At 68.2% G+C, this 56,082-nt stretch carries 59 protein-coding genes (1 of these 59 only partly in view); 23 read left to right on the forward strand and 36 right to left on the reverse strand.

All coding sequences use genetic code 11. The features are described from left to right. Positions 1–97: 97 nt before the first annotated feature. The 3 genes from CRM90_RS14145 to CRM90_RS14155 all read left to right on the forward strand — a co-directional run bounded on the left by CRM90_RS14145 (position 98) and on the right by CRM90_RS14155 (position 2,558). Entirely contained in the window at positions 98–961 is an 864-nt protein-coding gene (locus CRM90_RS14145) for an ABC transporter permease (protein WP_102807589.1), read from the forward strand. A 63-nt stretch (positions 962–1,024) separates the two neighbouring features. Then, the gene (locus CRM90_RS14150; protein ID WP_102807590.1) at positions 1,025–1,681 is read left to right on the forward strand and encodes a DedA family protein; all 657 of its coding nucleotides are present in this window, start codon (positions 1,025–1,027) and stop codon (positions 1,679–1,681) included. 55 nt (positions 1,682–1,736) lie between these two features. Then, positions 1,737–2,558: a DUF1206 domain-containing protein gene (locus CRM90_RS14155; protein WP_102807591.1), complete on the forward strand. Its 822-nt coding sequence runs from the start codon at positions 1,737–1,739 to the stop codon at positions 2,556–2,558. 12 nt (positions 2,559–2,570) lie between these two features. Here the strand turns inward: CRM90_RS14155 and CRM90_RS14160 are convergent, their stop codons facing one another. Together CRM90_RS14160 and CRM90_RS14165 are read right to left on the reverse strand one after the other, a co-directional pair. Further along, complete coding sequence (locus CRM90_RS14160; RefSeq protein WP_102807745.1) at positions 2,571–3,362, reverse strand: ketosteroid isomerase family protein; 792 nt, start codon at positions 3,360–3,362, stop codon at positions 2,571–2,573. Then, a complete protein-coding gene (locus CRM90_RS14165; RefSeq protein WP_102807592.1) occupies positions 3,362–3,919 on the reverse strand; it encodes a nicotinamidase in 558 nt (185 codons plus the stop codon). Before CRM90_RS14165 ends, CRM90_RS14160 begins: the two co-directional genes overlap by 1 nt. 57 nt (positions 3,920–3,976) lie before the next feature. On the opposite strand from CRM90_RS14165, the gene CRM90_RS14170 reads away from it, so the two are divergent. Beyond that, a complete protein-coding gene (locus CRM90_RS14170) occupies positions 3,977–6,907 on the forward strand; it encodes an aminotransferase (protein ID WP_102807593.1) in 2,931 nt (976 codons plus the stop codon). Between the two features lies 1 nt (position 6,908). Here CRM90_RS14170 and CRM90_RS14175 read toward each other — a convergent pair whose 3' ends face one another. Continuing rightward, positions 6,909–7,622 (reverse strand): MBL fold metallo-hydrolase, encoded by a 714-nt coding sequence (locus tag CRM90_RS14175; protein WP_102807594.1) that lies wholly within the window; start codon positions 7,620–7,622, stop codon positions 6,909–6,911. Between the two features lie 189 nt (positions 7,623–7,811). On the opposite strand from CRM90_RS14175, the gene manT reads away from it, so the two are divergent. The 3 genes from manT to mmpH are packed head-to-tail and all read left to right on the forward strand — an operon-like array spanning position 7,812 to position 10,868. Next, positions 7,812–9,083, forward strand: coding sequence for an MMP alpha-(1->4)-mannosyltransferase (manT, locus tag CRM90_RS14180; protein ID WP_102807746.1), 1,272 nt, complete (start codon positions 7,812–7,814; stop codon positions 9,081–9,083). Next, positions 9,077–9,808 (forward strand): class I SAM-dependent methyltransferase, encoded by a 732-nt coding sequence (locus tag CRM90_RS14185; RefSeq protein ID WP_102807595.1) that lies wholly within the window; start codon positions 9,077–9,079, stop codon positions 9,806–9,808. The genes manT and CRM90_RS14185 overlap by 7 nt, the downstream gene beginning before the upstream one ends. Beyond that, positions 9,792–10,868 (forward strand): MMP endo-(1,4)-3-O-methyl-alpha-D-mannosidase, encoded by a 1,077-nt coding sequence (gene mmpH / locus CRM90_RS14190; RefSeq protein ID WP_102807596.1) that lies wholly within the window; start codon positions 9,792–9,794, stop codon positions 10,866–10,868. The genes CRM90_RS14185 and mmpH overlap by 17 nt, the downstream gene beginning before the upstream one ends. Here mmpH and CRM90_RS14195 read toward each other — a convergent pair. Continuing rightward, positions 10,858–11,535 (reverse strand): class I SAM-dependent methyltransferase, encoded by a 678-nt coding sequence (locus CRM90_RS14195; protein ID WP_102807597.1) that lies wholly within the window; start codon positions 11,533–11,535, stop codon positions 10,858–10,860. The genes mmpH and CRM90_RS14195 overlap by 11 nt on opposite strands. Positions 11,536–11,617: 82 nt before the next feature. On the opposite strand from CRM90_RS14195, the gene CRM90_RS14200 reads away from it, so the two are divergent. The 5 genes from CRM90_RS14200 to CRM90_RS14220 all read left to right on the forward strand — a co-directional run bounded on the left by CRM90_RS14200 (position 11,618) and on the right by CRM90_RS14220 (position 15,534). Then, positions 11,618–12,196 (forward strand): TetR family transcriptional regulator, encoded by a 579-nt coding sequence (locus CRM90_RS14200; protein ID WP_102807598.1) that lies wholly within the window; start codon positions 11,618–11,620, stop codon positions 12,194–12,196. A gap of 135 nt (positions 12,197–12,331) precedes the next feature. Continuing rightward, a complete protein-coding gene (locus tag CRM90_RS14205; protein ID WP_102807599.1) occupies positions 12,332–13,585 on the forward strand; it encodes a mechanosensitive ion channel family protein in 1,254 nt (417 codons plus the stop codon). A gap of 12 nt (positions 13,586–13,597) precedes the next feature. Then, positions 13,598–13,849, forward strand: coding sequence for a DUF6328 family protein (locus tag CRM90_RS14210; protein ID WP_286145637.1), 252 nt, complete (start codon positions 13,598–13,600; stop codon positions 13,847–13,849). 43 nt (positions 13,850–13,892) lie between these two features. After that, on the forward strand, positions 13,893–14,810 hold the full coding sequence (locus CRM90_RS14215) for a DoxX family protein (protein WP_102807601.1): 918 nt from the start codon (positions 13,893–13,895) through the stop codon (positions 14,808–14,810). Between the two features lie 91 nt (positions 14,811–14,901). After that, positions 14,902–15,534, forward strand: a complete 633-nt coding sequence (locus CRM90_RS14220; protein WP_102807602.1) for an RDD family protein — start codon at positions 14,902–14,904, stop codon at positions 15,532–15,534. A gap of 10 nt (positions 15,535–15,544) precedes the next feature. Here CRM90_RS14220 and CRM90_RS14225 read toward each other — a convergent pair whose 3' ends face one another. Continuing rightward, positions 15,545–16,981: a GntP family permease gene (locus CRM90_RS14225; protein ID WP_102807747.1), complete on the reverse strand. Its 1,437-nt coding sequence runs from the start codon at positions 16,979–16,981 to the stop codon at positions 15,545–15,547. A 5-nt stretch (positions 16,982–16,986) separates the two neighbouring features. Further along, positions 16,987–17,481, reverse strand: coding sequence for a gluconokinase (locus tag CRM90_RS14230; RefSeq protein ID WP_102807748.1), 495 nt, complete (start codon positions 17,479–17,481; stop codon positions 16,987–16,989). A 124-nt stretch (positions 17,482–17,605) separates the two neighbouring features. On the opposite strand from CRM90_RS14230, the gene CRM90_RS14235 reads away from it, so the two are divergent. After that, a complete protein-coding gene (locus CRM90_RS14235) occupies positions 17,606–18,328 on the forward strand; it encodes a FadR/GntR family transcriptional regulator (RefSeq protein ID WP_102807603.1) in 723 nt (240 codons plus the stop codon). Positions 18,329–18,337: 9 nt separating this feature from the next. On the opposite strand, the gene CRM90_RS14240 is transcribed toward CRM90_RS14235, so the two are convergent. Beyond that, the gene (locus tag CRM90_RS14240) at positions 18,338–18,919 is read right to left on the reverse strand and encodes a DUF4333 domain-containing protein (RefSeq protein ID WP_233209322.1); all 582 of its coding nucleotides are present in this window, start codon (positions 18,917–18,919) and stop codon (positions 18,338–18,340) included. Between the two features lie 35 nt (positions 18,920–18,954). Between CRM90_RS14240 and CRM90_RS14245 the strand changes: the two genes are divergently transcribed. After that, complete coding sequence (locus tag CRM90_RS14245; RefSeq protein WP_102807604.1) at positions 18,955–19,842, forward strand: SCO6745 family protein; 888 nt, start codon at positions 18,955–18,957, stop codon at positions 19,840–19,842. Positions 19,843–19,873: 31 nt separating this feature from the next. Here CRM90_RS14245 and CRM90_RS14250 read toward each other — a convergent pair whose 3' ends face one another. Both CRM90_RS14250 and CRM90_RS14255 read right to left on the reverse strand, forming a co-directional pair. Continuing rightward, complete coding sequence (locus CRM90_RS14250; protein ID WP_102807605.1) at positions 19,874–21,859, reverse strand: DUF7064 domain-containing protein; 1,986 nt, start codon at positions 21,857–21,859, stop codon at positions 19,874–19,876. Between the two features lie 83 nt (positions 21,860–21,942). After that, positions 21,943–23,463, reverse strand: coding sequence for a carboxylesterase/lipase family protein (locus CRM90_RS14255; RefSeq protein ID WP_102807606.1), 1,521 nt, complete (start codon positions 23,461–23,463; stop codon positions 21,943–21,945). Positions 23,464–23,539: 76 nt separating this feature from the next. On the opposite strand from CRM90_RS14255, the gene CRM90_RS14260 reads away from it, so the two are divergent. Continuing rightward, positions 23,540–24,235, forward strand: coding sequence for a hypothetical protein (locus CRM90_RS14260; RefSeq protein WP_102807607.1), 696 nt, complete (start codon positions 23,540–23,542; stop codon positions 24,233–24,235). On the opposite strand, the gene CRM90_RS14265 is transcribed toward CRM90_RS14260, so the two are convergent. Both CRM90_RS14265 and CRM90_RS14270 read right to left on the reverse strand, forming a co-directional pair. Next, the gene (locus CRM90_RS14265; RefSeq protein ID WP_102807608.1) at positions 24,232–25,239 is read right to left on the reverse strand and encodes a cation diffusion facilitator family transporter; all 1,008 of its coding nucleotides are present in this window, start codon (positions 25,237–25,239) and stop codon (positions 24,232–24,234) included. The two genes, CRM90_RS14260 and CRM90_RS14265, sit on opposite strands and share 4 nt — an antisense overlap. After that, positions 25,236–25,619, reverse strand: coding sequence for an ArsR/SmtB family transcription factor (locus CRM90_RS14270; RefSeq protein WP_102807609.1), 384 nt, complete (start codon positions 25,617–25,619; stop codon positions 25,236–25,238). Before CRM90_RS14270 ends, CRM90_RS14265 begins: the two co-directional genes overlap by 4 nt. A gap of 57 nt (positions 25,620–25,676) precedes the next feature. Between CRM90_RS14270 and CRM90_RS14275 the strand changes: the two genes are divergently transcribed. Continuing rightward, a complete protein-coding gene (locus CRM90_RS14275; protein WP_158249018.1) occupies positions 25,677–26,222 on the forward strand; it encodes an NAD(P)H-dependent oxidoreductase in 546 nt (181 codons plus the stop codon). 41 nt (positions 26,223–26,263) lie between these two features. On the opposite strand, the gene CRM90_RS14280 is transcribed toward CRM90_RS14275, so the two are convergent. From CRM90_RS14280 to CRM90_RS14300, 5 genes are all read right to left on the reverse strand, one after another. Next, on the reverse strand, positions 26,264–27,361 hold the full coding sequence (locus CRM90_RS14280) for an LLM class flavin-dependent oxidoreductase (protein ID WP_102807611.1): 1,098 nt from the start codon (positions 27,359–27,361) through the stop codon (positions 26,264–26,266). A 9-nt stretch (positions 27,362–27,370) separates the two neighbouring features. After that, complete coding sequence (locus CRM90_RS14285; protein WP_102807612.1) at positions 27,371–28,375, reverse strand: ABC transporter substrate-binding protein; 1,005 nt, start codon at positions 28,373–28,375, stop codon at positions 27,371–27,373. A gap of 35 nt (positions 28,376–28,410) precedes the next feature. Then, on the reverse strand, positions 28,411–29,148 hold the full coding sequence (locus CRM90_RS14290) for an ABC transporter ATP-binding protein (protein WP_102807613.1): 738 nt from the start codon (positions 29,146–29,148) through the stop codon (positions 28,411–28,413). Beyond that, a complete protein-coding gene (locus CRM90_RS14295) occupies positions 29,145–29,948 on the reverse strand; it encodes an ABC transporter permease (protein ID WP_233209332.1) in 804 nt (267 codons plus the stop codon). The genes CRM90_RS14290 and CRM90_RS14295 overlap by 4 nt, the downstream gene beginning before the upstream one ends. A gap of 153 nt (positions 29,949–30,101) precedes the next feature. Then, positions 30,102–30,431 (reverse strand): hypothetical protein, encoded by a 330-nt coding sequence (locus CRM90_RS14300; RefSeq protein WP_102807614.1) that lies wholly within the window; start codon positions 30,429–30,431, stop codon positions 30,102–30,104. 142 nt (positions 30,432–30,573) lie between these two features. Between CRM90_RS14300 and CRM90_RS14305 the strand changes: the two genes are divergently transcribed. Next, entirely contained in the window at positions 30,574–30,912 is a 339-nt protein-coding gene (locus CRM90_RS14305; RefSeq protein WP_102807615.1) for an RNA polymerase-binding protein RbpA, read from the forward strand. A 30-nt stretch (positions 30,913–30,942) separates the two neighbouring features. Here the strand turns inward: CRM90_RS14305 and CRM90_RS31575 are convergent, their stop codons facing one another. From CRM90_RS31575 to CRM90_RS14380, 15 genes are all read right to left on the reverse strand, one after another. Further along, positions 30,943–31,716: a polyprenol monophosphomannose synthase gene (locus CRM90_RS31575; protein ID WP_102807616.1), complete on the reverse strand. Its 774-nt coding sequence runs from the start codon at positions 31,714–31,716 to the stop codon at positions 30,943–30,945. After that, the gene (gene lnt, locus CRM90_RS14315; protein WP_102807751.1) at positions 31,713–33,449 is read right to left on the reverse strand and encodes an apolipoprotein N-acyltransferase; all 1,737 of its coding nucleotides are present in this window, start codon (positions 33,447–33,449) and stop codon (positions 31,713–31,715) included. The genes CRM90_RS31575 and lnt overlap by 4 nt, the downstream gene beginning before the upstream one ends. After that, positions 33,442–35,040: an amidohydrolase gene (locus CRM90_RS14320; RefSeq protein ID WP_102807617.1), complete on the reverse strand. Its 1,599-nt coding sequence runs from the start codon at positions 35,038–35,040 to the stop codon at positions 33,442–33,444. Before CRM90_RS14320 ends, lnt begins: the two co-directional genes overlap by 8 nt. Before the next feature lie 43 nt (positions 35,041–35,083). After that, positions 35,084–35,551 carry an FxsA family protein gene (locus CRM90_RS14325; protein WP_102807752.1) on the reverse strand — a complete coding sequence of 156 codons (468 nt, stop codon included), beginning with the start codon at positions 35,549–35,551 and terminating at the stop codon, positions 35,084–35,086. 71 nt (positions 35,552–35,622) lie between these two features. Then, the gene (locus CRM90_RS14330) at positions 35,623–36,003 is read right to left on the reverse strand and encodes a PPOX class F420-dependent oxidoreductase (protein WP_102807618.1); all 381 of its coding nucleotides are present in this window, start codon (positions 36,001–36,003) and stop codon (positions 35,623–35,625) included. 3 nt (positions 36,004–36,006) lie between these two features. Next, positions 36,007–36,390, reverse strand: a complete 384-nt coding sequence (locus tag CRM90_RS14335; RefSeq protein ID WP_102807619.1) for a PPOX class F420-dependent oxidoreductase — start codon at positions 36,388–36,390, stop codon at positions 36,007–36,009. Between the two features lie 29 nt (positions 36,391–36,419). Next, positions 36,420–40,022 carry a cobaltochelatase subunit CobN gene (gene cobN, locus CRM90_RS14340; RefSeq protein WP_102807620.1) on the reverse strand — a complete coding sequence of 1,201 codons (3,603 nt, stop codon included), beginning with the start codon at positions 40,020–40,022 and terminating at the stop codon, positions 36,420–36,422. A 33-nt stretch (positions 40,023–40,055) separates the two neighbouring features. Then, on the reverse strand, positions 40,056–40,973 hold the full coding sequence (locus CRM90_RS14345) for a haloalkane dehalogenase (protein ID WP_102807621.1): 918 nt from the start codon (positions 40,971–40,973) through the stop codon (positions 40,056–40,058). Positions 40,974–40,990: 17 nt separating this feature from the next. Continuing rightward, positions 40,991–41,611 carry a TetR/AcrR family transcriptional regulator gene (locus tag CRM90_RS14350; RefSeq protein WP_233209323.1) on the reverse strand — a complete coding sequence of 207 codons (621 nt, stop codon included), beginning with the start codon at positions 41,609–41,611 and terminating at the stop codon, positions 40,991–40,993. Positions 41,612–41,631: 20 nt separating this feature from the next. Further along, the gene (locus CRM90_RS14355; protein WP_102807623.1) at positions 41,632–42,195 is read right to left on the reverse strand and encodes a peroxiredoxin-like family protein; all 564 of its coding nucleotides are present in this window, start codon (positions 42,193–42,195) and stop codon (positions 41,632–41,634) included. Positions 42,196–42,249: 54 nt separating this feature from the next. After that, positions 42,250–42,663, reverse strand: coding sequence for a hypothetical protein (locus CRM90_RS14360; protein ID WP_233209324.1), 414 nt, complete (start codon positions 42,661–42,663; stop codon positions 42,250–42,252). Next, positions 42,660–43,901 (reverse strand): DUF58 domain-containing protein, encoded by a 1,242-nt coding sequence (locus CRM90_RS14365; RefSeq protein WP_102807624.1) that lies wholly within the window; start codon positions 43,899–43,901, stop codon positions 42,660–42,662. The genes CRM90_RS14360 and CRM90_RS14365 overlap by 4 nt, the downstream gene beginning before the upstream one ends. Further along, positions 43,901–44,863 carry an AAA family ATPase gene (locus CRM90_RS14370; protein WP_102807625.1) on the reverse strand — a complete coding sequence of 321 codons (963 nt, stop codon included), beginning with the start codon at positions 44,861–44,863 and terminating at the stop codon, positions 43,901–43,903. The genes CRM90_RS14365 and CRM90_RS14370 overlap by 1 nt, the downstream gene beginning before the upstream one ends. Beyond that, on the reverse strand, positions 44,860–45,336 hold the full coding sequence (locus CRM90_RS14375) for a hypothetical protein (protein ID WP_102807626.1): 477 nt from the start codon (positions 45,334–45,336) through the stop codon (positions 44,860–44,862). The genes CRM90_RS14370 and CRM90_RS14375 overlap by 4 nt, the downstream gene beginning before the upstream one ends. Beyond that, the gene (locus tag CRM90_RS14380; RefSeq protein WP_102807627.1) at positions 45,333–46,283 is read right to left on the reverse strand and encodes a DUF4129 domain-containing protein; all 951 of its coding nucleotides are present in this window, start codon (positions 46,281–46,283) and stop codon (positions 45,333–45,335) included. The genes CRM90_RS14375 and CRM90_RS14380 overlap by 4 nt, the downstream gene beginning before the upstream one ends. A gap of 30 nt (positions 46,284–46,313) precedes the next feature. On the opposite strand from CRM90_RS14380, the gene cobG reads away from it, so the two are divergent. The 4 genes from cobG (at position 46,314) to CRM90_RS14400 (ending at position 50,953) form a co-directional block, all read left to right on the forward strand. Then, on the forward strand, positions 46,314–47,435 hold the full coding sequence (cobG, locus tag CRM90_RS14385) for a precorrin-3B synthase (protein ID WP_199189900.1): 1,122 nt from the start codon (positions 46,314–46,316) through the stop codon (positions 47,433–47,435). A 16-nt stretch (positions 47,436–47,451) separates the two neighbouring features. Continuing rightward, on the forward strand, positions 47,452–48,078 hold the full coding sequence (locus tag CRM90_RS14390; protein ID WP_102807628.1) for a precorrin-8X methylmutase: 627 nt from the start codon (positions 47,452–47,454) through the stop codon (positions 48,076–48,078). Continuing rightward, positions 48,075–49,535: a precorrin-2 C(20)-methyltransferase gene (locus tag CRM90_RS14395; RefSeq protein WP_102807629.1), complete on the forward strand. Its 1,461-nt coding sequence runs from the start codon at positions 48,075–48,077 to the stop codon at positions 49,533–49,535. The genes CRM90_RS14390 and CRM90_RS14395 overlap by 4 nt, the downstream gene beginning before the upstream one ends. A gap of 74 nt (positions 49,536–49,609) precedes the next feature. Further along, complete coding sequence (locus CRM90_RS14400; RefSeq protein WP_102807630.1) at positions 49,610–50,953, forward strand: HNH endonuclease signature motif containing protein; 1,344 nt, start codon at positions 49,610–49,612, stop codon at positions 50,951–50,953. Here CRM90_RS14400 and CRM90_RS14405 read toward each other — a convergent pair. From CRM90_RS14405 to dprE2, 4 genes are read right to left on the reverse strand one after another with little or no spacing between them, the layout of a single operon-like run. Continuing rightward, positions 50,950–51,672 carry a cobalt-precorrin-6A reductase gene (locus tag CRM90_RS14405; RefSeq protein WP_102807631.1) on the reverse strand — a complete coding sequence of 241 codons (723 nt, stop codon included), beginning with the start codon at positions 51,670–51,672 and terminating at the stop codon, positions 50,950–50,952. The genes CRM90_RS14400 and CRM90_RS14405 overlap by 4 nt on opposite strands. After that, entirely contained in the window at positions 51,672–52,427 is a 756-nt protein-coding gene (gene cobM, locus CRM90_RS14410; RefSeq protein WP_102807632.1) for a precorrin-4 C(11)-methyltransferase, read from the reverse strand. The genes CRM90_RS14405 and cobM overlap by 1 nt, the downstream gene beginning before the upstream one ends. Next, positions 52,424–53,599: a precorrin-6y C5,15-methyltransferase (decarboxylating) subunit CbiE gene (gene cbiE, locus CRM90_RS14415; RefSeq protein ID WP_102807755.1), complete on the reverse strand. Its 1,176-nt coding sequence runs from the start codon at positions 53,597–53,599 to the stop codon at positions 52,424–52,426. The genes cobM and cbiE overlap by 4 nt, the downstream gene beginning before the upstream one ends. Next, on the reverse strand, positions 53,596–54,345 hold the full coding sequence (gene dprE2 / locus CRM90_RS14420; RefSeq protein ID WP_102807633.1) for a decaprenylphospho-beta-D-erythro-pentofuranosid-2-ulose 2-reductase: 750 nt from the start codon (positions 54,343–54,345) through the stop codon (positions 53,596–53,598). Before dprE2 ends, cbiE begins: the two co-directional genes overlap by 4 nt. A gap of 36 nt (positions 54,346–54,381) precedes the next feature. Between dprE2 and CRM90_RS14425 the strand changes: the two genes are divergently transcribed. After that, positions 54,382–54,795: a F420-dependent biliverdin reductase gene (locus CRM90_RS14425; RefSeq protein ID WP_036337572.1), complete on the forward strand. Its 414-nt coding sequence runs from the start codon at positions 54,382–54,384 to the stop codon at positions 54,793–54,795. Here CRM90_RS14425 and CRM90_RS14430 read toward each other — a convergent pair. Further along, positions 54,792–55,910 (reverse strand): M24 family metallopeptidase, encoded by a 1,119-nt coding sequence (locus CRM90_RS14430; RefSeq protein ID WP_102807634.1) that lies wholly within the window; start codon positions 55,908–55,910, stop codon positions 54,792–54,794. The two genes, CRM90_RS14425 and CRM90_RS14430, sit on opposite strands and share 4 nt — an antisense overlap. A 35-nt stretch (positions 55,911–55,945) precedes the next feature. On the opposite strand from CRM90_RS14430, the gene CRM90_RS14435 reads away from it, so the two are divergent. Then, positions 55,946–56,082 carry the start of a hypothetical protein gene (locus tag CRM90_RS14435; protein ID WP_102807635.1) on the forward strand. Its footprint extends 712 nt past the window's final position, so only the first 137 of its 849 coding nucleotides appear in the window; the start codon lies at positions 55,946–55,948; the stop codon falls past the right edge of the window.

Here is a 56,082-nt window from a genome sequence, read left to right on the forward strand (position 1 = left end):
CCAGCGAGAAGCGAAGCGGGGTCGCGCATGACTTCCCAGCGAGAAGCGAAGCGGGGTCGCGCATGACTTCCCAGCGAGAAGCGAAGCGGGATCGCGCATGACAACAGAAGCCGGGTTGGCCATCGCGCAGACGGTGGATCACGGTGGGCTTGCCAAGCCCGGCCGCAATTTCCGCGGCTCGTTCAAGATCGGCGATGTGGCACTGCGGATCGTCGCCGGGCTGGTGCTGTTCTACCTGTTCCTGCCGATCCTGGTGATCATCGTATTCTCGTTCAACGATCCGGCCGGGAAGTTCAACTACACCTGGCAGGGCTTCACGCTCGACAACTGGGCCCATCCGTTCAAGTACCCGGCCCTGACCGACGCGCTCAAGCTGAGCCTGGAAGTCGCCGCCGTGTCGACGGCGATCGCCACCGTGCTCGGCACCCTGGTCGCGGTCGCACTGGTCCGGCAACGGTTTCGCGGACGCACCGCGGTGGACACCTTTCTGATCCTGCCGCTGACCTCGCCCGAGGTCGTGATGGGTGCCTCGTTGCTGACCCTGTTCCTGGATCTGAACTGGCCCACCGGCTTCACGACAATCCTGATCGCCCACGTGGCGTTCGAGATCAGCTTCATCGCGATGACGATCCGGGCCCGCATCCGCGGGTTCGACTGGACGCTGGAGGACGCCTCGCTGGACTTGGGAGCCAGTCCGCTGCGCACCTTCTTCAGGGTGACACTGCCGTTGATCGTGCCGGGTATCGTGGCGGCCGCCATGTTGTCGTTCGCGCTGTCGCTGGACGACTTCATCATCACCTACTTCGTCAGTGGCTCAACGGTGACCTATCCGCTCTATGTCAATGCGGCGACGAAAGCGGCTGTGCCACCGCAGATCAACGTGCTCGCCACCGCGATCTTGGTGATCAGCCTCGTCCTGCTGGCCGTGGGAACGCTGTACCGGCGCAAACGCGACACCTGAGTTCCGACACGCGAACCGGCCCGTTCGGTCCGCTAGTCAGCACGGGTACGGCATCCTTGGCGGGTGAGCGTCGACGCGATACTGGAATCCATCCCACCGCTGGCGGTGTACTTGGTCGTCGGTCTGATCATCGGGCTGGAAAGCCTCGGCATCCCCTTGCCGGGCGAAATCGCCTTGGTGAGCGCGGCACTGCTGGCGAGCCGGCACACCCTCGACATCAGTCCGTTGTGGGTGGGTGCCGCCGCCACGATCGGCGCCACCATCGGTGACTCAATCGGCTACACGATCGGCCGTCGGTTCGGGATGGGGTTGTTCGAGCGGCTCGGTAAGCGCTTCCCGAACCACTTCGGTCCCGGGCATGTGGCGCTGGCCAAGCAGCTGTTCACCCGATGGGGTGTGTGGGCGGTGTTCTTCGGCCGATTCATCGCGCTGTTGCGGATCCTGGCCGGCCCGCTGGCGGGCGCCTTGCACATGCACTACGGCCGCTTCCTCGCCGCCAACGCCTCCGGCGCCGTCTGCTGGGCGGGCGGCACCACCGCGGTGGTCTACTACCTCGGTCTGGCCGCCGAGAAGTGGCTGGCGCGGTTCTCCTGGGTTGCGCTGGTCATCGCGATCGTCGCAGGCATCGGGCTGACCCTGCTACTGCGGGAGCGCACCCGCAATCTGATCGCCCAACTCGAATCCGAGCATGACTGGGAGACCCTGCGCAAGCGCGAGTGATGTGAGGCAGTTGCGGTCAGTTTTTCCAGCGCTTCGCGGGGGTAACCCAAATTTCGTGGCTGACAATGCAATGCACGGTGCTGCGCGAGCAGCCACTGGAAGCAGGTCCTTCGAACTCGCGGCCAGGGGTGGTTACGCGATCAGTGGCATGTTGCATCTGGTGATCGCCTACATCATCGTCCACCTGGTTTTCGGCATGGCGGGAAACGCCGATCAGTCGGGTGCGATGGCGACGCTGGCCGCCCAGCCGGGTGGCGCGGTCGCGCTGTGGCTCGCCGCGGGCGGCCTGGTCGCGCTGGCGCTGTGGCGGGTGGCCGAGGCGATCCTCGGCTCCCACCCCACCGAGCCGGGTCGCGAACATGACGGTGCCTCCGACGCGTTCGACCGGATCAAGTCCGCGGCACTGGCCGTCCTCTATGTCGGCATCGCACTGGCCGCCGCGCGATTCGCCAGTGGCGGCGGCCGGTCGAGCAGGGAGCAGAACACCGGCCTGACCGCGCGTCTGCTCCAAACAGGTTGGGGTAAAGGCATTTTGCTCATCGCCGCGGTCGTGATCATCTGCATCGGCGGCTATCACGTTTACAAGGGCCTTTCGACGAAGTTCGAGGAGGACCTCACCGTCACCGGGGGTGGCCCGCTGATCACTCCGCTCGGCATCGCCGGATACACCGCCAAGGGCGTCGTGCTGGGCGGTGCCGGGGTGCTGCTGGTGGTTGCCACCGTGACCGCCGACCCGGCCAAGGGCGCCGGCCTGGACGCCGCGGTCAAGAGTCTGGGCCAGGCCCCGTTCGGCAAGGTGCTGCTCATTGCGGCGGCGGCCGGCTTCGCCGCCTACGGCGCCTACTGCTTCGTCATGTCGCGCTTCGCGCGGATGTAGCGCAAGCGCCCGCTACTCGGCGAAATATCGAAGCCGCGTGATCGACCCACCGGCGGTGCCCAATTCGGCGATCAGCACGCCGGTTCGCGGCCCGCGCAACGACGCCGTCACCGACGAGCCCGCGGCGATGGTCTTCGTCCACGATGCCCCGGCCAGCTCGTCGACGAACGCACCGAACTTCATCGGGTTCTGCTCACCGCGGGTGATCAGCGCTCCGGAGCCCAGGGCGCGCCAGGCCCGCAACTGATCTCCGGCCGTGACCGCGTCGAGGAAGCCGCGCACCGTTCGCTTGCCCCGGAACCGAGCGCCCCGGAACCCGGAGGCGAACCCCAGCGTCCCCCGCCACCGCTGATTGCGGATCAGAGCGCGGCTCAGCTCCACCGCCTGCGGAGCCGCCGCCGCCCCGTTGCGGGCGAACTGCACCACCATCGCAGGCAGTTCCCAATAGGCGCGCAACCGCTCGATGCGCCACTCATCGGTGACCTCCCGCAGGTCGTAACGCAGCACCGCCGGGATGTGCATCGTCACAGAAGGACCCATCCCCACATCGAGGACGACATCGCGGATGACGGTGGTGTCCGACACGATGTCGCCCTCGTGGCGGAAAACGATCCGGCGCGGCGCGATGAAGGTGTCGTAGAACCGGCCGATCTGCAGCGGGCCGATGTGCGGCCGTGATCCGACGGGGTCCTCGACCCGGCCGTCATCGGTGAACAATCCGACCCAGCCGGCACGGTCATGATCGGCCGCCATCAGCGGGGAGCGGTCGACCACGTCGATGAGTGTCGATCGGGGCGCGGCCATCATGCGGTGTGGACCAGTTCGATCCCGCGACCGCGCATCTCGTCCAACGCGTCGGCGGTCGACCCCGGCGCGACACCGGCCGTGAGGTCAACCAGCACACGGGTTTTGAAGCCGGCGCGGGTGGCATCGGCAGCACTTTGGCGCACGCAGTAGTCGGTGGCGATCCCGGCGATGTCGACTTCGTCGACCCCGCGGGTACGCAGCCAGTCGGCCAGCGAGGTGTGGTCGACGTGGCCTTCGAAGCCGCTGTAGGCCGCGGTGTGCGCGCCCTTGTGGAACACCGCCTCGATCGGGGTGGTGTCCAGTTCGGGATGGAAATCGGCCCCGGATGTCCCGGCCACACAGTGCGCGGGCCAGGAATCCTTGAAGTCGGGGTGGTCGGCGAAATGCGCACCGGGATCCACGTGATAGTCCTTCGTGGCCACCACGTGGTCGTAGCCGTGGTCACCCGCCAGCAGCGCGCTGATCCCGCGCACCACATCGCCGGCCCCGGCGACGGCCAGCGATCCACCCTCGCAGAAATCGTTCTGCACGTCGACGATGATCAACGCCCGCATCAGCCCACCGTATCGGCAGATCCGAGGCTGTCCACCCGCAGTACAGTTCGTAGCGATATGACACCGTTCGACTTCTTCCAGGCCGAGGAGCTGCCGGTGCCGGCGATCACCGCGGCGCAGGCCCATGACATCGCCACGACGCACTTCGGGATCGACGGCGAGGTGACCGCGCTGGGCAGCCAGCAGGACGCGAACTTCCTGCTGAGCCGTCCCGGCGGTGAGCCGATCGGGGTGCTCAAGATCGCCAACCCGGCGTTCTCCCGCATCGAGATCGAAGCGCAGGACGCGGCGGCGGAGTACCTCACTCAGGCCGGCTGCGACGTACGCGCCGCGACGAACCTCGCGTTTGCCGGCGTCGACCCGATAGCCGAGGTGCTCGACGGCAACGGGGCCGCGCTGTACGCCAGGATCATCGCGCACCTGGCCGGCGGCACCTTGAGCGGCGACGGGTACCTCACGCCGGTGCGGGCGGCAGCGCTCGGCGCCCTGGCCGGCCGGACCGTCCGCGCCCTTGCCGACTTCGACCATGCCGGCGTCGACCGCGTGTTGCAGTGGGACCTGCGCCACGCCCTGCGCACTGTCGAGGTGCTCGCCGAGCACATGTCCGATCCCGGACGCCGCGAGGCCGTCGAAACCGCCACGGCCGCAGCGTGGCAGGTGGTCGCCGACCTCGCTGATGATCTGCCGGTCCAGGTGATCCACGGCGACCTCACCGACGACAACGTGGTGTGCGGCCCACCGGAGAGCGGCCGGCTGCCCGACGGCGTCATCGACCTGGGCGACCTCACCCGGTCGTGGACCGTCGGCGAACTGGCCATCGCGGTCTCCTCGCTGCTGCGCCACGAGGGCGGCGAACCCGTCGCGACCCTGCCTGCCGTGGCCGCCTTCCACGCGGTGCGTCCGCTGAGCCCCGCCGAAGTCGAGGCACTGTGGCCGCTGGTCGTGCTGCGGGCGGCGGTGCTGGTGGTCAGCGGCGTCCACCAGGCCTCGATCGACGTCGACAACGCCTATGCCACGGGCGCCCTGGACTACGAGTGGCGAATCTTCGAACGCGCCATCGAGGTACCCACCGATGTCATGACCGCCACTATCCGCGCGGCACTCGGAGCGGCCCAGCCCCTCGAGCCGCCACCCGTGCCCACCCCGTTGATCGGCGGCCTTGCGCCCGACGCCGTGGTGCGACTGGACCTGTCGTCAGAAGCCGACGCATTGGATGCCGGCCGGTGGCTGAGCGCGGACTGCGAAGACGTTCTGGCTGCCGAGGCGCTGGCCGGCGGCGCCGCTGCGGTCGTGACGACCTTCGGCCAACCCCGTATGACGCGCTCGGCGCCGCTGAGTGCGGAGTCGTCGGCCACCGTCGGCACCGGTCTGGACGTGTGGCTGGCCGTGCCGTCACCGATCACCGCACCCTGGGACTGCGTGATCGACGCAACCGCCGAGGACAGTCTCACCCTCACCGGCACCGCGGGAACGGTGCAGGTGCGCGGGCACCTGCACGTCGACGACGAGGTCCGGTCCGGCGGCAGCGTCACCGCGGGCGCAGTGCTCGGCAGCGTCGAGGGTCGAGCCTGGATCCAGTGGCGCGGCGGTCCCGACGTCGAGGTCCCCGACTTCGTTCGCGCCGAATACGGCGCGGGCTGGCTGAGCCTGGTGGAAAACCCGAACGCGCTGCTCGGCCTGCCCGCCGTGGCGGCCGCGGCCGACGACGGCGAGGCGTTGTGGCGCCGCCGGGCGGATTCGTTCGCCACGGTCCAGGAGCACTACTACCTCAATCCGCCCCGCATCGAGCGGGGCTGGCGCGAGCACATGGTGTCCACCGAGGCGCGCAGCTACCTCGACATGGTCAACAACGTCGCGCTCCTGGGCCACGGTCATCCGGTGCTCGCCGACGCCGTCGCGCGCCAGTGGCGGCGGCTCAACACCAATTCGCGATTCAACTACGCCGCGGTGGTGGCGCTCTCGGAGCGGTTGGCTGCCACCCTGCCCGATCCATTGGACACGGTGTTCCTGGTGAACTCCGGCTCGGAGGCCGGCGACCTGGCGCTGCGGCTGGCGATGGCCACGACCGGGCGTCATGACGTGGTCTCGATGGCCGAGGCCTACCACGGCTGGACGTACGCCACCGACGCCGTGTCGACGTCGGTGGCAGACAACCCGAACGCTTTGGCCACCAGGCCGAGCTGGGTCCACACCGTGCCCTCCCCCAACGCCTACCGCGGCGAGTATCGCGGGCCGGACGCCGCGCGCTACGCCCCCGATGCGGTGGAGATCATCGAACGCCTTGCCGCACAGGGCAATCCGCCGGCGGCGTTCATCTGTGAGCCGTTCTACGGAAACGCAGGCGGGATGGCCCTGCCCGACGGCTACCTCACGGCCGTCTACGCCGCGGTGCGCGCAGCGGGTGGGCTGGCCATCGCCGACGAGGTCCAGGTCGGCTACGGCCGCACCGGGCGCTGGTTCTGGAGCTTCCAGCAGCAGGACGTGGTGCCCGACATCGTCACCGTGGCCAAGGCGATGGGCAACGGTCAGCCGCTCGGCGCGGTCATCACCACCCGCGAGATCGCCGAGCGGTACCGCACCCAGGGCTACTTCTTCTCCTCCGCAGGCGGCAGCCCGGTGTCCTGTGTGGTCGGCCTGACGGTGCTCGACCAGCTGGAGAAGGAGGGCCTGCAGCACAACGCCTTGGTCGTCGGGGACCATCTCAGGGCCCGAATCGAGGAGCTGGCGACCCGCCACGAGCTGATCGGCACCGTGCACGGCAGCGGGCTGTACATGGGCGTCGAACTGGTCCGCGACCGCACCACGCTGGAACCCGCCGTCTCCGAGACCGCGGCGATCTGCGAACGGCTGCTCGAGCTCGGTGTGATCGTGCAGCCGACGGGCGACCGGCAGAACGTGCTGAAGGTCAAACCGCCGATGTGCATCACCCGGGAGTCGGCGGACTTCTTCGTCGACATGCTCGACCGGGTGCTGAACACCGGGTGGTGAGTCAGCCCGACGAGGTGCGCGCCGCCAGCCAGTCGCGCTGAGCGCGGACGTACGCCGCGTCGACCACCGCGCCGTGCCCGGGCACGTACAGCGCGTCGTCGCCGCCGAGTTCGAGCAGCCGGTCCAGGGCGTGCGGCCAGGCCGGCAGATCGGAGCCGGCGTCGATCGCCGGGTCGGCGGACTCTTCGACCAGGTCGCCACAGAAGACGACCCGGCGCTCGCCTGCCACTACCGGCGGAACAACCACGACCAGGTCGTGGTCGGTATGGCCTGGTCCCGGCAGTTCGACGTGCACGCTGCGGCCGCCGAGGTCCAGGTCGGCGGCTGTCACGGTGTGGTCGGGGGCGCGGACACCGGCGATCGCCTGGTCCAGCAGGTCCGGGTGGGCTCCGTATCGCAGGGCGTGGGCCCGAACGTCGCCGATTCCCGTGGTCAGCGCACGGGTCACGGCGGCAGGCGAATACAAGACGGCAGTACCGAAACCGGCCGAGCCCAGGATGTGGTCGAAATGGTGGTGGGTCATCACCACGTCGGTCACCGGAGCGCCGGTGATGTCGACGACGTCGTCGGCAATCTGGGCTGCTTCGGAAAGCGTTGTACCGCAATCGATCAGCAAATTTCGGCGCTCGCCTCGAACCAGTCCGACCGTGACGTCGAGAAAGGCCAGCCGGCAGCGGTATACACCATCGGTCAGCGTTTCCCAGAGGAGGTGCATCACAGGAAAGATAGACCCTGGCCTACGGTGGTAGTGGGCACTTACGTTGCACTGTGTAGCTAAGCGAATTATAGTCCAGACACATGTCCAGACAGTTCGCTGACCGTGTCCGGTTACTTACACGATGACATATGCGAGCTCGGCGGGTAGTTCAGCCGTATCAGTCACGGACGTTGCAGGAGCGTGAACATGCGGATTGCGTTGCTGTCCTACCGCAGCAAAACCCACTGTGGCGGGCAGGGCGTCTACGTCCGGCACCTGAGCCGCGGACTGGTCGAACTCGGCCATGACGTCGAGGTGTTCTCGGGTCAGCCCTACCCCGAGATCCTCGACCCGCGGGTTCGGCTGACCAAGGTTCCCAGCCTGGACCTCTACCGGGAACCCGACCCGTTCCGCGTGCCACACCCCAGCGAGATCCGTGACCGCTTCGACGCACTAGAACTGGCCACGATGTGGACATCCGGCTTCCCCGAACCTCGCACCTTCAGCCTGCGCGCCGCCCGGCTGCTGGCCGCCCGCCTCGGCGAGTTCGACGTGGTGCACGACAACCAGTGCCTGGGCACCGGCCTGCTCCGCATCGCCGACATGGGTCTGCCCGTCGTGGCCACCGTGCACCATCCGATCACCCGGGACCGCGTTCTCGACCTCGCTGCGGCCAAATGGTGGCGAAAGCCGTTGGTGCACAGGTGGTATGGCTTCGCGCAGATGCAGAAGAAAGTCGCCCGCCGTATTCCCGACCTGCTCACCGTGTCATCGTCGTCGGCCACCGATATCGCCGACGATTTCGGCGTGAGCCCACAGCAGTTGCGCGTGGTGCCGCTCGGGGTGGACACCGAACTGTTCAAGCCCTCGGACGCCCCGCGGGTCCCAGGCCGCATCATCGCGATCTCTAGCGCGGATCGTCCGTTGAAGGGCATCGGGCACCTGCTCAACGCAGTGGCCAAGCTGCGCACCGAGCACGACCTCGAGTTGCAACTGGTCGCCAAACTGGAGCCCAACGGGCCGACCGAGAAGCTGATCGCCGAATTGGGTATCAGCGATATCGTGCACACCTCCAGCGGCTTGTCCGACGAGGAGCTCGCCGGGCTGTTCGCCTCGGCTGAAATCGCCTGCATCCCCTCGCTTTACGAAGGTTTCTCCCTGCCCGCGGTGGAGGCCATGGCCAGCGGCACCCCCATTGTGGCGAGTCGGGCCGGCGCGCTGCCGGAGGTCCTGGGCCCCGACGGTGAGTGCGCCGACTTGGTGACACCGGGCGACGTCACGGAGCTGACCGCCGCGCTCGGCCGGCTGCTGGAATCCCCCGCCCGCCGTCAGTGGCTGGGCACCGCGGGCCGGCGCCGTGCGCTCGACGTGTTCAGCTGGGAGTCGGTGGCCGCTCAGACCGTCCGGGTCTACGAGCAGGCGATCGCCCGGACCGGGCGCGTGACCACCTCTGTCGAGGCGGTGGACGAATCATGCTGACCGTCGACTATGACCGGCTCGCTGTCGGACTGGGAACCAAGGTTATCGACGTCGGTGCGGGCGCCGGCCGGCACAGCTACGAGGCCTACCGGCGCGGCGCCGATGTGATCGCCTTCGATATGGACGCCGAAGGACTTGCCGAAGTCGACACCTTGCTGCAGGCCATGGGCGAGGCCGGCGAGGCACCCGCATCGGCCAAGGCTCAGGTCGTGGTCGGCGATGCGCTGGCGTTGCCCTACCCGGATGGCGAATTCGACGTGGTGATCGCCTCGGAGATCCTGGAGCACATCCCCTCCGACGACACCGCAATCGCCGAGCTGATTCGCGTGCTCAAGCCCGGCGGCAAGCTCGCGGTGACGGTGCCGCGGTGGCTGCCCGAGAAGATCTGCTGGCTGCTGTCCGACGAATACCACGCCAACGAGGGCGGCCACATCCGGATCTACAAGGCCGACGAACTGCGCGACAAACTGGTTCGCGGTGGCCTGGAGTTCACCCACTCCCATCACGCGCACGCCCTGCACTCACCGTTCTGGTGGCTCAAATGTGCGGTCGGCGTGGAGAAGCCGAACCACCCGGCCGTCAAGGCGTATCACCAGCTGCTGGTGTGGGACATGATGTCGCAGCCGGCGCTGACCAGACTGGCCGAATCCGCGCTCAATCCGCTGGTCGGCAAGAGTGTGGCCCTCTACTTCGAGAAGCCGTTGACGAATGCCACGCCCCAGTGATCTCGAGGGTGTGCCCGGCGTAGCCGACATCCTCACGCCGCAGCAATGTCGTCAGACAGCGGAATCGATTGCCGCCGTTCAGGAATCCTCGGGTGAGATCCCCTGGTCGGAGATCGGGCACACCGACGTGTGGGATCACGTCGAATGCGCGATGGCCCTGACGGCGGCCGGCCTTCTCGAGCCCGCCCGCGCCGCCTACGAATGGTGCCGCCGCGAGCAGCGCGCCGACGGCTCCTGGCCCATCCAGTACCGGCGTGGCGTGATCGAGGATGCCAACAGCGACAGCAACTTCTGTGCCTACATCGCCGCCGGCGTCTGGCACCACCATCTGGTGACCGGCGACGTCCGGTTCGCCGAGCACATGTGGCCGACGGTCCGGGCGGGAATCGACTTCGTCCTCGGTTTGCAGGCGGGGACCGGTGAAATCTATTGGGCGCAAGGCCCATCCGGTGTTCTCGAGGAGGCGTTGCTGACCGGCTGCGCCAGCGTGTACCACAGCATCCGTTGCGCGCTGGCCCTCGCCGATCGGCTGGACGATCCGCAACCCGAATGGGAAGTGGCGCTGGGACGGCTGGGCCACGCCATCGCCGAACATCCGGACGCCTTCACCGAGAAGCCGCACCATTCGATGGACTGGTACTACCCCATACTGGGCGGTGCGCTGCGCGGCCAGCAGGCCAGCGCCCGAATCGCCCAGCGCTGGGACGATTTCGTGGTCGACGGGCTTGGCATCCGCTGCGTCGACGACCGGCCCTGGGTCACCGGAGCCGAGACCTGCGAGTTGGTGCTGGCGTTGGACGCCATGGGCGACCGATCGCGCGCGCTGACCCAGTTCAGGTCCATGCAGCACCTACGCGAAAAGGACGGCTCCTACTGGACCGGACTGGTTTTCGCCGACGGGAAACGCTGGCCGGTCGAGCGGACCACCTGGACCGCCGCGGCGGTCATCCTGGCCGCCGACGCGTTGTCGTCGACAACCGGCGGTAGCGCCATCTTCCGGGCCGCCGACCTGCCGCGCGGTCTGGAGGGCGAGTACGACTGTGAATGCGTCAGGCGCTGACCACGTCTCCCGCGGCTCCCGAGGTGCGCTCGAGGACCCGCAGCGAACCGGTGCAGCCGACCTCGGTGAACTGGCCGGATTCTATTGCGCGGCAATAGATGTTGTAGGGCGGACGGCCACCGTCGCGCGGGTCCGGGAAGACGTCGTGAATGATCAGCGTGCCGCCGGGGGCCACCCACTTGGCCCAGCCGTCGAAGTCCTGTTGGGCGGCGGTCTCACTGTGCCCGCCGTCGATGAACAACAGATCCAAAGGGGTGCGCCAGCCGCGCGCGACGACCGGAGACTTGCCGACCACCGCGACGATCGTGTCATCGAGGTCGGCCGCGTCCAGCGTGCGCCGGAAGGTGGGCAAGGTGTCGAACCGTCCGCTGACCGGATCGACCATCGTGGTGTCGTGGAATTCCCAGCCGGCCTGATGTTCTTCGGAGCCGTGATGGTGGTCGACGGTGTACAGCACACTGCCGGTCGCCGCGGCCGCGGCGCCCAGCATGACCGTCGATTTCCCGCAGTAGGTGCCGATCTCGACCGCTATCCCGGCGTCCAGGTAGCGCAGCGCCGCGTCGTACAGCGCACGTCCCTCGTCGGCCGGCATGAAGCCCACGACTTTCTCCGCCAATTCGAAAAGTCGGGAAGTTTGCGCTGCAGAGGCAGTGTCGGTGCGGCTCATGATCCGAACCTAGCCCTTACGCATGGTCCATGGCCAGCGCGCACCTTGTCGGTGCAGGTCAGTTGTAGTAGCGTCCGGACATGTGTCTGATCCGGTAGCTCGGGAATCAACGCGACGCCGGTTGACCGCAAAGCAGGCCGCTACAGTGGACCGCTTGGGTCGCGCCGCGGTCGAGGTGCTGAGCCGAGAAGGTTTCTCCGGGCTGACGATCCGGATGGTCGCGGCCGAGGCCGGGGTCGGCGCGGCCACCGCCTACACGTACTTCTCGTCGAAAGAGCATCTTGTCGCCGAGGTGTTCTGGCGCCGCCTGGCCTCGACACCGGCACCGCCGGACGACTCCCCCGACCCGGTCGATCGCGTGGTCGGCGTGCTTCGGCATATCGCACTTCTGGTGGCCGACGAGCCGGAATTGGCAGGCGCGGTCACCACCGCTCTGCTCGGCAAGGATCCCGATGTCGAGCATCTGCGGTTCCGGATCGGCCGTGAGATTCACCAGCGGCTCAGCACAGCCCTTGGGGCACAATGCGATTCGGATGCGGATGTCATCGAGTCGCTCGAGCAGCTCTACGCGGGCGCGCTGGTGCGGGCCGGCATGGGCTACGCGTCCTACACCGAGATCGCCAGCCGGCTCGAGGCGTCCGCGCGCCTGCTGCTGACCTGATTCGCCTGTGACTGCGGTCTCAAAACCGTTGGACGGGCCTTTGATCCGGCCCTGACGGGTACGCGACACCATTCGAGGCGCGTGTGCGCCGCCGCCCGACGACGAAGTCTTCGATCCCGGGAGTGATGCCAGCTTATGCCCGAACACACCGAATTGAACTCCGCCACCAACCTCGCGATCTCGGCCGTCTGGATGGGCGGCTCGGTCGTCGTGGCGTATGTGGCCGCGATGTTGCTCTCGTGGGCGCTCCAGCGGCTCGGCCGACGAAGCGAGCTACTCGCGGACGTGGCGCGGCTGACCCGCGGTCCGGCTCGGGCAACCCTGGTGATGATCGCGGCGCTGACCGCGTTCGACCGGGTGACGGGCTCAGACGCACCCTGGCGGGGGATGGTCCACCAGATCCTGGTGATCCTGCTGATCGCCGCCATGACATGGGTGGTCAGCAGTCTCGTCATGGTCGCCGAACAGCGGGTGATCGCCCGTTTCGGGGGTGGTGACGCCCAGATGACCGATGCTGATCGCCACCGCCGCAAAATCCGGACACAGGTCACGCTGCTGCGACGCATCGCGGTTGCCGTGGTGGTCCTGATCGGCACCGCGGCCGCGCTGATGACGTTCCCATCGTTCGTCGACCTCGGCCGAACACTGTTCGCCTCTGCGGGCGTGCTGTCAGTGGTCGCCGGCCTGGCGGCGCAAACCTCTTTGGGAGCGGCATTCGCCGGCATCCAGATCGCGTTCTCCGATGCGATTCGGGTCGGCGACGTCGTCGTCCTCGAAGAGGAATGGGGGCGCATCGAAGAGATCACGCTGACCTATGTGGTCGTGCACCTGTGGGATGAGCGTCGGCTGGTACTGCCCTGCACCTATTTCACGACGACGCCCTTCCAGAACTGGACCCGACAGGCCACCGAATTGCTCGGCACGGCCGAACTCGACGTCGACTTCACCGTCCCACTGGACGGCATGCGCGCCGAACTGGATCGGTTGCTGTCGGCAAGTGACCTGTGGGACGGACGTGTCGGCGTCCTTCAAGTGACCGATGCGGTCGGTGGTCATCTGCGGGTCCGAATGCTGGTCAGTGCCGCCAACGCCGGTGCACTCTTCGATTTGCGATGCGCGGTGCGGGAAGGCATGGTCCGATGGCTGCAGGGCACCAATCCGGGCGCTCTGCCGCGCTGGCGGGTAGAGCAGTTTCGCGGCGCGCCCGACAACCTTCAGACGCACCAATCGATGGGCCCTGGCGGCCGCGTCGACTCCACGTTGTTCACCGGCAGCCCGCAAGCCGAGCGGCGTGGACGCGCATTCGAGGGCCCCGGACCGGAAGCACTGGCCGAGCGTGCCGAATCGACTCATCTGGCCCACGCGACGACCAACAACGACGACTCGTAGGCGACGGTCCAGCTGGTCGCACCCGTCGGCATGCACCGGATGGTGTTCCGCACGCACCGGCTGCATCCCCTGGTCGCGATCGCGCACCGCTTCGCGTTCTGTGGGCTCCTGCTGCTGGGCGCCGCGCTCACCGGCGTGGCCGTCGTGGTGTTCGGGACGGTGCTCGGTGACGGGGCCGGAGTCTTCGCCGGGATCGTGACGGCCGTGGTGATGCTGGCGGCTTGCGTGGTGTTCCCGCCGTGGATGCGCCGCCTCGACGGCTGAGCCTCCGGGTTTGACAGGCGAGCCGGTTGGGAACACCGGCGCCATGTTGATTCGCAGAGTTGCCCGGCCAATGTTGGCAGCGGTGTTCATCGGCCAGGGATTCGAAGCGCTCAAAAGCCCGAAGCCGGCCGCCGAAGCGGCCCGCCCGGCGCTCGAAGGTTTGCAGAAGCTTCCCGAACCGGTCAGCGCCAATGTGCCCAGCGATCCGGAGACGCTGGCGAAGATCACCGCCGCCGTTCAGATCGGCGGCGGCCTGCTTCTCGCGTCGGGTCGTCTGCCCCGGGTGGCCTCAGCGGCGTTGGCGGTCACCGTGATTCCTGCCAACCTCGGTGCACACATGTTCTGGGATGAGCCCGACCAACAACTCAAGGCCGAGAAGCGCCGGGCGTTCCTTACCGATATGAGCCTGCTCGGTGGTTTGATCATCGCCTCGGCCGACACCGCCGGGAAGCCGTCGCTGGGCTGGCGTGGACGCCGCGCGGCCCGCAAGGTCAGCGAAGCTGTCTCGAGCAGCCTGCCCGGCTCGAGCCACAGCCTGCTGGACAACGATCTGCTGGATCGGGTCGGCCCCAAGGTGGGCCACGGCCTACAGGTCGGCGCCGAGCGTGGGCGTGAGCTGGCGCTGACCGCCGGTGAGCGCGCTACTCCGCTGTTGGAGACGGCACGTAAGCGCAGCGCCGAGTTCGCCGAGATCGCCCGTGAGCGTGGCGCCGAACTGGCCGAGATCGCCAGTGAGCGCAGCGCCGAACTGGCCGACGTCGCCCGCAAGCGCGGCGCGGATTTCGCTGATATCGCCGGTGAGCGCGGCGCGGAGCTGGCCGACGTCGCCCGCAAGCGCGGCGCCGAGTTCGTCGACGTCGCGAGGGATCAGAGTGGTGAACTCGTCGACACCACACGCGCACGGGCACGCAAGGCCAACAAGAAAGCCAAGAAGGAAGCCAAGAAACTGGCCAAGCGCTGAGGCTCGTCGATCGCACCGCGGGCGTAGCCCCTGCTGTGTCCGGCCCGGAGGGTAGATTGGGCCGGACTTATTTCAGCGGGAGGAGCAAGCAATGACCACCGGTGACAACGATCCGAACGCGTACGGTCCGCCCGGGGGTTATCCCCCGCCACCTCCGACGGGACAGCCGGGGAGTTATCCGCCGCCGCCCTCGGGATATCCCCCGCCACCGCCCGGGCAGCCCGGTGGGTACGCCCCGCCCCCGCAGAATTTCTACGGTCAGCCGAGTTACGGCGGCGGCTTTCCGCCGCCGATGCCTGCCAGTGGCCAGCCGGGCGGGCTGGGCATTCGGTTCGCCGCGCGTCTGATCGACGGCATCATTGTCGGCATCGTGTCCTTCGTGCTGGCCTTGCTGCTCGATGCCACCAGCAACATCCTTGTGACAGGGCTGTTTTCGGGCGTGCTGACGTTTGCGTACTTCGTGGTTTTCGAGGTGACTCAGGGCTGGACTCCGGCCAAGAAGATCCTGGGCTTGAGCGTGCACGGCCCCGGGGGCGCACCCAAGCCGACCGCCCAGCAGTCGGCGATCCGTAACTCGTTCACGCTGCTGTCGGTGATCCCCTACATCGGCGGTCTGTTGGGCGTCATCGCCTACATCGTGATCGCGGTGACGATCAACGGCAGCCCGACCAAGCAGGGCAAGCACGACGAACTCGCCGGCGGAACCCAGGTCGTCAAGGCCTGACCGCCCGCGATCAGATCACCAGACCGAGCAGCAGGACGACGATCAGGCCGGTCACTGACAGCACCGTCTCCATCAGTGACCAGGTCTTGATCGTCTGACCCACGGTGATCCGGAAATACTGGTTGACCAACCAGAATCCGGCGTCGTTCACGTGGGAGAAGAACAGCGAACCGGCTCCCACGGCCAGCACGACCAGCGATACCTCACTGTTGCCGAGGCCTTCCACCAACTGGAGCACCAGCGCGGAGGCGGTGATGGTGGCGACCGTCGCGGAGCCCGTCGCCAGCCGGATCAACACGGCCAGCACCCAGGCCAGCAGGATCACCGAGACGTTGGCGGTCTTGGCCCAGTCGGCCAAGAGTGTGCCGATGCCGCTGTCGACGAGGACCTGTTTGAAACCGCCACCCGCGGCGACGATCAGGATGATGCCGGCCACTGGGGGCAGACCCGATTCGACGCATTTCATCACCTCGGAACGGCTCATGCCCGCGCCGCCACCGAGGGTGAAGATACCGACGATCACCGCGATCAACAGCGCGACCAGCGGGGTACCAAGAACGTCGAAAGCGACTCGGAACCATTGGTTCTCGTCGTCGATGAAGATGTCGACGAGTGCCTTGCCGAGCATCAGCACGACGGGGAGCAGCACGCTGAACATGGTCACGCCGAACGACGGCCGGCGGCTACCGCGGTTCTCGTCGGGAATGACCTCGGCCTCCGGGCCGGCAGCGCGTAACGCGGCCGCACCCGAACCGAAGGTGTCGGGCGCCTCGACCACGACCCAGCGCCCGGCCAGCTTGCCGAACAACGGGCCTGCCACGATGATCGTCGGGATCGCCACTGCCACGCCGAGCGCCAGCGTCAGACCGAGGTCGGCGTGCAACAGGCTGATCGCGGTCAGCGGTCCCGGGTGCGGCGGCACGAAGCCGTGCATTGCCGAAAGGCCGGCCAGTGCCGGGATTCCCACGGTGATCAGAGACAGCTGGGAGCGCCGCGAGACCAGGTAGATGACGGGCATCAGCAGGACCAGGCCGATCTCGAAGAACATCGGTAGGCCGATGATCGCACCCACCAACGCCATCGCCCATGGCAGCGCGCGCGGCGATGCCCGCCCGACGATGGTGTCGACGATTTCGTCCGCGCCACCGGAGTCGGCCAGAAGTTTGGCGAACATCGCGCCAAGGGCGATCAGGATGCCGACACCCGCGGCGGTGGAACCGAAGCCGTCACTGAAGGATTTCAGCACCTTCTCCAGATTTTCCCCGGCGACGATTCCGACGGTCAGCGCACCGAAGATCAAGGACAGGAACGGGTGCAGGTGCAACACGGTGATCAGAACGACGATCACCGCGATGCCGGCGAGGAAGGCCAGGATGAGTTGCCAGCCGGGCGCGACCGGTGTCGCCAGTTTGGGCGCTTCGGCCAGGAGGGTGGCGTGCAGGTTCATCGGCGTCACTTTCCTTCAGCGTGGGATACGTAGCGGTCGACGATCGAATCGATGCTCTGATCGACGTCGATGCTGATGCCGTCTTCATCGGCATCGAGGGGTTCGAGCGTGTCGAATTGCGAGGCCAGCAGGCTTGCCGGCATGAAATGGCCTGGCCTGCTTGCCTGTCGGCGAGCGATGACTTCCGCGGTTCCGTTCAAGTGCAGGAACTTCACGTCGGCGCAGTGCCTGCGGAGCTGATCGCGGTACGCGCGCTTGAGCGCCGAGCAGCTCATCACACCGCCGCCGGGGTGCTCGGCCAGCCACACCCCGATCGCCTCGAGCCACGGGTAGCGGTCGTCGTCGTCGAGTGGATGGCCCGCGGTCATTTTGGCGATATTGGCGGGCGGGTGAAAGTCGTCGGCGTCGGCGAAAGGCACGCGCAGCCGTTGCGCCAACGCAGCGCCGACCGTTGATTTCCCCGAACCGGACACTCCCATGACGACGGTAGGTGAGGTCATGCCTGCGTCTACCCTGCTGTTCGGCATGTCACACAGCATTCATCAATAGTCATATCTTTGCAATACCAAATCGTGATGAATCTGTTTTTAACTCGCCATGGGGTATCTATGACAACATGTATGAGTGAGGTCCGAGCCAATCGTCAGCGAGCTGCACAGCAGTGTGCTGACCGCGCTCGGTGAAGCGATCGTCTCCGGCCGCTACCAGCCCGGGCATGTGCTGACCCTCGACGCCGTCAGCGCCGACCACGGGGTCTCCCGGTCGGTGGCACGCGAGGCCATCCGGGTGCTGGAGTCCATGCGAATGGTCGCCCCGCGCCGCCGGGTTGGCATCACCATCCAGCCGTCGAGCGCATGGAACGTGTTCGACCCCAGGGTCATTCGCTGGCGATTGGATGTCGGCGACCGTGCCGCGCAGCTGATGTCGCTGTCGGAGCTGCGTCGCGGCTTCGAGCCCGCGGCGGCGGCATTGGCGGCGCGCCGCGCCGACCCCCATCAGTGCCGGATCATGGCCGCCGCCGTATCCGACATGGTGGTACATGGCCGCTCCGGCGACCTGGAATCATATCTGCTGGCGGACAAGATCTTTCACCGCACATTGTTGGAAGCAAGCGGCAACGAGATGTTCCGGGCGCTCAACGATGTGGTGGCGGAGGTACTGGGCGGACGCACCCATCACGGCATGATGCCCGATCGTCCGAACCCCGCCGCGATCGAACTCCACGACGAGGTGGCACGCGCGATACGGATGCGCGACGAGGCTGCCGCCGAGCGCGCCATGCGGGCCATCATCGATGAAGCCGCCGCAGCGCTGGCCAGTGATCTTTCGGTGCCGGAAGGGAATTAGGTTGCGGGCCTAGCCTGACGGCTGCACGTGGAAGTACATCATCAGGCCTTCTACCTTGGTCACGGTCACCGTGTGCCGCGTCGTTTGGCCCGCCGCCGTCACGTCGCAGTGCGCCTCCGCGCCCTGTTTGCCGTCCAGACCGCCGTCGCAGTCGGCTGAGTCCACGGCCGCCCCGGCGGATTGGGAGACGGTCTTGGCGACCAGCTTGTCGAGCTGTTCCTTCGATGCGGCGGGGACCATGCTGTAGCTGATCTTCTCACCGTCGATCTTCGTCGCGGTGACCACGAGGTCGAAGCTGTCGGCGCCGTTCAGCAGCACCTCGCAGCGGGTGGTCTTGCCGACCTCGCCCCGCAGATTCTCGGCACAGGTCACGGTTTGTGGCTTCTCACCCGCCTTCTGCAGCCGCTGGGTGATGTCGTTCTCCAGGTCTGTCCTCGACACGGCAAGACCACCGGTGCTGACCTCGAACGAGCATCCGCTCAGCGCGGCTGCGGCGAAACCCGCCGCGGTGAGCCCGGCGCCGAGTCGCGCGATTCCCGTGATGGCACGCATGGTCACCTCCCAGCCGACCGGCGGCGCGGGCGGCCGCACGATGCGAGCAAGATACCAAGTGGTTCACTGTTTCAATGAGCAGAACCCCAGCACTGGCGCGCCGCTTCTTCGACCGTTACGAACCCGTGCACGGCATCACCTACTTCGCGCCAGGTGTGCGAAGTGCGTTCGACGCCATGGGATTCGTCGGATTCTGGCGCGGCTACTTTGCCGGCCGTTCAGCACCGCTGGGTCGGGTGCCGGTGGAGCTGGTGACCGCGACCTTCTATAACTTCTCCGCCGAGAGGGTGGCCAAGGCGATACCGGCAATATGGGATGTCGCCGCACCCGAGGAGATGGTCCGGGTTCGGCAAGACACCGCGGTCGCGGCGCTGCAGGGCTACGGACTCAGTGACGACACCCCGGGAGTGGCGGAGGCCGCCGAACTGGCGGGCCTGGCGGCGAAGACCGCACCGCTGGACGGCCGGCCGCTGTTCGCGGCCAACCGGGCAATGCCCTGGCCGGACACCCCGCTGGCAGCGCTGTGGCATGCCGCGACGCTATTGCGTGAGCACCGCGGCGACGGTCACATCGCCGTATTGGTCAGCGAAGGTATCACCGGCCGCGAATCCAACGTATTCCACGTCGGCGCCGGGGCGGTGCCTGCCGACTTCATCAAACGCAGCCGCGACTACTCCGACGACGAGTGGGACCGGTGCGTTCATTCGCTGCGGGAGCGCGGATTGCTCACTGCCGCAGGTGGTCTCACCGAGGCCGGCCGAACCCTGAAGGAACACATCGAAGTGCGCACCGACAGCCTTTCGCTGCCTGCGCTGGCCGCTCTCGACGACGACTCGGTGGAGCGCTTGTTCCGGGCGCTGACGCCGATCACCCGGAGGGTCGTCGCCGGCGGTGACCTACCCGCCGTGACGCCGATGGCGCTGCGCCGCGACGAACTCGACCACGACAGCGCAGGCCTCTAGGTTTCACCCGCGCGGTACCGGGTCCAACCGGTCAGAGGTTGCGGTTCCACTCCACCCAGCCCGCCCCGGTCCGCCCGTCGGCGGTGTCGACGGTGACCCAGGCCCGCGGGAAGAAGCTGACCTGACCCTCCGGTGCCACCAGCCGCACCGGGGCGTGACCGCGGATATCAACCGTCGTCTGGACCGGACCGGGCAAATAGTCGATGGTCGTCGTCAGCGGTAACCCGTTGTCGGAGAACGTCGCTTCGGCACGCACGGTGGTCGTCTCGGTGACCGGTTCGCCGGCGCGCTGTAGGTAGCCGACGCTGATCGGGTCCATGCCGGGGATGCGCAGGTCGACACCGTGTAGGTGGGTGCCGTCGTCGAGGTGCAGGGCGCTCCAGACCCAGTCCATGCTCCACCAGTCACGAACACCGTGAGAATGATCGCGCTGTCCCGGGACCGCCTCGACCTGGTGCACCCGCCCGTCGATGGTGACGGTTCCGGTCACGGTGCAGGGGATTTCGTAGCGGGTGGTGATGCGATACGCGTACGGAGTCCCGACCGTCGTCCAGGTGAGGTCCATGGCCAACTCGACGGGCCGGCCGGGCTCGTCGCGCAGCAGCGCCGACGGGTCGTCGTATTCCAGTGCGGTACCGCGGACCTCGACGCGGTAGGTCTGCAGCGGGGTGATGGCACCGTGGCGCAGTTCAGCGCCGTCCGCCTTGGCCTCGAGCGGGTCGGCGGGCATCGGCGCCTCGAAGTTCACCAGCGCAACCGTCGGCATATCGGGGCCGCACACGAGCGCGTTGATCCACGCGACGTTCTGGTTGGGCACCAGGCCGAGCCGCAGCCAGCCGCCGATTCCCTGAGCCGGGTCGGCGAAGTCCCAGTACCAGCTCTCGTTCCACAGTGGCTCGTCACCGGGCTGATGGGCACCTTCGTCGGCCGGGTCGGGCGTCAGAGCGCCGGCGGGCGCAGGCGGCGGCAGAATGTCGAGCGCGCCGGTGTCGAGGACATGGCTGGTGTGCCGGTTCAGCATGGTCAGGAACATCTCGTCGCCGCGCTCGGTGCGCTCGACAAGCATCGACGAGACCACCGCCATCATCACCCCGGCGAAGCTCTGCCGTCGGACGCCCTCGCGTACGTCGTCGAGAGTGACACCCGAATCAGGGCCCAGCCCTTGGTGATACGCGCGAAGCAGCTCGTCGTAGTGGGCGCGCCGATCGTCAATAGTGACAGCACATCCGATGAAGTACGCCACGTCGGTCATGGCCGGGCCCCAGGTGACGGTCTGCCAGTCCACGACGGTGAGGTCGCGCCGGGATCCGGGACGGCCGAACAGCATGTTGTCGAGCCGGTAGTCGCCGTGCACCAGGCCCTTGATCCGCTCCGGCAAGGACTCGTCGGCCAGGTAGGCGTCGAAACCACCCGCCAGCCGTTCACACACCTGCCGCTGCTCGGCGGTGATCGCATCACCGTAGCGGTCGGCGAATCCAGCCCAGAGCTGACCGATCAGGGCTTGGTCCAGCGGCGCGGCCCGGGTCAGCCATTCGGCGTCGGCCAGGCTCTCGTTTCCGATCACCGGGGCGTGCAGCCGACCCAGCTCGGTCAGCGCCAGCACAGCGTCTTCGATTGTGGCACCGCGGATTTCGTTACCGACTTCGGCGGGCGCCGCGTCGTCGAGAAGCAGCGCGAAGATCCCCGTCTCGGGGTCGTACGAGTTGTAGTAGCACTCGGCCACCGGACCGCCGAGGCGCGGGGCGACATCGGCATAAAACCTGACCTCGCGCTCGTAGAGTCCCAACGCCATCCCGGTCTGCCTGCTCGTCGGATCGGTCGCGGCGACTTTGAGTACCACCGAGGCAGGTCCCTCGACGTCGTCGGCATACGTCAATCCGACCCGGTAGCACTCACTCATCTGGCCGGTACCGATGCGGTCGACGGTGAACCCGGTGACTGGAAATCCGACGGTGGCGGTCAGCCATTCGGCGGTCAGGTCACTCGGTCGCTCGATGACGATGTCGTTGGTCTGCACGCGACCAACCTAGGACACATCCCTGGCAGCCCGAAAGGTTTTCCCGCCATCTCTTGACGGGTGTCAAATCGGTCCTGGTCAGGCTAGCGGCCGGCCAGGGAGAACCCCGCCCACGCCTCGCGCCGGTGCGGATGGGGGTCGTAATCGACGCGGGTGTGCCGGTCGAACACCAGCACCGGGCGTTCGGCCTCGGTGTAGCGCGGCCAGCCCTCGCCCGGCACGCCGGTGCGGCTGAAATGTCGCCATCTGTTCTGTAGATCTCGGCTGACCTTGAGCGCCGAGCGCCGGTCCATGGCAGCGGTCAGCGCGGCGCCGAACCGGGTCCGGTAGATGTCGAAGACGGCCAGCAGCTCGGTGGCATGGGTGGCGCCAAGCCCCGACCAGTGCAGGGTCCGCGGCGCGTAGTCGTAGCGGTACACATACGTCGGCGCGTGCTGGCCGTGCGCCTCGGCGATCTGCCAAGCAGCGGTTCCGAACGCGAAATCACCCCCGAGCTGGACGCAGGCCGCCGGCCGTGGATAGCCCGGGTAGGCCGCGGTGATGCGTTGGCGCGCTTCGGGTTCCGCGCTCGCCAGCAAGCGTTCGATGGCCGGCTCGGTGGTCGGTAGCAGCTTCATGAACCGGGTGAACAGCTTGCCTTCGTCGGCGTTGGTGCCGACGATCAGCGGCACCTTGTGGATCGCCCCGCGCCGCATGGCGGCGATCGGATCGTCGGGAAGGACGTCGTCGCCGTAGGTGGGGCCGAGCGAGAAGGCACCATCCATATCGGTCATGCTCTCGACCAGCAGCGTGTCCAGCGCGGAGACCAGGTCTCGGGGGCGGGCCCGCATCACGGTTTCGGCGCCGTCGTCTCCGCCGGCCCCGAGCAGGCGGGCGAACTTGCCGGCAATCGTCGCGGCGGTCTCCGGGCCGCTCACCAAACCCGACGCGGGGCTTTCTGAAATGGCCTGTGCGAAAAGGCCTTCGGCTTCCGGCACGGCCAGCAGCGTCGCGACGGCATGCGCGCCGGCACTCTCGCCGAAGATCGTCACGTTGCCGGGGTCGCCGCCGAACGCCCCGATGTTCTCGCGCACCCAGCGCAGCGCCATCACGAGGTCGCGCAGAAACAGATTGCTGTCGATCGGGGTGTCCGGGGTGGACAGCGACGAAAGGTCCACGCAGCCCAGCGCACCGAGGCGATAGTTCACCGAAACGTACACGCAGCCACGACGGGCCAAGGCGGCGCCGTCGTAGAGCGGGGTGGCCGAGCTGCCCATCAGGTATCCGCCGCCGTGGATGAAGAACATCACCGGCAACGGTTCGTGGTCCGGCTCACTGCCCGTCCACTGCGGGGTGACGACGTTGAGCGTCAGGCAGTCCTCGCCCATCGGCTGGTACTTGCCCACGGCCAGCATCGTGTAGCGGCGCTGCTGAGGAGCACAGTTGGCGAAGCCGTGGCAGTGGCGGACGCCGCGCCACGGCTGCGGGGGCTGCGGCGCGCGGAATCGCAGCGCGCCCACCGGCGGGCGGGCGTAGGGAATCGAACGCCACCTGTTGACCCCGTTGCGGACGAACCCCTCGACGATGCCGCTGCCCGTGGTGGCGCGGACGGTGTGTTCGTGCATCACTCGACGGTATCGAACATTGCGCTCCCCGACGCGCCTGACAACCCGATCTGCTGCGGCCCGCTAGCCTGTCGGGATGCGGATCGCCGTGCTGTTCACCGCGTCGCTGCTGGTCGCGGGATGTTCCGGCGCGACAGGCGGTCAAGCGGGCCAAACTCAGCTGACACCGATCACCCCGTCGCGCACGGCCACGTCGTCGGCTGCGCCGTCGTCGTCCACCTCGACCACGGCCACATCGTCGGTCCCGGCACCCGCGGCCGGTGTGCCGATCGCCGACGCGATCCGCTGGATCGAGGCGGCTCCCCCGATCGACGCCGCGCAGTACCACATCGCCCTTCGCGGCGGCGTGACAGCCGACCTCGGCGACGACGTCGCGTTCACGACACCGGGCGGTACCACCTGCATGACGGATGCCAAGCACGGCTCCCCGGGGTTGGCCTGCCTGGTGGAGCTGACCAGCCCGCCGCCGCGGCCACCGGATGTGTACGGCCAGTGGAAGGGCGGCTGGGTCGACTTCGACGGATCGACGGTTCAAGTCGGTTCGGCGCACGGTGATCCGGGCCGATTCGCTGCGGGACAGGGCCGCGAACTGCCTTATGACGCGTCACTGTCGTTCGGGAATTACCGGTGCCGCACCGACGCCAGCGCCTTGGTATGCGTGAATTACGCCCAGCAGTCGGCAGTTCGGCTTGCCGCCGACGGTGTCGACGCGTTCGCATGCGCCCGCCAGGCCACCCCGCCTGCGGGCATCGGCGTGCAGTACGTCTGTTAGTGCGTGTGCGCCGGATAGGCGTGAATCATCGCGGTCGCCAGCTTGGGTACGGCGTGGGTCAGGTCGTGTTCGGCCGCGTGCGCGACCTGATGTGCTTGCGCGAGAGTGAGATCGGGATCGACGTCGAGCTCGGCATCGGCGTGCAGCCGGTGGCCGATCCACCGCATCCGCACACTGCGCACCGCACGCACTCCCGGCCGGGCGGCGAGTGCGGCCTGTGCCGTCTCGACGAGTTCGGGATCAACGCCATCCATCAAGCGGCGGAACACATCCCGGACCGCGGTGCGTAACACCGCGAGGATGGCCACAGTGATCACCAGACCGATGATCGGATCCGCCAGCGGAAAGCCGAGGGCGACGCCGCCGGCGCCGATCACCACGGCCAGCGAGGTGAATCCGTCTGTGCGGGCGTGCAATCCGTCGGCCACCAGAGCTGCGGAACCGATGCGGCGCCCGACCCGGATCCGGTAGAGCGCGACCCATTCGTTGCCGATGAACCCGAGCAGCCCGGCGAGCGCGACCCAGCCGAGATGCTCGATCGGGCGCGGGTGGATCAGACGTCCGATGGCCTCATACCCGGCAACGACAGCGGACAGTGCGATCATCGCGACGACGAACATCCCGGCGAGATCCTCGACGCGGCCGAAGCCGTACGTGTAGCGCCGGGTCGCGGCCTTGGTGCTCAACGCGAATGCGATCCACAGCGGTACCGCGGTCAAGGCGTCGGAGAAGTTGTGGATGGTGTCGGCTGCCAGTGCGATCGACCCGGACACCATCACGATGGCGATCTGAGCCAGCGCGGTGACACCCAGCACCACGAGGCTGATCTTGACCGCGCGGATACCGGCCGCACTGGACTCGAGCGCGCTGTCCAGACTGTCGGCCGAGTCGTGTGAGTGCGGGGCGAATATGTCGGTGATCGCCGCGCGCAGACCGCCATGGTCGTGGTCGTGGTCGTGGTCCCCGGAATGTGCTGCCGGAACGTGCTTTTCGCTGCAGGTCATCGGCTGGTCCCTGTTCGTTGGTCGCGTGCGAGGGGCACGACGGCGGATTCGCTGTTGTGGTGCGACGGCACCCCCGGTCCCGCGTGCTCGGCGTTGTACACCGCATCGGTGACGAGTTGGCGCACGTGGTCGTTCTCCAGGCGGTAGAACACCTGCGTGCCTTCTCGCCGGGTGCGGACCAGGCGGGCCATGCGCAGTTTGGCCAGATGCTGGGAGACTGACGGCGCCGGCTTGCGAACGCGCTCGGCGAGATCGTTGACGCTGAGCTCGCCGTCGATCAACGACCAGAGCAGTTGCACACGAGTGGCGTCGGCCAGCATGCGGAAGACCTCGACGACGAGCAGCACGTGGTCATCGGCAAGCTGCCTATCTGCATTCATACGCAGATAATAGCGGAGCAACGGAACAAAATTGTCCGACCACCGGTTTGGCGTGAGGTGAACGAACACACGCTGGTGGTGTACGCCAACCCTCGCGGACCGGCGTCACGCGCCAATGCGGCACTTCTGCGCGCGGTGACAGACCGGCCGGACACCGAGATTCGAGACCTCACCCCTCTCTACCCGGGCGGCGTCGTCGATGTCACTGCCGAGCAGGCCGCCCTGGAACGGGCGGCTCAGGTGGTGCTGCAGTACCCGACCTACTGGTACTCGCTGCCCGGGCCGATGAAGAACTGGCTCGACCAGGTGATGACACCAGGGTGGGCGTACGGCCCCGGCGCCCCAGGCGTGCTCGCGGGTAAGACGTTGCGGATCGTGACGACCACCGGCGGTGTGACCGAGGACTATCAGCCGGGCCGGCTGCACGGCTTCGAGTACACCGATCTCCTGGCCCCGCTGCACGCGACCGCGCGTCGACTCGGCATGGAGTTCGCCGAACCCTTTGTGCTCCATGGTGTTCGAAACCTGAGCGATGACGATCTCGCCGCCGCGGCGGCTCGATACGAGGGTCTGCTCGCCAAGACGCCGGCCCCGACCGCGTAACGATTTTCACAGTCCCGGATTCATCCACCGCCTAGCGCGAACTAAGCGGCCAGAACTCCCTTGGCGCGCAAGATCGGGAACACGCCCTCGGCGAACCAGTACGCCTCTTCGAGATGCGGGTAGCCCGACAGGATGAACTCGTCGAACCCGACCGTGTGGTACTCCCAGATCAGGTTGGCCACCTCTTCGTGGCTGCCGACCAGAGCGGTGCCCGCGCCGCCGCGGACCAGACCGACTCCGGCCCACAGATTCGGGTAGATCTCCAGCTTGTCCGTGCGCCCACCGTGCAGCGCGGTCATCCGACGTTGCCCCTCGGACCCCGAGCCGGCGTGCTGCGCGGTGGCCCGCTCGATCTGGTCCGGCGTCAGCTCGTTCACCAGCTCTTCGGCGACGGCCCAGGCCGCGGCCGAGGTATCGCGGGTGATCGTGTGCAGCCGGATCCCGAAGCGCAGGCTGCGACCACGTGCCGCCGCCAACTCGCGCACCGCGTCAATCTTGGCCTTCGCAGCCTGCGGCGGCTCGCCCCACGTGAGGTAGACATCGACATGCTCGGCAGCGATAGGCAGAGCAGCCGCCGACGAGCCACCAAAGTAGAACTCCGGCAACGGGTGCGGCGGTGTGGACACTCGGCCGTCGCGAATCTTGTAGAAGTCGCCGTCGAAGTCGTACGACTCCTGGCCCCACACCGACTTGACGATCTGGAGGAATTCGCCGGTGCGGGCATACCGCTCGTCGTGGTCGAGCCAATCGCCGAACCGCTGCTGCTCGAGGTCGTCCCCGCCGCTGACGACGTTGAGCAGCAGGCGGCCATCGGAGAACCGCTGCAGAGTCGCCGCCTGCTGGGCGGCCAGGGTGGGCGGCACCAGTCCGGGCCGGAACGCCACGAGGAACTTCAGCCGCTCGGTTTCGGCCAGCAGCGCTGAGGCCGTCAACCACGCGTCCTCGCACCAGGTTCCGGTCGGCGTCAGCACCCCTTCGAAGCCGAGCCGGTCGGCCGCCCTGGCCACTTCGGCGAGATAGCGCCGGGTGGGTGCCCGATAGCCGTCCGGAATCGTGTGGTGCGACGACGCGTGCGATGCCCCGACGATCGAACGGCTGTCACCGTTGGTGGGCAGGAACCAAAAGAACTTCGCAGACAAGAAACCCTCCTAACGTGAACCAATGAGAACCGGCTCAAGCACGCCGGCGTAGCGACGGTCGACCCACTTCGAGAAGTCGGGCGCAGACTGGATCTGCCCCGACTTGGCGAACAGGTCGGCGATCTTCTGTTCCGAGGCGATCACCTGATCGCTGAGTGCTGTCGGCAGTCGTAGGCTGCGGCTCTGCGCGACCTCGGCGGCCTTGGGGTCCAATCCGACTGCCGCGGCGTACTTCTCGGCCCATTCCTGAGGGTGATCCTGAGCCCATTTGGCAGCCTTGGCGAACCTGACCAGCAGATCGGCCAGGGCGGAGCTGCGCTTGGGATCGCCAAGCGCCGCGTCGGCCGCCACCCCGAACCAATAGCCGTTGGTCACTCCTTTGGCCTGCGCAATCGACCGCACCTTGAGCTGTTGCTCGGCCTGCGCGGTGTAGGGGTCCCAGATCGCCCATGCGTCGGCCTGGCCCGCCTTGAACGCCGACAGCGCATCGGCGGGCTGCAGGAACACCAGCTTCACATCGGCCGGTGTCAGCCCGGCCTTGTCCAGTTGACCCAGCAGGTGACCGTGCGCGGAGCTGCCCTTGCCCACCGCGATGCTTTTACCGCGGAGGTCGCTCACGGACTGGATCGGTGAGTCCGCCTGAACGAGGATCTGGTCCCCGACGCCACCACCGTTGTAAGCCGAGACCACCTTCACTTTCGCGTTGGATGCGGCACCGAAGATCGGCGGGGTGTTGCCGGTGATGGCGAAGTCGATCTTGCCCGCGGTCGCGGCCTCGATTTGCGGTGGTCCGGACGTGAACGTCGAGAACGCGATCTGGTAGGGCAGGTTGTCCAGCGCACCGGCGGCGCGCAGCAGCGACTCGGTCCCGCCCTTCTGATCACCCACCTGCAGGGTGACGTCCGAGAGTTCACTGAGCGGCACCGTCGCCGGGGCCTGGGATGCACCCGTGTTCTGCTGGCGCGACACGCAGCCCGTCAGGAGCAGCCCGATGACGGTCAGCGCGATGAACATGCGACGAAATACAGTGAGAGACAAGCTAGCTCCTGTCAGATCTGGACACCGAGTTGCCAGAGCAATTCGGCACGGTGATTGTCATTGGCGGTCGACGAGCTGCCAGTAGGCAGCCTCGGGTCGGTGATGGCCGTCTGGAACTTCACTTCACCGTCGCCCAAGACCAGCACCTGATCCGCCAGGGCGACAGCCTCGTTGACGTCGTGGGTCACCAACAGCACCCCGAACTGGTGGCGCCGCCACAGCTGCAACAACAAGGAGTGCATGCTGAGCCGCGTGAGCGCATCCAGGGCGCCGAACGGTTCGTCCAGCAGAAGCAACTGCGGCTCGGCGACCAGGGCCCTGGCCAGCGAAACCCGTTGGGCCTGACCACCGGACAGTGTCAACGGCCACGCACCCGCGCGATCGGCCAGGCCGACATCGGCCAGTGCCTGGTCGGCCCGAGCCGCCACCTCGGCGCGAGAAAGCCGGAATCGGGTCAGCCCGTATCCGACGTTGGTGCGCACCGTGCGCCAGGGAAACAGCCTCGGCTCCTGGAACGCCAGCGCCGGCGCTCCGCTGACGATGCGCTCACCGGTATGGTCCCGGGTCAAGCCGGCCAGCACACGCAGCACGGCGGATTTGCCGGATCCGCTGCGCCCCACCAAGGCGACGATCTGGCCCGCGCCGACCGCGACCGAAACATCCTTGAGCACATGATGTTCGCCGTACCACTTGTCGATGTGCCGCAGCGATCCGGCCACCCCGGTCTGGCGATCGTAGGTCACGGTCATGACCGATACCTCAGGGCGCGGCGCTCGAGTGAACGCACGATCACATCAGTCGTGATACCCAGCAGCGCATAGACGAAGAGACCGAAAATGATGATGTCGATGCGCAGGAAGTCACGTGCGTTGTTGATCAGGTAGCCGATGCCGTTGTCGGCGTTGATCTGTTCGGCGACGATCAACGTCAGCCATGCGATCGCCAGTGATTGCCGCAGGCCCACCAGTACCTGTGGCGCGGCGCTGGGCGCAATGATGTTGGCGAACCGCTGGCGAAACGAAAAGCCAAGCACCTCAGCCGTTTCGAATAATTTTGGGTCCACCTGCCGGATCGCCGAGAAGGTGTTGAGGTACAGCGGGAAAATGACGCCGAGCGCGACCAGGAGAACTTTGGGAAGTTCGCCGATACCGAACCACAGGATGAACAGCGGGATCAGACCGAGGTGTGGCAGCGCGCGCAACATCTGCATGGGCGGGTCGACCGTCGCCTCGGCCCAGCGGGACAACCCGACTGCGCTCCCCAGCCCGATGCCGACGATCCCACCAAGCAGCAGGCCCTGCGCGACGCGAGCGCCGGAAACCCGCAACGCGTCGGCGAGTTGACCATTGCGGATCAGTTCCAGCCCGGCCTCGGCGATCAGCGACGGTGCGGGCAGCACCTCTTGAGAGATGATGCCCAACGCGCTGCCCACCTGCCACAACGCCAGCAGGATCACCGGCGACGCCCACCGGGCGATCGCCCATTTACGCCGGCGGCGGCGTGGCGGGGTGCGTGAACCGGCCGGCAGAACCGGCGCGGAAGCCTGCACGGCTGATGTGGTCACGATTGGGTCCCCCGATGACACGTGGGTGGCTGACTATGGGCACGCGACAACAAACGAACTCGACGCGTCCATCGACCCTAAAAACCCCCACACGATCGGTTAAGGGTTTGATTCGTGGTGACGAAAAGATCCGCGGAGTCAGCGCCAGCCGTCGGCGGCCTTGGCGGCCCGAACCAGCGCATCGCACAATTCCCGCAACTCGGCTGCGGCCGCACCCTCGTCGACCGCGGTCGCGACGTCTTCGGCCGCGCACCGCACCTGGAACACCCGATCGGACAATTCGGCGGCCTCGTCGGCTGAGAGCACCACGGCATCTTCGGGGATGGCGCTGCCCTTGACCAATGCGCGCTGCTCGTAGGCGCGCTGCCGGCAGGACTGGCGGCAGTACTGCCTGCGCCGGCCCATCCCGACGTCGGCCACCTCACGTCCACACCACCGACACGGCTGGGAGCGGGAACGACGCGTCACGTCATGTGACTGTAGACGGCATCGCGAAGTGATCCCGGTATCATGGGGGGTCGAGTCGGGAACCGTATGCAGTGGTCTTGCGTTAACTACCCGGACTTCAAAGGGCCCCGGCCCTTCATTGGCACTGTGAGGAGAATTGACGATGGCTGATCGTGTCCTGAGAGGCAGTCGCCTCGGAGCCGTGAGCTACGAGACGGACCGCAACCACGACCTGGCGCCGCGTCAGATTGCGCGGTACCGCACCGAGAACGGCGAGGAATTCGAGGTTCCGTTCGCCGACGACGCCGAGATCCCCGGCACCTGGCCCTGCAAGAACGGCCTCGAGGGCACCCTCATCGACGGTGACCTGCCCGAACCCAAGAAGGTCAAGCCGCCGCGCACCCACTGGGACATGCTGCTGGAGCGCCGCTCGGTCGAGGAGCTCGAGGAGCTGCTCAAGGAGCGTCTCGATCTGATCAAGTCGAAGCGCCGCGGCAGCTGATCGCTCGCCTACTTATCCGGCGACTCCGCCCTACCTGACGACACCGCGGGCGCGGTCCAGGCGGCCGCCGAGGCCCCACTGGGCGACCTTGAGCATTGCTTCGCGGATGTTCGAGCCGCTCATCTTCGACACCCCGAGTTCGCGCTCGCGGAACGTGATAGGCACCTCGGTGACGGTGAAACCGTTGTTGATCGTGCGCCAGGTCAGGTCGATCTGGAAGCAGTAGCCCTTGGAATCGACCGCGGACAGGTCGATCTTCTCCAGCACCTCACGCCGGTAGGCGCGGTAGCCCGCGGTGATGTCGTGGATGCCGACGCCGAGCAGCACGCGGGAGTAGGTGTTGGCCGTCTTGGACAGCACCAGCCGCCGGTACGGCCAGTTGCGCACTGTGCCGCCCTGTACGTAGCGCGACCCGATCGCCAGGTCGGCGCCGTTGTCGATGGCGTCGAGCAGCCGGTAGAGCTGTTCGGGCGCGTGGCTGCCGTCGGCGTCCATCTCCACCAGCACGTTGTACTGGCGGCTCAGGCCCCAGGCGAACCCTGCGAGGTACGCCGCGCCGAGGCCGTCCTTGGCGTTGCGATGCATCACGTGAACCCGGTCGGTGTCGGCCAGCGCGAGTTCGTCGGCGAGCTCGCCCGTCCCGTCGGGGCTGCCGTCGTCGACGATCAGCACGTGCACCTCAGGACAGGCCTTGTGCACCCGGCCCACGATCAGCGGCAGGTTCTCCAGCTCGTTGAACGTCGGAATGATCACCAGGGTGCGCTGGCTGGGCCGCACGGCGCCCGTGTTTCCCCGGTCGGTCATGACTCTCCTTTGTCGTGCTGCCCGGCCAGGGCGGCGGTTGAATCGCCCTGCTCCGGCGTGTTCTCGCCGTCGTCTTCGCCCCCGGACATGCTGCCTGCGTCCCGTTCCCGCCGCCTACGGCGTAACGGACGCATGAACCAACCATTGTGCAGCATGGCCCCGATCACGACCGAAATGGCAGCTCCGACCAGCACCCATTGCACCAGCGGCCCCCACCGCGTGGCGAGGGTTTCGCTGGTCTTGAGTCGCATCGTCAGGTCCAGATACCCCGGCGTGAAGAACTGGGTGCGGGCGATTTCCGCGCCGTCCGGAGCGATCACCGCACTGATGCCGACGGTCCCGGCGACCACCACGTAGCGGTCGTGTTCGACGGCCCTGGCCCGGGCGAATGCCAGCAGCTGTTCGCTCATGTTCTGGTCGAACGTGGCGTTGTTGGTCGGAACGGCCAGTAGCTGAGCGCCGTTGCGCACGGACTCGCGCAACGCACGGTCGAAGATGACCTCCCAACAGGTTGCGACGCCGACCGGCACACCGGCGGCGTGCACGACGCCCGAACCGTTGCCGGGCACGAAGTAGCCGGCCCGGTCGGCGAACGACGAGAGGTGCCGGAAGAAGCCCCGCCAGGGCAGGTACTCACCGAACGGCTGGATGATCTGCTTGTCGTGGCGCTCGCCCGGCCCGGTGACCGGATCCCAGACGACGACGGTGTTCGAGGCGTACGGATTCTGCGGGGTCCAGTCCGGGCGCGCGACGACGGCACCGACCAGGATCGGCGCGCCGATCGCCTGCGCAGCAACGCTGATCTGCTGGGCTGCGTCGGCGTTGGTCATCGGGTCGATATCCGACGAGTTCTCCGGCCAGATCACGAACTGCGGCTGGGGCGCCCGGCCTGCGCGCACGTCGTCGGCCAGCTGCACGGTCTGGCGGACGTGGTTGTCCAGGACCGCGCGCCGCTGGCTGTTGAAATCCAGCCCCAGCCGCGGGACGTTGCCTTGGACGGCGGCCACCGTGACCGTCGGCTCATTGCCTGCGCCCCCGGCGGCGCGGCGCACCTGCGGGGCGGCAACCGCGGTGGTGAGCAATACCGCGGTGATGCACAGCCCGGGCATCAGAACCCCGGGCAGCGACACGTGCCCGGCCGTTTTGGCCGCGCTGCTCTGCTGCCACCAGCGTGCGATCTCGAGCACCAGCGCCGCCAGCGAGGTGCCCATCAGTGCGATCCCGAACGACAACAACGGCACCCCGCCGAGCTGCACCAGCGCCAGGAACGGTCCGTTCGTTTGGCCGAAACCGACCACGCCCCAAGGGAACCCACCGAACGGCACGGTCGATTTGAGCCACTCCTGGGCGGTCCACAACACCGCGAGCCACAGCGGCCAGCCGGGGACCCGGCGCACCACCACGGCCAGCAGCCCGAAGATGGCCGGGAAAAGAGATTCCATGGCGGACAGCGCCAGCCACGGCACCGGGCCGACCAGCCCACTGATCCACGGGATCAGCGGAATGTAGAACGCCAGCCCGAACAGGAAGCCGTAACCGAGGCCACCGGCCGGCGTGGTCTTGGGGTGGGTCAGCACCCAGCTCAGCAGCGCGAAGCTCACCACCGCCGACCACCACCAGCCGATCGGCGGGAAGCTGATGCACAACAGCAGCCCGGCGGTCACCGCGACGAGGAGCCGGAACATCCGTGGCGGCAGCGCGGTGCGGATCCAGTTCAGCAGTCGGCTAGCCATGTAGCGCGACACCCCGGTGCACGGTGTGACGGCAGCGCGGCAGCGGATCGCCGGGTGCCAACCGCGGCAGCGCGGGCACCCGTGAGCGCGGATCGGTGGACCAGCGCTGCACACCGTCGGCCGGAGCGGCCACGTCCAGGCCGCCGGCGCCGAGCTCCCACACCGCGTACGACGCGGGCGCACCCGGGACCAGGGTTCCACTGACTCCGTCGCGCACCCCGCCGGCCCGCCAGGCGCCGCGCGTGGCGGCGGCGAACGCCGCACGTACCGAAATCGAGCTGCCGTCGGTCTGGTGATTGCTGGCCGCGCGCACCGTCGACCAGGGATCGATGCTGGTCACCGGGGCATCTGAGCCGAACGCCAAGGGCACGCCTGCCGATGCTAGTAGCGAGAGCGGGTTCAGCGCGGCCGCTCTGCCGATACCGAGGCGGCGGGCGTACATCCCATCGGAACCACCCCACAGAGCGTCGAAATTGGGCTGCATGCTGGCCGTCACCCCGCTGCGGCCCAGGATGGCCGCCTGCTCGGCGTTCACCATCTCCAGGTGCTCGAACCGGTGCCCACAGCGGGCGACGGCGGGCGCCCCGAACCGGTCGACGAGCCGGGTCAGCGCGTCGACCACCGCGGTCACCGCCGCGTCGCCGATGACGTGGAATCCCGCCGTCACGCCGGCCTCGGTGCAGGCGAACAGATGGTCGGCGATGACCTCGGGTTCGAGGTAGCAGTTGCCGGTGCTGTCCGGGGCGTCGGCGTACGGACCGCACAGCCACGCGGTGTGCGAGCCCAGGGCGCCGTCGACGAACAGGTCGCCGGCCAGCCCCTGCGCGCCGGTCGTGTCCATCAGCGCGGTCGCCTGCGCGGCGCTGGACACCGCCTCACCCCAGTAGCCCACCACCTCGACACCGTGTTCGGTCGCGCGCAACTCCTGCCAGTCGTCGGCTCCGCCGATCTGGGGTCCGGCGCACTCGTGGACGGCGACGATGCCCGCGGCTGCCACCGCGTCGAGCGCGGCCCGCCGGGCGTCGGCACGCTGACGGACGGTCAGCAGGCGGCGCGCCTCGGAACGGACCAGGTGGTGAGCGTCCGCCGACAGCGGCCGCTGTGGGTGATATCCGGCGACCGCGGGCAGGCCGGGCACCAGCTCACGCAACCCGGTCGAGGCCACGGCCGAGTGCACGTCGATGCGGGCCAGGTAGGCCGGGAGTGCGCCGACGACGGCGTCGAGCTCCTCGGTGCTGGGTGCCTGGTCACGGGCCCAGCCGGTGTCGTCCCAGCCGTGTGCCCAGACCGGCTGACCAGGGTGGGCGGCGACGTGCTCGGCGACCAGGGACAGGCAGTGCTGTGTGGACGTCGCACCGGTGAGGTCCAGCCCCGTCATCAGCAGACCGGTCGACGTGACATGGATGTGGCTGTCGACGAAGGCGGGTGCGACGAACGCGCCGTCGAGGTCGATCATCTGCGCGTCCGCGAACTGGGATCGGCCGACTTCGTCGCTGCCCAGCCAGGCGACGACGCCGTCACGCACCGCCATGGCGGTGGCATCCGGGTGCGTCGGGCTGTGGATGCGCCCGCCCAGCAGCAGTGTGGTCACGGTCAGTCAGTCTCCCCCGCAGCTGCGGGACAGACGCAACGGGTCAGTATCGGCGGACGATGTTGGCGTCGTGGACCGGTCCGGGAACCTGTTCCTCGACGATCTCGCCGTCGATGTACTCGCCGCGGCCCGAGTAGCCGGGCGCCGTCAGGTTGATGACGCTGACCCGGCGGGCGATACCGCGGGTGAGCAGCATGCCGGCCAACGGGCGCACCGCGCGACGAGTGGGGGGCAGCAGCATCAGCGCGCCGACCGCGGTGGAGACGATGCCGGGAATGAACATCAGGACGGTGCCGAGCGCGACGAGCATGCTGTCGGCGACCGCGCCCTGCGGGTCGGTCCGGGTGCGCTGGAGTTTGAGGATCTGCTTTTTGACCTGCGAGCCGGCCAGCGCGACACCGATCACCGAGGTCGCCAGCAGGATCAGTAGCGTCCAGCCGATGCCGACCGACCAGGTCAGGGCGGCCAGGACCGCCAGCTCGACCACGGCGTAGAGGAAGAACGTCCGCATCACCATGTACTGGCAACGACTCGGGTACCGGCCGGGTTCCGGTTGCCGCTGATAGCAGCCTGAGAGTTCGGTTACGCGGTGATCTCGAGCGCGACGTGCACCTTGTCGATGCCGCCGCGGACCACGCTGTGCAGATAGAACCACCATGAGTGCTGCCAGTAGCGGCGCAGCACCTTGTTGTAGACATCGCGGGTCTCCGAATCCGGCAGCACCCGCGCCGTGGCCTCGACAGCCGGCCCCTTCGGCTTGCCGAGCACGTGGCACTCGGCGATGGTCACCCGCGGGGTGTTGCGGATCCGCTTCACCTTCCACGACACCCGGTCGGTGATGACCAGCAGACGGTCACCGTCGGGGACGCCCCAGATGGCCGTCGGCTTGGGGGTGCCGTCCTTGGTGAACGTGGTGAGCAGCAGGTATTTCGCCTGCGCGACGTCGTGGAAGGTGGGTGCCATCGGTCAGGCGGCCCGCAGTTCCAGGCCGACGTTGCGCGTGGCGCCGCCGCGCAGCTTGGAGAAGAAGTTGAACACCTTGCCGAGCAGCCCGTAGCGGTTGCCGATCGCGTCGTACACCCGCTGGATCTGCTGGGAGTCGTCGAGAATGCTCGCGACCGCCTCCACCGCTTCGCCCTTGACGTTGCCGCTGCGGTCACAGACGGCCAGGGTCACCCGCGGGGTGTTCCGAATCCGTTTGACCTTCCAGGAGTCCTTGCCGGTGATCACCAGAGCGCGGTCGCCGTCCGGAGCGATCCAGATTGGTGTCGGCTTGGGCCTGCCGTCCTTGGTGAAGGTGGTCAGGGAGACGTACTGGGACGTGATCACTTCGCCGAAGCTGGGAGCCATCCGACCAATCTACTGGTGCCCGGCCGAACCTAGCGTGCCTCGAGATCGCCCTCGGTCTCCAGGAGCACCTGGCGCAGCCCGTCCAGCGTCGCCGGATCCGGGTTCTCCCACATGCCGCGCCCGACCGCCTCGAGCAGCCGCTCCGACATGCCGTGCAACGCCCAGGGATTGGATTCGTTCATGAACTTGCGGTTCTCCGGATCCAGCACGTAGGACTCGGTGAGCTGCTCGTACATCCAGTCGGCCATCACGCCCGCGGTGGCGTCGTATCCGAACAGGTAGTCGACCGTGGCGGCCATCTCGAAAGCGCCCTTGTAGCCGTGCCTGCGCATCGCGGCCATCCACCGCGGGTTGACCACCCGCGCCCGGAACACCCGGGTGGTCTCCTCCGACAGGGTGCGGGTGCGCACCGCGTCCGGGCGGGTGTTGTCGCCGATGTAGGCGGCCGGGGCCGTGCCGGTCAACGCCCGCACCGTCGCCACCATGCCGCCGTGGTACTGGAAATAGTCGTCGGAGTCGGCGATGTCGTGTTCACGCGAGTCGGTGTTCTTGGCGGCCACCACGATTCGCCGGTACTGGGCGGACATGTCCTGCGCCGCCGGCCTGCCGTCGAGTTCACGGCCGTAGGCGAACCCGCCCCACGCGGTATACACCTCCGCCAGGTCCGCATCGTCACGCCAGTTGCGGCTGTCGATGAGTTGCAGCAGACCGGCCCCGTAGGTTCCCGGTTTGGACCCGAAAATTCGTGTGGTGGCTCGTCTTTCATCACCGTGCTCGGCGAGGTCGACCTGGGCGTGGGCGCGGACGAAGTTCTGCTCGGCCGGCTCGTCGAGACCGGCCACCAGCCGCACCGCGTCGTCGAGCATCGTCACGACATGCGGGAAGGCGTCGCGGAAGAAGCCGGAGATCCGGACGGTCACGTCGATCCGCGGCCGGCTCAGTTCGGCCAGCGAGATGGCCTCCAGGTCGACCACACGCCGGGATGCGTCGTCCCACACCGGCCGGACACCGAGCAGCGCAAGCACTTCGGCGATGTCGTCGCCCGAGGTGCGCATGGCCGAGGTGCCCCACACCGACAGACCGACCGACGCCGGCCACTCACCGTGATCGGTGCGGTAGCGCTCGAGCAACGAATCCGCCATGGCGACTCCGGTTTCCCACGCCAGTCGCGACGGCACGGCCTTGGGGTCCACGGAGTAGAAGTTGCGCCCGGTGGGCAGCACGTTGACCAGGCCGCGCAGTGGCGAGCCCGACGGGCCCGCCGGGATGAAGCGGCCGTCCAGTGCGCGCAGCACCTGCGTGATCTCACGGGCCGTTCCGGCCAGCCGCGGCACCACTTCGGTGGCCGCGAACCGCAGGATTGCCGCGACACCGTCATCGTCGGTCAGCTCCGTGACCCGGTCGGCGTCCCAGCCGGTGGCCTGCAGACCGGCCAACAGCGCGCGGGCCTGCTTCTCGGCCTCGTCGACCTCGGTGCGATCAGCGCTGCCGTCCTCGGCCAGCCCGAGTGCCTGACGCAGACCCGGGAGGTGTTGCTCACCGCCGAACAGCTGCCGGGCACGCAGGATGGCCAGCACCAGATCGAGTTGGGCCTCATCGGCCGGTGCGACGCCGAGGATGTGCAGCCCGTCGCGGATCTGGACGTCCTTGATCTCGCAGAGCCAGCCGTCGACGTGCAGCAGCATGTCGTCGAACGAATCGTCCTCGGGCCGTTCGGCCAGTCCCAGATCGTGATCCATCTTCGCCGCGCGCATCAGTGTCCAGATCTGCTGGCGGATCGCCGGCAGCTTGCCCGGGTCGAGTGCGGCGATGTTGGCGTGCTCGTCGAGCAGTTGTTCCAGGCGGGCGATGTCGCCGTAGCTTTCGGCGCGCGCCATCGGCGGGATCAAGTGGTCGACCAGGGTGGCGTGGGCGCGGCGCTTGGCCTGGGTGCCCTCCCCCGGGTCGTTGACCAGGAACGGGTAGATCAGCGGTAGGTCGCCGAGCGCCGCGTCCGGCCCGCAGGACGCCGACATGCCGACCGTCTTGCCGGGCAGCCATTCCAGGTTGCCGTGCTTGCCCAGGTGCACGGCGGCGTGCGCGCCGAAACCGTGCCGCACCCACAGGTAGGTGGCCAGGTAGTGGTGGCTGGGCGGCAGGTCGGGATCGTGGTAGATCGCGACCGGGTTCTCCCCGAATCCCCGCGGCGGCTGCACCAGGATCAGGATGTTGCCGGATTGGATTGCGGCGACCACGATTTCGCCATCCGGGTCGCGACTGCGGTCGACGAACAGCTCGCCGGGCGGCGGCCCCCAATGGGCGACCATCGCGTCGGTGAGCTCAGCGGGCAAGGCGGCGAACCACTCCCGGTACTGCGCGGCCGGGATACGAATCGGATTGCCCGCCAGCTGACCGTCGGTCAGCCAGTCCGGGTCCTGGCCGCCGCGTTCGATGAGTGCGTGCATCAGCGCGTCGCCGTCGGATGCCTCGACGCCGGGGATGTCGCCGATCTGGTACCCCGCGTCGCGCAGGGCATGCAGCAGCGCGACAGCGCTGGCCGGGGTGTCCAGACCGACCGCGTTGCCGATCCGGGAATGCTTGGTCGGATACGCCGAGAACACCAGGGCCAACCGTTTGTCGGCAGGCGCGACCCGGCGCAGGGTGGCGTAGTTGACGGCCAGGCCGGCCACCCGCGCGCACCGCTCCGGGTCCGGCACATAGGAGATCAGGCCGTCTTCGTCGATCTCCTTGAACGAGAACGGGACCGTGATGATCCGGCCGTCGAATTCGGGCACCGCGACCTGGGTGGCGACGTCCAGCGGGCTCAGGCCGTCGTCGTTGTCGGACCAGGTGGCCCGCGAACTGGTCAGGCACAGTCCTTGCAGGATCGGGACATCAAGGGCAGCAAGGTGTTTGACGTTCCAGTTCTCGTCGTCATGGCCTGCCCCCGCGGTCGCCGGACGGGCGCCGCCCGCGGCCAGAACGGTGACCACCATCGCGTCGGCCGTGCCGAGCAGCTCGAGTAGTTCGGGTTCGGGCGTGCGCAGCGAGGTGCAGTACACCGGCAGCGGGCGACCACCGGCCGCCCTGATCGCGGTGCACATGGCGCGGATGTAGTCGGTGTTGCCGGCCAGCTGCTGAGCCCGGTAGAACAGCACCGCGATCGTGGGCCGGGGGTCGGTTCCGCGCTCCAGCCCGCAGCCGTCGCACCCCTCGCATCGCGGCTCCAGCACACCCCAGGCCGGGGTGGCCGACGGCGGGCTGAAGCCGAATCCGGTCATCAGCAGGGTGTCGGACAGGAAGGCGTGCAGTTGCCGGAGGTTCTCCACCCCGCCCTGTGCCAGATAGATGTGGGTTTGCATGGCGATGCCCGCGGGCACCGTGGAGCGCTCCATCAGATCCGCGTCGGGCGCCTGTTCGCCGCTGACGACGACGGTCGGTCGTCCACTGGCCACCACCGCGTCGATACCGTCCTGCCAGGCCCGGTAGCCGCCGAGAATCCGTATCACCACGGCGTCGGCGTCGGCGAGGAGCTCGGTGAGCTCGCCGTCGATCAGTCGCGCCGGGTTGCGCAGGAGGAAATCAGCTCCGCTGGCGCGCGCGGTGATCAGGTCGGTGTCCGACGTCGACAGCAACAACACGGTGGGAGGCACCCACCATTCGTACCGTACGGGCGCCCGCTGCCCCTATTCGGATCGTGGGTTGGCGTGCACGAACGCGACGACGGCCTCGGCCAGTTCCGGCCCCTTGTCCTCCTGCAGGAAGTGGCCTGCTCCGACGATCGTCACGTGCGATTGCCCACGTGCGCCAGGAACGTGCTCCCGCAGCACCGGCTCGGCAGCGCCGGTGATCGGATCGGAATCGGAAAATGCTGACAGAAATGGCTTTTCGAACCGACCCAGCGCGGCCCACGCCGCCCGGTTGGCCGGGGCCGCCGGGTCGTCCGGGCTGATCGGCACGAGCATGGGAAACTGCCTGGCCCCGGCTTGATAGCTGTCGTCGGGGAATGGCGCATCGTAAGCCGCGATCGTCTCGGCCGACAGCTCCGAAACCGACCCGCCGTTGACGATCTGCCCGGCCGGGAACATCGGCACCTCTTGGCTGAACTTCTGCCAAGCCAGGAACGCCTCACCGGGGTGATGATCACCTGTCGGCAGCATGGTGTTGGCGGCCACCACCCGGGCGAACCGATCCGGATGCTCGCCCACGAGTCGCAGCCCGATCAGCCCACCCCAGTCCTGACATACCAGCGTGACGTCGGCGAGACCGATCTGCTCGATCGCCGCCCACATCCAATCCACGTGTGCCTGATAGCTGTAATCGTCTCGGCTGGTGGGCTTGTCGCTGCGCCCGAACCCGACCAGGTCGATCGCCACCGCACGCAGTCCGGCATCGACGAGCACGGGGATCATCCGCCGGTACAGGTAGCTCCAGGACGGCTCGCCGTGCAGCAACAGCACCACCTCGCCGTCGGACGGCCCCTCGTCGAGATAGTGCATCCGTAGCGTGCCGCCGTCCCCGGAGTCGACCTCGACGTAGCGCGGTTCGAAGGGAAAGTCCGGCAACGCGGCGAATCGCTCGTCGGGGGTGCGCAATACATCCATTGGTGTGCTCCTGTACCTCAGCGGGTTGGTGGTTCACGGTCGACGGTGGCGGGACACCACTGCCGAAGTTGCATCCGAGCGACGTCGACGGCGTCGCGCATCGGGGTGATGTCCCCCCGCACCCGGCCGACCAGCATGCCGCCCTGAAGCGCTGCAATAACGTTGGCGGCCAGTCGATCCGGTTCGGCATCGGCTCTTAATGCGCCGCGTTCCTGCATCGTGCGCAGCCCGTCGGCGAGCAGACCCACCCATCGGTCGAAGGCCGCGTCGACGCGCGGCCGAAAGGCCTCGTCGTCCATCAACTCGGCGGCCAACTTGCCCAGCGGACACGCGAACGGGCCGCCGGGAGCCGAGTGCATCGCCACGATGCCGGCCATCCAGGCGTTCAACGTGGCCCAGGAATCGATGTGCGTCAACCCGGGCTGGGCTGCGAGAACGATCTCCAGCTGTCGGTCGATCACGGCACCGACCAGCTCAGCCTTGTCGTCGAAGTAGTGGTAAAGCTGGGACTTTCCGCAACCCGCGACCGCGAGCACGTCGTCGAGACTGGTAGCGCGGACACCTCGTTGGTAGATCAGCAGCGCCGCGGCGTCCAGAATCGCTGCGCGTGTCCGCCGGCCCCGCGCGGTCAGCGGCACCGGCGTGGCGCGTCCGCCAGTCAGCGCCGTGCCTTGGCGTGGTGAAGCAGTTCGTCGACGGACCATTGATCGCCGGCGTGCGTGCCGTACTTGGCGTCGATGACGGTGCCGTTGGTGTCGATCAGGATATCGGCGGGCAGACCGAGATGACCCCCGTTGGCCCGATGCATCCCGTCCTTCAGCCTCAACTTCCCGGCCAGGGACCGGTCCATCAGGCCCTTGACGACCGGCGCCAGCGAGCGCGGGTCGGCTATCGCTCGGACCGAGGTCTCCACGCCGAACCTCCGGTAGAGCCGCCGTTCCGGGTCAGCGACGAGGTCGAAGGGCAGATCATCCACGTAGGTGGCGAGCTCCTCGGGCGTGGAGTGGAACAGCACCACCTCGCGGATTCCGCTTGCCGTGATCTCGGCATGACGCTTGACCACCGACTGAAGGTGCACGTTGCAGATCGGGCAGCCGGCGAAACGCCGAAACTGGAGGTGCACCAGCAGATCTGGATCAGGCACGACCACGATGCCGCCCTTGACGGTGCGCAATTCATCAGCTTCGACGCAATCTCCGGGCTTGACCCGAGCGAGCACCATCACTACAGAGTCGACTCCAGAAACTGTACTGTCAAGTCCAGTTTGACGTCGGGGTCAGTCCGCCGAGAACGGACTCAACGCAAGACCGACCACGGCGACCACGGCCACCGGAGCAAGCAGCGGCAGCCACGGCAGGTCGACGGGCACCGCGGCAGCCAGGGCACCGGCCGCGGCGAAGCCGGCGATCCCGATCGCCGTGACCCGGGTCAGGGTGGCGTACGTCAACACCAGATACGCCGCCGCGCACACCCCCGACGTCGCGGCCAGCATCGGGTGCGGTCCAGTCAGCACGATCGCGGCCGTCGCCGCCAGAACGGCCACCGTCGCCGCGGCACGCACGAACAGACCGACGATGATGGCGATCAACGCCACCGCCGCCGCGGCGAGCCAGCGGGTATCGGCACCGACCGCCGTCGCCGCCGTCATCGCGACTGCGAACGATGCCGCCACCAGCCGCCGCACCGTCATGACGACCGCCGGCCACGATCGGGCACCAGGCTCATCGCCTGGTCGAGCGCCACGTCAGCCGGCCACGGCACCACATCGACGCCGATGACCCTCATGTCCCGGTACATCGATGAACGCTGCAACGCCCACATTCGCTGCAGAAGCGGCTGGTCGTCGTCGGCAAAGGGCCAGCCTTCCAGCACGTCGACCGCCACCACGGTGTGTCCCCGTTTGCACAGGTCGATGAGTGCCAGCGCGAACTGGGTGTCGAGCAGCGTCGAGAAGGCCACCACGACGGCGCCCGGCGGGACCGCGGCCCGCGGCGCCAAAGTACCTGCGGTCTGCTGGTATTCGCTGCCCACACCGAGCGCCGCGTCGAGCACCCGGTAGAACTGTCGCCGGCCGATATCGGCACCGAGCCACCGTGGCCGGCGCCCCCCGAGGCCGACGATGCCGGCACGGTCGCCGTTGCGCAGCGCGGTCTGCACCGCCTGTGTCGCGCCGCGCAACGCCCGTTCGGTGACGGTGGTGGCCGGGCCTGCGGGCTGTGCACTCATGTCGACGAGCACCACGACGTCGGCGGCCCGGTCGGTCAGCCGTTCGGTGACGTGCAGGCTGCCGCGGCGGGCACTGACCGCCCAGTTGACGGTGCGGAGCTGATCCCCCGGCAGGTAGGGGCGAATCTCGGCGAACTCGACGCCCGGCCCGATGTGGCGGGTCAGGTGGGTGCCCAACCGGTCGGGCAGTTCGGTTCGCGGAATCCCGGTCGGTTGCGGGGGCGCCACCGGGAAGACGAACAGGTCGGCGGCGTCGACGGTGGCGGTGCCGGTCAGCAGTCCACCGGCCGCGTCGAGCCGGACCCGGGCGCGCAGGGGGTAGTGGCCCCACCTCCCCGCCGTCGCGGACACCGTGGCGCTCCTGGCGTCGGCGGTGACGATCTCGATGTCCAGGCCGTCCACCGCCCCCAGTTCCAGTGTCGCGTTCGCGCTGTTCTCCGCCAGCTCGGCGCGCAGCTGCACCGGCTCGTTCTCGAAGCACCGGGTCAGCGCCGGGTAGCCCTTGACCGAGACCGACACAGGTCTGTGCTGCCAACTGATCGAGGCGAGCACCCCCAGCATCGGCGCCACGAAAGCGATCAGCTGCCAGCGCGACGCAATCACCGCCGCGACCAGCCCCACCCCGACGCACGTCATCAGTGTCACCGTCAATTTGGATGCGCGCCAATGCAATACAGCATCGACCGAACGGGGGCCGTCCATCATCGTGCGCCGGCGCGGGGAACCGGCAGGCGCCGCAGGAGTTGCTCGACGACGTCGGATCCGTGCACGCTGCGAACCCACATCTCCGGTCGCAGGCTGATCCGATGGGCGATCGCGGGGACCGCCAGCGCCTTGACATCCTCGGGGATCACGTAGTCGCGGCCCGATACCAGGGCCCGGGCCCGGGCCAGTTGGACAAGGTCGAGTTCGGCACGCGGGCTGGCGCCGACAGCCACCTGCGGATGACTGCGGGTGGCCGTCGCCAGCGACACCACATAGTGCAGAACATCGTCGTGCACCGACACCTGCTCCACCAATTCCCGCATGGCCAGCAGATTTTCGGCGTCCACCACCTGGTTGACCGTCGCCTCGGCCGAGCCCCGGTCCAGCCGGCGGCGCAGCATCGACGCCTCCTCGGTCTCGGACAGATACTTCAGCGCCACCTTGACCGCGAACCGATCCAGCTGCGCTTCCGGCAGCGGGTAGGTGCCCTCGTATTCGATCGGGTTGTCGGTGGCCAGCACGATGAAAGGGGCCGGCAGCCGGTGGGTTTGGCCGTCGATGCTGACCTGACGTTCGGCCATCGCCTCCAGCAGCGCAGCCTGCGTCTTGGGTGGCGTGCGGTTGATCTCGTCGGCCATCAGCAGGTTGGTGAAGATCGGGCCGGGCCGGAATTCGAAGCGGCCCGACTGCATGTCGTAGATCGTCGACCCCAACAGGTCGGCGGGCAGCAGGTCCGGGGTGAACTGCACGCGGGTGAACCGCAGGCCGAGGGCCGCGGCGAAGGACCGGGCGATCAGTGTCTTGCCCATACCGGGCAGGTCCTCGATCAGCACGTGCCCGCCCGCGAGCACCGTGGTCAGAATCAGTGTGAGGGCGGCCCGCTTTCCGACCACCGCACGCTCGATCTCGTCGAGCACCGCTTCGCAGTACGCCGTCATCGCCGGAGCGGGCATGGTCATAGGTTTTCCATCCGTCGCAGGATCTCCTCGAGGGTGGCGTACCCCGGTCCGGGTTCACGGCTCCGGGTTCGCTCGATGTTGTTCGGATCAACCCACGGCCACAGCTCGTCGCCGAACACGATGCGCCCGGTCGCCTGTAGGGCCACGGGATCCCGCTGACGGGTGGCGAGCACGAACTCGCGGGCCAGCTTCGGCCGCAGATGCCGGTCCCAGTCTTCCCGGGTGGCATCCGCCCACTGAACTGTCGACTCGGTGCGCGACCGCCAGCGCCACAATGCCTCCGCCGGGTCGTCCGACGGCAGTTCGGGTACCGACCGGCCTTGTGCCGCAACGACAGTCAGCCGGGCGGCGATGAGGAATGCAGCTACCGCGAGCCCCGCGACCGGCATGATCCACCGCCCGGCATTCAGCACGATCGCCAGCACTTCCGCTGCCACGACCAGCAGGAGGCCGCCTCCCACCAGCCGGATCACGCGGGGCTCCGCAGCTCGCCGAGGACCAGGCGAAGCGCCCGTTCGGCGGTTTCGCGGTGTCCCTCGTTCATCACGTGGGTGGAGAACCGGGCCTCGGCGAACAGGGTGACCAGTTCGGTGGCGCTGCCGGCGTGGATCGCCTGATGGTCGACGGCACGGGCCAGCACCTCGGACGGGGTGTCCGACTCCTGCGGGGCCACGCCGGGGGCGCCGGCCAGTGCGTGTTCCATTGCCGCATAACACGCGATGATGGCCTCCCGCGGTTCACGGCTGAGGTCGCCGACTTCGGCCAGACCGCGCTCGGCGGCCAGCGCGAGTGATCCGGGTCCGGGCGGCACCGCGTCGCGGGGGCGGTCGTCAGGTGGCGGTGGCGCCGGCTCCCGACGTCGTTCGCGCGCCCGGAGCACGATCGCGCCGATCAGCGTGACGAGCAGAAGCGCCGCGAAAGCAGCCAGGAGATACCAGAAGAACGGGTCGGCGGCGGCGGGTTCGGGTGTCGGTGGCGGCCGGGCGGCGGCCTGGCCTGGCGGTGCGGTGCCGGTGGGCGTGGCGATGGGCGGCGCCGGCGGCGGACCTCCACTCAGTTGCGGGAGGCGCAGCTGAGTGAACAGCGCGGCCATCATCAACCACGCCAGCACCGCCGCGACGATAACCAGCACGAAGCGCCAGCTCCGTCGCACACCTACGCCGCCACCGCCACCGGGTACGTGAGTTCGCGCGGCCTGCGTGGCGCGCTGCGGGTCGCGCAGCTTCGCCACGAACGCGACGATCATCACCAGCAGACAGGCCAGCACCAGAGTCAGCAGCGCGAGCAGGCTGCCGGTTCCGCCGGTCGGCGGGGTCCGCGGCGGCCGCGGCGCATCCGGCAGATGCCCGCGCAACGCGAGGCCGAGCAACAGGATCAGCGCGACCAGTGCGACCACCCTCGGTGTGGCAGCCGTCGCCATGGCCCGAACATACGCCCGTACGGTGGATGGGTGAAGCGTTTGCGTGACGACGACGCCTGCCCCGGTGCGCTGCAGGTGCACCAGGCGGCGGACGGCGCGCTGGCCCGCCTGCGGCTGCCCGGGGGGATGATCGCCGCCCGGCAGTTGGAAGCGTTGGCGCACACCGCCGCCGAATTCGGCAACGGCACTCTGGAGCTCACCGCACGCGGCAATCTGCAGCTGCGCGGGGTGCGGGATACCGCGGCGGTCGCCGACGCCTCGGCCGCTGCCGGGCTGTTGCCCTCGCCGACGCACGAACGGGTGCGCAATATCGTCGCCTCGCCGTTGTCCGGCCGGGTCGGCGGCGCGGCGGATGTGCGGCCGTGGGTGATCGAGCTGGATCTCGCCATTCAGGCCGACGCGGAGTTGGCGCGGTTGCCGGGAAGGTTCCTGTTCGGCCTCGACGACGGCCGCGGCGACATCTCCGGATTCGCCGCCGACGCCGGGGTCCATGTGCACTCCGACGGTGTCGCGTTGTTGCTGGCCGGTCGCGACACCGGGGTCCGGGTGGCTCCGGGTGACGTGGTGTCGGCGTTGATCACGATTGCGCGACGGTTCGTCGAGATCCGCGGAACCGCTTGGCGGGTGGCCGAATTGGATGATCCGTCGACGCTGTTGGCGGGTTTCCCGACGACAGCGGCACCCGGAGCCGAATATCCGCCCGTGTTACGGCCGCCGGTCGGCTGGATCGCGCAGGACGACGGCCGGGTGGCGCTGGGCGCAGCGATCCCCCTCGGTGTTCTGCAATCCCGCCAGGCCGAGTTCGTCGCGGCGATCGACGCGCCGGTGATCATCACGCCGTGGCGCTCGGTGCTGGTCTGCGACCTGGACGAGCCAGTGGCCGACACGGCGTTGCGGGTGCTGGCGCCGATGGGGTTGGTATTCGACGAGAACTCGCCGTGGCTGGACGTCAGCGCCTGCGTGGGCAGCCCGGGCTGTGAGAAGTCGCGGGCCGACGTGCGCGCGGAGGCCGCCCGGGTGGCGCTCGACGAGGACGCGCGCCTGCGCAGCGGCCACGTTCACTATGTGGGATGCGAGCGGGCGTGCGGCAGTCCCCCGGCAGGTCAGGTGTTCGTGGCGACGGCGGAGGGGTTCCGGCCCGCATCTCGGTAGGCCGTAGGGTGATCGCGTGCTCGACTACATTCGCGACGCAGCCGAGATCTATCGGCAGTCGTTCGCGACGATTCGTGCCGAGGCCGATCTGACCGCGTTTCCCGGGGATGTGGCGCGGGTCGTCGTCCGGTTGATCCACACCTGCGGTCAGGTCGACGTGGCCGAGCATGTGGCATTCAGCCCGGGCGTGGTCAGCGCGACGCACGCCGCCCTATTGGCCGGGGCGCCGATCCTGTGCGACTCGTCGATGGTCGCGGCCGGCATCACCGCAGCCCGTCTGCCCGCGGGCAACGAGGTGGTGTCGCTGGTGGCCGATCCGCGGGCGCCCGAGCTGGCCCAGCGCGCCGGGAACACCCGCTCGGCCGCTGGTGTCGAGCTGTGGGCCGATCGGATGGCCGGTGCCGTCGTCGCCATCGGGAATGCGCCGACGGCGCTGTTCCGGCTGCTGGAGCTCATCGACGACGGCGTGCCCGCCCCGGTGTCGGTGCTGGGCGGGCCGGTCGGATTCGTCGGCTCGGCGCAATCCAAGCAGGAGCTGATCGACCGGCCGCGGGGCATGGAGTACCTGGTGGTGCAGGGCCGGCGCGGAGGCAGCGCGATGGCGGCCGCCGCGGTGAACGCGATCGCGAGTGAGCGCGAATGACCGGCACGGGCACTCTCTACGGCGTCGGCCTCGGCCCTGGTGATCCGGAGCTGGTGACGGTCAAGGCCGCCCGGATCATCGGCGCGGCCGACGTGGTGGCCTATCACAGCGCGCGGCACGGCCGCAGCATCGCACGGCGCATCGCCGAGCCCTACCTGCGCGACGGCCAGTTCGAAGAGCACCTGGTCTACCCGGTGACCACCGAGACCACCGAGCACCCCGGCGGCTATGCCGGCGCGATGGAGGACTTCTATCGCGAGGCGGCCGACCGGATCGCCGCCCACCTCGACGCCGGGCGTGATGTCGCGCTGCTCGCGGAGGGCGATCCACTGTTCTACAGCTCGTACATGCACATGCACACCCGGCTGACCGAGCGGTTCAGCGCGGTGATCATCCCGGGCGTGACATCGGTGAGCGCAGCCTCCGCGGCGATAGCCACTCCCCTGGTGACCGGCGACGAAGTGCTCTCGGTGCTGCCCGGCACCATGCCGGTGCGCGAGCTCGCCCGCCGCCTCGCCGACGCCGACGCAGCGGTGGTGATGAAGCTGGGACGGACGTATCCCCAAGTGCGGGAAGCACTTTCGATGGCAGGCCGCCTCGATGAGGCGTTCTACGTCGAGCGGGCCAGTACCGACTCGCAACGCGTGCTGCCTGCCGGCGAGGTCGAGGCCGAATCGGTGCCCTACTTCTCGCTGGCCATCTTGCCGGGCGGAGCGCGGGCCAAGCCGGTCACCGGCGGCGTCACCGTGGTGGGTCTCGGCCCCGGTGACATCGACTGGATGACGCCGCAGAGCCGGCACGAGCTCGCGACGGCCACCGATCTGATCGGCTACGGCCCCTACCTGGATCGCGTCCCGGCGCACGCCGGGCAGCGGCGCCACCCCAGCGACAACACCGACGAACCGGCGCGGGCCCGCCTGGCGTGCGAGCTGGCCGAGCGGGGACATGCCGTCGCGGTGGTGTCCTCGGGTGATCCCGGCGTCTTCGCGATGGCCTCCGCGGTGCTCGAAGAGGCCAAGCAGTGGCCGAACGTCGCCGTTCGGGTCATCCCGGCGATGACGGCCGCGCAGGCGGTCGCCAGCCGGGTCGGTGCGCCGCTGGGGCATGACTATGCGGTGATCTCACTGTCCGACCGACTCAAGCCGTGGGACATCATTGCCGCCCGACTCTCGGCGGCCGCCGAGGCGGACCTGGCGCTGGCGATCTACAACCCGGCCTCCAAGAGCCGCACCTGGCAGGTCGCGGCGATGCGGGATCTGCTGTTGGAGCACCGCGAACCGGGCACGCCCGTGGTGATCGGCCGCGACGTGGCCGGACCGCACGAGTCGGTGAAGGTCGTGCGGCTCGGCGATCTGGACCCCGCCGACGTCGACATGCGGTGCCTGCTGATCGTGGGCTCGTCGCAGACGCAGTGGTACGGCGACACGGTGTTCACGCCGCGGCGCTATCCTCAGTAACTTCTTTAGGCTCATCGACCACAGCCGTCACAATCGGACGAGATTCGTCGTAGCGTCGAACTAATGTTCGAAGAGTGCTGGAGCTGCTGGAAGACGTGCTGATCGCCTGGGACAAGGCGGCGGCGCAATCGGCGACGGACATACCAGCACCCGAATTGTTGGCCGTGCTCGAACGCGTCGAGCGGTTACGCCGACAACTGCCCGCGATGGAACACACCGTCCTGACACAGCTCCAGTCACAGACCTCGGCTGTCGATATAGGCGCCAAGTCCTGGCGCGCAGTGTTGACACACCGCCTCGGCATCAGCAGCGCCGACGCCACCCGCCGACTGAGTGACGCCGCTGAACTTGGACCGCGACAATCGCTAACCGGAGAAGCACTTCCACCGGCTCTACCTGCGACCGCGGCCGCCCAAGGCCGTGGAGAGATAGGCGCCGACCACGTATCAGTGATCCGGTCTTTCATGGATCACTTACCCGCAGCGGTCGACGGGGCAACCCGCGAGCACGCCGAAGCCCAACTAGGCGGACTGGCCGGCGGGCTCACTCCGGAGGCACTGCGCAAACTCGCCCACCAGCTGATGGCGATGATCAACCAGGACGGCATCCTCGACGACGAGCGCGACCAGGCCCGCAAACGCGGGATCGTCGTCGGTCCACAACAAGTCGACGGTATGAGCAGGATTTCCGGCTGGGCGGATCCGGAATTGCGAGCGGCTCTGGACGCCACCAACGCGAAGCTCGCGGCCCCGGGTTACTGCAATCCCGACGACGAAACACCCTGTGTCGATGGCACACCCAGCGAACGACAGATCACCGGTGACATGCGATCGGGCGCCCAGCGTACCCATGACGCACTCAAGACCGTGTGCATGGCGATGCTCTCGTCTGGACAGCTGGGTCAACACAATGGCCTGCCGGTCACCATCGTCGCCACCACCACGCTGGAACAGCTGACCTCGGCCGCCGGGCTGGCCCACACCGGCGGCGACACCTATCTGCCCATGTCGACGGTCATCCGGTTGGCTGCCCGCGCACACCCTTATCTGACAGTCTTCGAATCACCACGAGAGATCAAGCTCTATTACGGGCGCACCCGCCGAACCGCCAGTCCCGGGCAACGCCTCGCCCTCTACGCGATCGAGAGGGGGTGCACCAAACCGGGCTGCACCGCACCCGCGTACCACAGCCAAGTCCATCATGCCGTCCACGACTTTGCCCTCGGCGGCAACACCGACATCAACGAACTCACCCTGGCCTGTGGCTGTGACAACCGCATGGTCAACACCGGACCCACCGGCTGGACCACCCGAAAACGCAGACGGGACAACAAGACCGAATGGATTCCGCCGCCGCATCTCGACCGAGGTCAGACGCGGATCAACCTGTATCACCACCCCGAAGTGCTGCTCTGCTAGAGACGCTCCACCCAGGCTGCCGCCTCGTCCACGGTGTCAACAGCCGTGACACCCGCGGGCAGCGGCGGCCGGTCGATCATCACCACGGTGACGCCGAGGTCTCTGGCGGCGGCGAGTTTGGCCTCGGTCAGCGCTCCCCCGCTGTTCTTGGTGACCAGCACGTCGATCCGGTTGTCCCGCAGCAGTGCGCACTCGTCGTCGTAGCCGTACGGCCCGCGCGACAGCACCACCTCGTGGTTGCGCGGGAGCACTTCGGCATCCGGCGGTGTCACCACCCGGATCAGGAACCACGCATTGCTGCCGGTGAACGGCCTCACCCCGGACCGGCCGGTGGTGAGGAACACCCGCGAAAAGCCTTGTTCGGCAATGTGATCAGCCGCTTCGACGTCGGAGGCCACCTGTACCGTGCCGGCCGGGTCCCACGCCGGGCGGGACAGCACCAGGTACGGCACGCCCAGTTCGGCGCAGGCTTGTGCCGCGTGCGCGGTCATGGTGGCGGCGAACGGGTGCGTGGCGTCGACAACGGCCCCGATGTCGTTGGCACGCAGCCACTGTCGTAGACCGTCCACTCCGCCGAATCCGCCGATGCGGACCGGCCCGACCGGCAGCGCCGGATCTGGCACCCGGCCGGCCAGCGAGCTGACGATGTCGCAGTCCGGGTGCAGCCGAGCCGCCAGCGCCCGCGCCTCGCCGGTGCCGCCCAGCAACAAGATCCGCATCAATGCCTGCTGCCGCGAGTGCGGCCCGAGGAGTACAGGTAGCTGTCGGTGAAGCCCTCGGCGGCAAGTACATCCCCGACGATGATCACCGCGGTCTTGGTGATCTGCGCGTCGTGCATCTTGGCGGCGATGTCGGCCAGCGTGCCGCGCAGCACGGTCTCCTTCGGCCAGCTGGCGAACGCGACGACAGCGACCGGGGTGTCCGGGCGGTAGCCACCGTCGAGCAGTTCCGGCACGATCGCGTCGATCCGGTGTGCGGCCAGGTGCAGTACCAGCGTCGCTCCGGGCTTGCTGAGGGTGACCAGGTCCTCACCCTCCGGCATCGCGGTCGACAGGGTGGACACCCGGCTCAGCGTCACGGTCTGGGCCACCCCGGGCACGGTGAGCTCTCGGCCGAGCGCCGCGGCTGCGGCGGCGAATGCCGGTACGCCGGGCACGATTTCGTAGCCGATACCGAGCGCGTCGAGGTGACGGCACTGCTCGGCCAGCGCGCTGTAGATCGCCGGGTCACCCGAGTGCAGCCGCGCCACATCGAGCCCGGCAGCGTCGGCTTCGGCCAACTCGGCGATGATCTGCTCCAGCGTCAGCGGTCCGGTGTCGACCACTGTGGCGTCGGCGGGGCACAGCGCCAGCAGATCGTCGGGCATGATCGAGCCGGCGTAGAGGCAGACCGGGCACTTTTGCAGCAGCCGCTGCCCCCGCACGGTGATGAGGTCGGCCGCACCCGGACCGGCACCGATGAAGTACACCGTCACTGCTTGGTCACCACCCACTGAGTGACGGGCATGGCCGGTCGCCAGCCGGTGAAGCCACCGACAGGTTCGCCCGTGTAATGCTGAAACTTCCGGAGTTCGCCGCCCACCTTCGAATGCCACTGAGCGAGAAGTGCTTCCGATTCGACGGTGACGGCATTGGCGACCAGTCGCCCGCCGACCGGCAGGTATTTCCAACACTCATCCATCAAGCCCGGCTGGCTGACCCCGCCGCCGATGAAGATCACGTCCGGCGTCGGCACTGTGTCGAACATCTCGGGAGCGTCGAAGGTCACCTCGACTCGCACACCGAACGCCCGTACATTGGCCTCGATTCGTTCGCGACGCCCGGCGACGCGCTCGAAGGCCGTTGCGCGACAACCCGGCCCGCTACGGCACCACTCGATGGCGATACTGCCCGAACCGGATCCGACATCCCACAGCGACTCACCTGGCCGCGGTGCCAGCGCGGCGATGGTGACCGCACGCATCGCCTGCTTGGTGATCTGCCCGTCATGCGCGAACGCAGCATCCGGAAGGACGGACGACTGCCGCTCATCGGGCAGGTAGTGCACCGCGACGACGTTGAGATCGTCGACGCCCTCAGGCGGGTCGTCGGCCCAATCGCGCGCGGTACGGGTGCGGTAACGCTCTCCGGGACCGCCGAGTTGCTCCAGGACAGTGAATTCCGAGTGACCCCGCCCGGTTTCGGTCAGTAGGCGCGCCAGCTGCGCCGGGCCCTGACCGTCACGGGTCAGCACGATCGCGCGGCCCCCTCGGCGCACAGCCGCTGCCGGGACGTCCAGCATCAGGCTGATCACCTCGGTGTCCTGAACCGACCAGCCGAGCCGGGCACAGGCCAGGGTCACACTCGACACATGCGGCAACACCCGCACCCGGTCGGCCCCGCACAGCCGGATCAGCGAGGCGCCGACACCGTGCAGCATCGGATCGCCACTGGCCACCACATGCACGTCACCGTCGAAGTCCCGGACCGCGCACAACGCGTCCAGGAAGGGCTTGCCCCATTCCCGCCGCTCGGCGATGACCGACTCGTCCAACAGATCCAGCTGACGTTTCGCTCCGAATATCACGGTGGCCCTGCGCAATTCGGCACTGGATGTCGGCGCCAGACCGGCCATGCCGTCCGCACCGATCCCCACCACGAAGATCATCGGGGCATCCTCCGCCACACGGCGCGGGGCGTCATCCGAAACGCGAACGCCAGCAGGCGAAGTGGTGTCGGCACCCACACCTCGCGACGCCCGCCGCGAAGTGCCCGGGCGGTCGCGTCGGCCACCTTGGCGGGCGTGGTGGACAACGGCGCGGGGTCCATGCCCTCGGTCATCCGGCCGATCACGAAGCCCGGCCGGACAAGTAGCAGCTGCACACCGCTGCCGTGCAGCGCGTCGGACAGCCCGGATGCGAAGGCGTCCAGTCCGGCCTTGGCCGAGCCGTAGACGTAGTTGGCGCGACGCGCCCGCACCCCGGCGATCGACGAGAAGACCACGATCGCACCCCGGCCTGCCGTGCGCATCGCCGCGGCCAGGTGCGTCAGCAGGCTGACCTGCGCCACATAGTCGGTGTGCACCACCGCCACCGCGTGCGCAGCGTCGGCTTCGGCACGGGCTTGATCGCCCAGGATCCCGAAAGCCAGGACGGCCGTGCCGATCGGTCCGTGCTCGGCCGCCAGACGCTCCAGCAGCGGACCGTGGGCCGCGACGTCGTCGGCGTCGAACTCGACGGTGTGTACCGCCACGGCGCCGGCTGCGCGCACCGCGCTGACCTGCTCCTCCAGCTGTTCGGCACGCCGCGCCGCCAGCACCACGGTGGCGCCGGGCGCCAACCGCTGCGCGAGCTCGACGCCGATCTCGCTGCGGCCGCCGAAGATCACGACCGGACCGGCCCCCGTGTCACTCACACCTCGAGATTATTCACTGCGATACCGTGGGCGTTGATGGCGAACTCAACGACCCGGCTGACCAGCGATGCGCTGGCATTCCTCACCGAACGCCACCTCGCGATGCTGACGACACTGCGCGCCGACAACTCGCCGCACGTGGTGGCGGTCGGCTTCACCTTCGATCCCAAGACCCACATCGCCCGGGTCATCACCAGCGACGGCTCGCAGAAGGCGATCAACGCCGAGCGCTCCGGCGTCGGCGTGCTGTCGCAGGTCGACGGTGCCCGCTGGCTGTCCCTCGAAGGCCAGGCCAGCGTCAACCGGGACCCCGCCGCGGTCCGCGACGCCGAGCTTCGGTACGCCCAGCGCTATCGCACGCCGCGGGTCAATCCCAAGCGTGTCGTCATCGAGGTGCACATCACCCGGGTGCTGGGCTCGTCGGGTCTGCTGGACCACACGAAGGCTTAAACCGGGACCACCGTCAGCCCGTGCGGGCCGGTGTTCACCGCTTCAGCGCCGTCGGCGGTGACGATCACGATGTCCTCGATGCGGGCACCCCAGTGGCCGGGGAAGTAGATTCCCGGCTCGACCGAGAACGCCATCCCCTCCGCCAGCGGCAGGTCGTTGCCCGCGACGATGTAGGGCTCCTCGTGGACCGAAAGTCCGATGCCGTGCCCCGTGCGGTGCACGAAATACTCGGCCAGCCCCGCTTCGGCGAGCACGTCGCGGGCGGCGGCGTCGACCTGCTCGGCCGTCACCCCGGGCCGCACCGCCTCGACCGCGGCGGCCTGCGCGGTCTGCAGCACCGCATACTGGTGCGCGATGTCGGCGCCGGGCTCGCCCAGGCTGTAGGTGCGGGTGCAGTCTGAGTTGTAGCCGGGCGCGTACGGGCCGCCGATGTCGACGACGACGATGTCGCCGGCCTCCAGGACCCGGTCGGACTGTTCGTGGTGCGGGTCGGCGCCGTGCGGGCCGGACCCGACGATGATGAACGCCACCGCTGAATGCCCTTCGGCCACAATGGCTTCGGCGATATCTGCGGCGACCTCGGCTTCCGTGCGGCCGGGTCTGAGGAACTCGGGCACCCGGGCGTGCACCCGGTCGATCGCGGCACCCGCCTTGCGCAGGGCGTCGATCTCTGCCGGATCCTTGATCATCCGCAGCGATCGCAAGACCTCGGTGGCGAGCACCGGCACCGCGCCGAGCCGTTCGGCCAGCGGCAACAGGTGCAGCGCCGGCATCGAGTCGGTCACCGCGATCCGGGCATGTCCCCCCAGGGCGGCCGACACCAGCTCGTACGGGTCGTCGCCGTCGACCCAATCCTGCACGCTCAGGCCGAGTTCGAGGATCGCGGAATCCTTGAGCGACGCCAGTTCCAGCCGCGGCACCACCACGGTCGGCGCGCCGGTCGCCGGTACCACCAGCGCGGTCAGCCGCTCGAACGTCTGCGCCGCCGAGCCGACCAGATAGCGCAGGTCGTATCCCGGGGTGATCACCAGCCCGGCCACCCCGGCAGCGGAGGCCGCGGCTGCTGCGGCGGCGAGCCGGCGGGCATAGACGTCGCTACTGAAACGGTCGGTCATGCCAGCCAGGCTAGCCGCAGGCATACGATGACGCGATGCTCCGCGATATCCGTGAGCTCGCCGACGACCCCGCGGCCTACGCCGCCGAGCTCAACCGGCGTTGGGGTGGGCTACTCAGCTATCGCTATCTGGGCCGCAGCTACTCGTCGATGGACGTCGACGCCCAGGACAC

Origin of the sequence: Mycobacterium sp. ENV421, from assembly GCF_002887815.1 — a bacterium.
Classification (GTDB): Bacteria; Actinomycetota; Actinomycetes; order Mycobacteriales; family Mycobacteriaceae; genus Mycobacterium.

Coding starts and splice junctions, on each gene's coding strand:
- cbiE (WP_102807755.1), bottom strand. CDS start 53,599: ATGATCTTCGTGGTGGGGATCGGTGCGGACGGCATGGCCGGTCTGGCG.
- CRM90_RS14195 (WP_102807597.1), bottom strand. CDS start 11,535: ATGAGCCGCACCGACACTGCCTCTGCAGCGCAAACTTCCCGACTTTTC.
- CRM90_RS14230 (WP_102807748.1), bottom strand. CDS start 17,481: ATGACCTCACCTACCGTCGTCATGGGAGTGTCCGGTTCGGGGAAATCA.
- CRM90_RS14370 (WP_102807625.1), bottom strand. CDS start 44,863: ATGACCATGCCCGCTCCGGCGATGACGGCGTACTGCGAAGCGGTGCTC.
- CRM90_RS14305 (WP_102807615.1), top strand. CDS start 30,574: ATGGCTGATCGTGTCCTGAGAGGCAGTCGCCTCGGAGCCGTGAGCTAC.
- CRM90_RS14330 (WP_102807618.1), bottom strand. CDS start 36,003: ATGGCACCCACCTTCCACGACGTCGCGCAGGCGAAATACCTGCTGCTC.
- CRM90_RS14170 (WP_102807593.1), top strand. CDS start 3,977: ATGACACCGTTCGACTTCTTCCAGGCCGAGGAGCTGCCGGTGCCGGCG.
- CRM90_RS14145 (WP_102807589.1), top strand. CDS start 98: ATGACAACAGAAGCCGGGTTGGCCATCGCGCAGACGGTGGATCACGGT.
- CRM90_RS14425 (WP_036337572.1), top strand. CDS start 54,382: ATGGCGAACTCAACGACCCGGCTGACCAGCGATGCGCTGGCATTCCTC.
- CRM90_RS14285 (WP_102807612.1), bottom strand. CDS start 28,375: ATGTTCATCGCGCTGACCGTCATCGGGCTGCTCCTGACGGGCTGCGTG.
- CRM90_RS14380 (WP_102807627.1), bottom strand. CDS start 46,283: ATGGCGACGGCTGCCACACCGAGGGTGGTCGCACTGGTCGCGCTGATC.
- CRM90_RS14160 (WP_102807745.1), bottom strand. CDS start 3,362: ATGGCCGCGCCCCGATCGACACTCATCGACGTGGTCGACCGCTCCCCG.
- lnt (WP_102807751.1), bottom strand. CDS start 33,449: ATGGCTAGCCGACTGCTGAACTGGATCCGCACCGCGCTGCCGCCACGG.
- CRM90_RS14245 (WP_102807604.1), top strand. CDS start 18,955: ATGAGCAGAACCCCAGCACTGGCGCGCCGCTTCTTCGACCGTTACGAA.
- CRM90_RS14175 (WP_102807594.1), bottom strand. CDS start 7,622: ATGCACCTCCTCTGGGAAACGCTGACCGATGGTGTATACCGCTGCCGG.
- CRM90_RS14255 (WP_102807606.1), bottom strand. CDS start 23,463: ATGCACGAACACACCGTCCGCGCCACCACGGGCAGCGGCATCGTCGAG.
- manT (WP_102807746.1), top strand. CDS start 7,812: ATGCGGATTGCGTTGCTGTCCTACCGCAGCAAAACCCACTGTGGCGGG.
- CRM90_RS14270 (WP_102807609.1), bottom strand. CDS start 25,619: ATGAATGCAGATAGGCAGCTTGCCGATGACCACGTGCTGCTCGTCGTC.
- CRM90_RS31575 (WP_102807616.1), bottom strand. CDS start 31,716: ATGACCGACCGGGGAAACACGGGCGCCGTGCGGCCCAGCCAGCGCACC.
- CRM90_RS14260 (WP_102807607.1), top strand. CDS start 23,540: ATGCGGATCGCCGTGCTGTTCACCGCGTCGCTGCTGGTCGCGGGATGT.
- CRM90_RS14290 (WP_102807613.1), bottom strand. CDS start 29,148: ATGACCGTGACCTACGATCGCCAGACCGGGGTGGCCGGATCGCTGCGG.
- CRM90_RS14165 (WP_102807592.1), bottom strand. CDS start 3,919: ATGCGGGCGTTGATCATCGTCGACGTGCAGAACGATTTCTGCGAGGGT.
- mmpH (WP_102807596.1), top strand. CDS start 9,792: ATGCCACGCCCCAGTGATCTCGAGGGTGTGCCCGGCGTAGCCGACATC.
- CRM90_RS14335 (WP_102807619.1), bottom strand. CDS start 36,390: ATGGCTCCCAGCTTCGGCGAAGTGATCACGTCCCAGTACGTCTCCCTG.
- CRM90_RS14405 (WP_102807631.1), bottom strand. CDS start 51,672: ATGCGGATCTTGTTGCTGGGCGGCACCGGCGAGGCGCGGGCGCTGGCG.
- CRM90_RS14360 (WP_233209324.1), bottom strand. CDS start 42,663: ATGACGGTGCGGCGGCTGGTGGCGGCATCGTTCGCAGTCGCGATGACG.
- CRM90_RS14395 (WP_102807629.1), top strand. CDS start 48,075: ATGACCGGCACGGGCACTCTCTACGGCGTCGGCCTCGGCCCTGGTGAT.
- CRM90_RS14225 (WP_102807747.1), bottom strand. CDS start 16,981: ATGAACCTGCACGCCACCCTCCTGGCCGAAGCGCCCAAACTGGCGACA.
- CRM90_RS14430 (WP_102807634.1), bottom strand. CDS start 55,910: ATGACCGACCGTTTCAGTAGCGACGTCTATGCCCGCCGGCTCGCCGCC.
- CRM90_RS14215 (WP_102807601.1), top strand. CDS start 13,893: ATGTTGATTCGCAGAGTTGCCCGGCCAATGTTGGCAGCGGTGTTCATC.
- CRM90_RS14365 (WP_102807624.1), bottom strand. CDS start 43,901: ATGGACGGCCCCCGTTCGGTCGATGCTGTATTGCATTGGCGCGCATCC.
- CRM90_RS14265 (WP_102807608.1), bottom strand. CDS start 25,239: ATGACCTGCAGCGAAAAGCACGTTCCGGCAGCACATTCCGGGGACCAC.
- CRM90_RS14220 (WP_102807602.1), top strand. CDS start 14,902: ATGACCACCGGTGACAACGATCCGAACGCGTACGGTCCGCCCGGGGGT.
- CRM90_RS14185 (WP_102807595.1), top strand. CDS start 9,077: ATGCTGACCGTCGACTATGACCGGCTCGCTGTCGGACTGGGAACCAAG.
- CRM90_RS14325 (WP_102807752.1), bottom strand. CDS start 35,551: ATGCGGACGTTCTTCCTCTACGCCGTGGTCGAGCTGGCGGTCCTGGCC.
- CRM90_RS14355 (WP_102807623.1), bottom strand. CDS start 42,195: ATGGTGCTCGCTCGGGTCAAGCCCGGAGATTGCGTCGAAGCTGATGAA.
- CRM90_RS14205 (WP_102807599.1), top strand. CDS start 12,332: ATGCCCGAACACACCGAATTGAACTCCGCCACCAACCTCGCGATCTCG.
- CRM90_RS14345 (WP_102807621.1), bottom strand. CDS start 40,973: ATGGATGTATTGCGCACCCCCGACGAGCGATTCGCCGCGTTGCCGGAC.